The following is a 57,671-nucleotide window of genomic DNA, read 5'->3' as shown; positions in this document are numbered from 1 at the left end:
GTTCAGCCGCTGGGGCCTGGGCTCGCTCAACCGCCAGGGCCGGTCGTTCATCTTCTACCTGCACCCCTGGGAGATTGACCCCGGCCAGCCCCGGTTCAACGTCAGCTGGTTCTCGAAATTCCGCCACTACAACAACCTGGAGAAGTGCGAGGCCCGCCTTGAAAGTCTCCTCCAGGATTTCGATTTCACAACCGTCACCGACGTCCTGACCCGGAACGAAACCACCCCCGTAGGAGCGTGCTCCGCACGCGATCAAACCTGACCATGCTCGAATTCCTCTTCTGGCTTTCAGCCTTATTGGTCGCCTACATCTACACAGGCTACCCCGCACTGACCTGGCTCCTGGCCCAGCTCCGGGATCGGGATGTAAAGGCCGACAACCACTACCAGCCCACGGCCTCCATCCTCATCGCCGCCTACAATGAGGCCGACTGCATCGCCGCCACCCTGGAGAATAAGCTGGCGCAGGATTACCCAAAGGACCGCCTTGAGATCCTTGTCATCTCCGACGAATCCGATGACGACACCGACGCCATCGTTGAACGTATCGCGAAAAACGCGGATATCCCCATCCGGCTCTTCCGCCAGAGCCCACGGCAGGGCAAGACCGCCGGCCTCAACACCCTGGCCCCGGAGGCCAATGGCGAGGTCATCCTTTTCTCGGATGCCAACTCCGAATGGGCGCCGGATGCGGTACGCAAGTTGCTGCGTAACTTCGCGGACCCAACAGTGGGCTACGTCACCGGCAAGATGGTCTACACCCAGGCCGACGGAGCCCTCATGGGCGACGGCTGCAGCGCCTACATGAAGTACGAGAACTGGATCCGCGCCCAGGAAACCGCCATGGGCTCCATCGTGGGTGTGGACGGGGGCATCGACGCCATGCGGCGCTCGCTCTACGTACCGCTCAGCGCGGATCAGCTGCCGGACTTCGTACAGCCGCTGAAAGTGGCCGAGCAGGGCTACCGCGTGGTTTACGAGCCTGAAGCACTGCTGAAGGAAGAGGCCCTGGACGACGCCGAGAGTGAATTCGCCATGCGCGTACGCGTTTCCCTGCGCGCCATCTGGGCACTGTACGACATGCGCCAGCTGCTGAACCCGTTCACACACGGGCTTTACGCGTTCCAGCTGATTTCACACAAGGTACTTCGCTACGGCGCCTTCATTCCGCTGGCCGTGCTTGTACTGGTTTCCACCATCCTGGCGGACGCTGGCGGCTTTTACACCCTCGCGTTCTGGGCCCAGGTTGCCTTCTATGGCCTCGCGTGCGTCGGCCACCGCCGCCAGGAACGCAATCAGTCCCTGCCTGCTGTCTACGGTGTCCCGTACTACTTCACGCTGCTCAACTTTGCCTGCTACAAGGCGGCAGCGGCCTTCTGGCGCGGGGAGAAGAAGGTTATCTGGAATCCGAGGAAAGGGTAGTTGGGCCTGAAGGTACTCCACCTGATCGACAGCGGTGGCCTCTATGGCGCGGAGAAGATGTTGCTTGCGCTGGTCAGCGAACAGATCAAGCAGGGCCTTGAGCCCATGATTCTCAGCGCAGGGGAACCGGCGATCGAGGAGAAACCACTGGAAGCCGAGGCGCGTCGACTGGGGTTACCGATAACACCGTGGCGCATGAAGCCCGGGTTAAACCTACCGGAAGCCCGGAAGATCATCACCTGGGCCCGGGAGCAGGGCTATGACCTGATGCACTCCCATGGATACAAATTCAATATTCTGGCTGGAATCTGGCCCCGCCGGATGCGCTTGCCCCTGGTCGCGACACTGCACGGCTATGTGCGTGCGCCCCGGTTCACGAAGATGTGGCTGTATGAACTGATGGATCGGTTGGTATTACGGCGTATGCAGGGGGTGATCCTGGTTAATGAACCCATGAGAGTGGAGCTTGAATCCGTACTCCAGGGGTCGAAAGCCCATGTCATCCCGAACGGCGTTGATATTGCCGACATAGAGCGCCGGGCAGAGGAAGAACCCGCTTCGGACATGGGGCATTTCCTCTCCACCCACTCTCCCGTGATACTCGGTGTCGGCCGTCTTTCCCGGGAGAAAGCGTTTGAGCGCCTGATTGAAGCATTTGCGGCCATCCGAGATCACTATCCCCAGGCAGGGCTCCTGGTCGTGGGTGAGGGTAAGCAGCGGGGTGAGCTGGAATCTCTGGTCCAACAGTACAGCCTCGACACAGATGTCCTGATGCCGGGATTCCAAGAGAACGTCCCAGCCCTCATGGCCAGGGCAGATGCCCTTGTGATCCCCTCCCGGACAGAAGGGCTTCCCATCACCCTCCTTGAGGCCATGACACTGAAGCTGCCGGTCATCGCGTCGGCCGTTGGCGCTATGCCTGAGGTACTGGAGAACGGGGAAAATGGTTGGATTGTGCAGGAACCATTCCCTGAAAGCATCAGGGATTCACTGCACGAATGCCTGAAAAATCAGGAACCAAGAAGTTATAAGGTCCAAAAGGCGTATCAAAAAGTACATCGGATCTATTCCTCAAGGGCCATGGCTACCGCCTACAGTGACATCTATCAACAGGTGGCTGGTTGATGCGACTCATCCGGAGCTTTCGGTGCCTGCTCGCCCGTAGCCTGTTTCTGGCCATGGGCCTGCGCATAGGCTATTGGCGAAAAGCGGTGGAACGCGCCTGGGCCATGGAATCCCGGGAAGAATATCTCGAATCAATCCTGAAGAAAGTGGCCCCGAGGGATGCAAACGGCAACCCGGTGAAAACGTACGCCGAGCTTAAGACGGCTCCAATCCTCACCAAGAAGGCATTCCGCCACTCAGCCTCCAGGCCCAACAAGTCCGCCGTATTCCACCGCCACACCGCCGGCAGCAGCGGGGACCCAACCAGCATCTGGCTCAATCGCCAGGAACTCGGGCGTATGCTCGGCGTTCGCGATTACTGCTACCGCCACTGCGGCATCCGCGTGGGGGACAGGGAAGGGCGACTCTGGGGAAGGCCTGAGACGGGATTAAAGAGCCGAGTAAAGAATTTCGTGCTCAACCGCCGCGTATTCCATACATCCGGCCGTAATCTGGAAAAGGAAATCCAGGAGCTCATCGAATGGCGCCCCGATTACCTATATGGCTACGCTTCCCTGTTGATGGAGTGTGCACGGCAGCTGAAGCAGAATGGGCAGATGGTGCCAGGCCTGAAGTGTGTAATCGTTACGGCGGAAACTATTCTCCCAAGCCAGAAAGAACATCTGAGCCGTATCTTCCGGTGCCCCGTGCACGAGGAGTATGGCGCGTCGGAATTCGATATCATTGCCTTTGAATGTCGCTCCGGTCATCGCCATCTCGTGAATCCGTGGCTTCTATTAGAATCAGGCCCGGAGGAACAGGCTCTGGTGACGGATGTTTCCCGGTCCAGTCAGTCACTGGTGCGCTATGAACTGGGCGACATCCTCCAGCTCAGTACCGTGGATTGTCCGGGTCTCGGGAGCACTCAAATCATTTCTCTCCTTGAGGGACGAACGAGTAACCGCTTTGCTTTTACGGCGGAAAATGAGCGATTCCATGCAGTCGAATTCGCTTATGCGGTTGATCAGTACCAGCAAAAACACGGTGATCTGTTCCAGTTCGTCGTCACCCAAGTCCGACCCGGGGTCTTTGGATTAGTGTGTAGCCCTGAGCCCAAGGAAGGTACCGTCTCGGTTGCCAAGGATATTGAGATGGCAATTCAACGTAGCGCAGGTTATGAAGTGAAAGTAGAAACACAGTCAGGGTTGGAACGGCAAGGGAAGACGTCCTATTTCGTTCAGACGATTAATGCGACTAATAGTGGTGCAGCAATGGGGGCAGTTGGATCGTGAGAACGAATCGATCAATACTGGAGGCACAGTATGAAAACCTTACGCATTGGGCTAATGCCATTGGCTATCATATCGTTCCCATTCTAAGGCGCTGCCTCCGTTTCCTGGCGCTTCCTTACTGCTATTCGAACATCAACTGGGATATCTGCACACGTTCCAGAGTCGGTGTGTGGCTGGATTTTCTTTATATATTTTTCGTGCTCAAGTATTACCCTGATAATTACAGTCCCTGTCGTCTCTGGGAAAAGCCGCGTTCGGAGTGGAAGTATTATTACGGTTCCAACTATGATCCCTATCAACGGAAAAAGCTCCAACGGGTCGTACAACCACCGGAATATGAGATCCTCTTCAAGGATAAATGGATTACAGATGCCCTGTGCCAGCATGCGAACATCCCGACACCGAGTATTCTTGGAAAGATCAAACCTAGTGAGCCTTTCCAGGAACGCGTCGATGAATTGTTCAATTTGCACCAAAACCTATCAGAGCTGATTATCAAGCCCGTCGACGGGAAAGGTGGTGGCGGCGTCGTATATTGCCAAAGACAGGATGCCAAAATCCGGTATCTTCAGGGGCAAACTGAGATTGATCTCAAGGGAGTGCTGTCAGAACGCAATTATATTGTCCAATCCTTCATCCAGCAGCATCCAGCCATCACGCGGATTTCAGGATCCACAAACACGGTTCGAATTGTCACGCTACTCCAGGATAATGATGAGGTTTTGGTTATTGGTGCTTATATGCGATTCGGAACTGGCCAAAGTAAGGTTGATAACCTGAGCCAAGGGGGACTTTGTGTTCCAATTGATCCCAAGAAGGGGAAACTGCGTCAAACGGGGAGTGACCGGAAAAGCCGGCTCTACTTTGAGCATCCGGATTCCAAGATAATGTTTGAGGGGGTCGAAGTTCCTTTCTGGGAGAACGTGGTTGACCTTGCGTCAGATGTGCAACGGTACTTTGAGTGTTATCGGTTGCTTGGGATGGATATTGCGATTGCTGAGGACGGACCCTTGTTAATAGAAATTAACTCCAGCTATGACAACGTTGATCTTGAACAGGCCACAGGGCCAATCCTTAGATCCGAACCCGTTGTGAAAGCTTATTCTCAGTTGGACCTTCTAATTAATCGGCACCAAAGGGATATTCTCGATGAATATGGAGTAACGCAGTAATGCGCCCAATTTGCTGGATAACGTGGGAGGACCATCGACGGTCAAGGGAACTGGCAAAACGCCTAGAAAGCGAATACTTGGTTATTAAGGCCGGTGGACCCAGTGGCATAAGCCATATGTTGCTGGCACTCAAAACGCTTGGGACATTATGGAGAAAACGCCACCATATAATTTTTGTTCAAAACCCTTCGAGAGTCCTGGCTGCAGTAGCCGCTCTTTTCAAGCTAGTTCTGCGTTACCCTTTGATTGTTGACCGACATACCAATTTCCGTCTGGGTAAAGGGTTCTCCCTAAATCCAGCCATATGGTTTGTTATCATCTGCAGTGAATTTAGCCTGCGTGTAGCGGATTTAACAATTGTCACTAACTCCTACTTAAAGGAACTGGTAGAGAGAAAGGGAGGACGCGCATTTATCCTAACTGACCCCATTCCAGAATTCCCTTTAGCAGCCGAACCACGACGAAACACCGACAGGTTTACCGTGTTCTACGTCTGCACATTTTCACACGACGAACCCTATGAAGAGGTTATTGGTGCAGCGAATCTTTTAGATAACTCTGTTACTGTTCAAATCAGTGGTAATTATCGGAAAGTAGGCCTAACTCCTACTGCGATGCCGGACAATGTGGAACTGACAGGGTTCGTCTCAAATCAGGAGTATGACGAACTACTCGTCGCGGCTGATGCCGTAATGGCGCTTACCTCTGCAGAATGGTGCCTCGTTTGTGGGGGCTATGAAGCAATAGGAGCCGCTAAACCACTGATCACATCTGCGACGGAGACGCTGAAAGATTTTTATGGTGAGGACGCGACTTTCACCGGCCACACTCAGCAAGAAATTGCTGCCGCGATTGAAGACGTTCGAGAGCAAGGGATGTCTCTGTACGAGAGAGGCTTGAATATCAAAAAGGTCCGGAAAGAAAGTTGGGCCCGAGATTTCAATGAGCTACAAGCGTACGTCAGTGCTTTATCTGGTTTATCTTCTGCAACTGGGTCCTGATCAACCGTGCCCTTTTACAGTTGATGACACAGGTTGCCTCTTCTGACACTGCGCAACCTTTCGAAACAACAACGAACTCCTGGGGAACGAAAAATTTCCATAAGTGCTCGGGCTATACGACAAAACCTGTAAAATAGCGTAAAAGGATGAGGCTGATCGCCTCCGTGGCCAGGACCCCTCAGAATTCTGTTTGGAGAAGTTTCAGTGCAAACCTATATATTTGATTCCAAACCAAAGAAACGGTCTTCCGTATACAGGTTAGCTCTCGTCGCAGCGGTTACTATCACTATGGGAAATGCGGCTTTAGCGGCGCCTACCATAAGCTCTATTAGCTCTAAAGATGGTGATAAGTTGGATAATGGCATGAGCCTGACGATCCAGGGATCGGGCTTCACGACAAAAAGTCAGGAGGCAACCGTATTTTATGACCACGCTGATATCGCTTGGGAAAATGGGGTAAAGAACGAACATCAGTCCAGTTTTGATGATATGGAGTTGATCAAACGTCCCAACGAAGATCCTGAAACGATCTGGGGAAAACCCAGCCTGCCGCCATCTGATGACAAATTCAATACCGGTATGAGAATCACGAAACAACGTCCCGGAAGAACTGTTTTTAGCCAAGCGCATTACTACGCGAAGGGTAACAATAATTTTTTAGGTTGGCCGACTGTTATTGGTGGTACAGACGTAAATAGAGAAAGCAGAAAGACATATATTTCATATTGGTTCAAGATGCCCTTTGATCTTGCTAACTACTATGCAATACCGGGCGACGAAAACTCCGATCAATTTAAAAGCAATGGTTCAGAAGAATATGGTGAATCAATAGAAATTGAAGGAGTTAGCGGGCAAGGAAAATTGATCTCATACGAATCAAATTTAGGAGACGTACCCCATGGATGGATTTTTTTTGAACCCCCAGAAAACGTAACCCGAAACGATGAGATGAAAGGTAAGACGATTACAGGGGTTAATACCGGTACCCAAGTAAGATTCCCGGATTCGCCGTCTTTAGGAAAGTTTGATGATAATGGTTACTTAAATCCGCGAGGTAAGTATCTTCGCTTTTGGTCTGATAACGATGGGTACAGGTATTCTCTTGGCAATGTTGGCTTAGCTGGAACAGGGGAGAGTATTTGGCTAAATGAATTCGATTCTAAATTACCTGATCCCGGGCGATGGAATAAGTTTGAAATCGAAGTCTCAAAACCTGATTATAAAAATAATAAAGATCCAGAGATGAGGATATTTCTTAATGATGAGCCTTACATGATTGGGGATAAGGAGTGGCAGGAAAGCGTAATTGACGAAGGAATTAGTGACCCAAAAGCGATCTCTATAGCTCTTTTGGGTATTAACGATTTTATGCCCGTTCCTTTTACTACCGAAATAGATGACATCTATATGGATTTAGATTTTAATCGGGTATTGCTGTGTTCAGCTAGAACTATTCAGTCGGTTCGGGATGGTAAGGGGAATTGCGAACCTCAACTGATAAAATCTTGGTCAGCAAATCAGATTGAAATCCAGACATACTTGGGAGTCCTGCAATCAGAAGCAGGTGTCGTCTATGCCTATGTCTTCGATTCAGAGGGCAACCCCAATAGTGATGGGTATGCTATTGAAATATCGTCCCTCCCGAGTGAACCAAAAAACTTTGAAGTTCAATAATATTGATGCTTAACCTTTCCGGGCTTATCAAAAAAATAGGGCCGTTATTTGGCTATCGCGTGGCTCATTCTCTAACGCGTCCCTATCCTAGGATTCTGATGTATCATCGCTTTTCTGAGGATAAGAAAGAGGGGTATATATGTAAAAAGACGCTTAGCACCCAACTAGACTTGTTGATGAGAGAGACGGAAATAGTTTCTCTAGGCGAATTAATACTTAATTATAAGAACCCAAATTTCTTAAAAAACCGCAAAAAGCCAGTATCAGTAATTACTATCGACGATGGTTATAGGGACTTCTATAATATTTTCTATCCACTCCTTAAAGAAAGAGATATTCCTGCCACTTTTTTTGTCGCTACAGCTTTTGTTGATGGTGAGAGATGGCTTTGGCATGACCGGCTTCGGTGGTGTATAGAGAACAAGCCGTCTGGCATAACTTATTTTAAGTGTGGCGAGCTTTTTATTGACGCTAATAAAACCCCGAAACCAGATGATATATGGAAAAAGCTGGTTAGTCGGCTTTTAGAGCAGAACGGAAAATCAATAGAAAATGAAATAAATAAATTAGCTAAACAGTTTGGGGTAAGCATTCCAAGCAGTCCCCCAGAGGAATACGCCCCTGTAACCTGGAACGAAATACGTGATATGGCTCGCAACAAAATAGAAATTGGTGGTCATACGGTAAACCATTACAGTCTCGGACAATTGACGGATTCTGAGATTCATACTGAACTCAATGAATGCAGTAAAAGAATAGATCAAGAGACAGGCAAAAAGCCTATTTCTTTTTGCTTTCCTAACGGACAGCCTCAAGACGTTCCAGAAAATCTTAACGATCATTTTCAGAAAACGGATTTTAAAGCCGCAACGGTCGCGTTTTATGATTCACTCGGTATTTCTGACGATTATCAACTAAGGCGTCATGGAGTGGGTGAAGACTTTTTCGCATTTAAGAAAACCGTTTACGGTATTGATTGGCTTGGAGCACGATTATTAAACCGTAACAGCAAATTCGATTGGGGTTGTTAGAGCTTTGAAACCTAAAATCTTGGGAGTGGTTCCTGGTCTCGAATTTCAAAAGCGGAAAGGCTCGGCTTTTATTCGGATTTTTCAAGAGCTTGAAAGAAAAGGTCGGTTGGCAAGTTTGGTCGATGTGAGTCTTCCAAAGCCATTGAAGTGGGCATTATTAGCCCGGAACTTTTCTTGGGACTTTCAGGTTTGGAATACAAGAAATCAGCTTGATGTTTTTAGATACAACCTAGCTAGCAGGAAAGCAAGGAAAGCTTTAGAAAATGTTGATCAAGAATTTGATGTAATCATTCAAGTTGGCTCAAATATAGATATTTCTAGTTTTTCTGAAAAAGAAGGTAAAAAGTGTTTTTCTTTTCACGACAACAACGCTATTAGTTATATAAATCAACTTCCTTCAGACGTAGTTGAGAGCAAAATAATTCATTCAGCGCTAGCCTTTGAAGATCAAGTTTACCGTAAAAATAACGGTATTTTTTCAATGAGCCGAACGCTTGCTGAGTCTTTTGTTCAAGATTTTTCAGTTCCCAAAGATAAAGTTCATTATGTGGGATTTGGAACTCCGTTTGAGGCTCAAGATATCGAAAGCAAAAATTATAATTCAAAGAAAATACTTTTTGTCGCTACTCATTCATTTGAAAAAAAGGGAGGCGAAACAGTTCTTGTTGCGTTTCGCAAATTGCGCCAGTGGATTCCTGGAGCCGAGTTGATCCTGGCTGGGAGGGAATGGGATATACGCGAAGAAGGCGTTACTGTGATCGGTTTTTTGGATAAACGCGTTAAGGAAGACTTTGAGGTGTATAAAGCTTGTTTTGAGTCAGCGTCGGTTTTTGTTTTGCCTTCTCAAATTGAGGCTTTTGGAGAAGTATTTATAGAAGCAATGTCGTATGGGCTACCCTGTATCGGGTCAACGCAGGGTGTTATGCCGGAGATAATTAGTGGCAATAAGGCTGGTGAAGTAATACAGCCTAATGATAGCGAAGGGTTAGCAAGACTGCTTTTTCAATGGCTGTCCTCGCCCTCCATTTTAAAAGAGAAGGGGAGAGCCGGTTATTTAGCTGTAAATACAGAATATACTTGGGAGAATGTTTCTAACAGAGTTTTGGATGTTATAGACTCTTCATTTGAGAACTAAGAAATAATGTCAGAACGACCTCTAGTGACTATTATCATACCAGCATTTAATAGAGCAGGATTTATCAGGAAATCGATCAGTTCCGTCTTGCGCCAGAATTATCCCAATATTGAGTTAATTGTTGTTGATGATGGTTCGACAGACGGAACTTATGAAATTCTTTCTGATTATTCTGAAAAGAGTCAAATTTGTCTTTTGATACATGAAAGCCATAACAACCTTGGACAGTCTGCATCTATCAATCTTGGCATTACAAAAGCGTCTGGACGGTATATTGGAATACTGGATAGCGACGATGAATTTTTCGAGGATAAGATATCCAAACAAGTACAGTATTTAGAGGAAAACCCAGATTTCGGTATGGTTTATGGGAGAGGTTTAGCTGTTGATTCAGAAGGTCATTCCCTGTTTTCTACGCTTCCAGAAGAGCATCAGGAATCAGGTGACCCCGAGCGCCTACTACAGGATTGCTACATCGCCCTCCCCGGGGGTGCCCTGATACGTAAAACTCTACTAGATCAAGCTGGTTTTTTTGAAGAATCGTTCAGGGCTGCCCAAGACCATGATATGGCTCTTAGGCTTTTCGAGATTGGGAGAGTTGCTTACGTCCCCGATTATGTATTCAGATACACTAAGCATGGAGATACAATAAGCAAGAACGGTCTTGAAAGACGCTGGCGCACTGGATTTGAGATTCTGGAACGAGCGAAAAACCGATATCCTTACTCGTCTAAAGCACTACGGTCTAGGGCTGCGGTATTGAACTTTAGGCTTGGTCAGGTTTATTGGAGACAAGGGTCACGGTTTTCAGCCTTTTTTCATTTTCTGAAGGCCAGCATTCTTGATCCGCGTAGGGCTCTGAGTGTGGTAGTTCATGCCATCAGATAATGTCCGTGGTTCAAATCAAGCCGGAGTTCCCGGGCCCAAACGCATACTGTTTGTCAGCAACAGTATCGTTAACCCAAATGCAGGGACAGAGGGACAGCTGCTTCAGCTGCTTCGGTATCTTCCAAGGGATCGGTATATCCCAGAACTTTTGGTTTTTAAGAGTTCTCAGTTCACAAATAGCGAGGAGATACCGTGCCCGGTTCATGTTCTTGGCAGCTCAAGCCTTTTTCGGTTGGCAACCTGGTTCCGGTTTTTACGATTTATTCGGCGTAAACGCCGAGAGGGCGTGAGACTCGCGCATATGTATTTCCATGATGCCTCCATAATTGGACCACCGATCTTTTATCTTTATGGTATTCGATCAATAATTTCCAGGCGGGATATGGGTTATTGGTATACGCCTTTTTATTTGAAGATATTGCGGATAACAGGAAGGTACGTGAACAGTGTAGTGGTGAATAGTCAAGCGGTAAAGCATATAACATCTATAAAAGAACGGATCGATAAAAACTGTATTCGAGTTATTTACAATGGTTATGAAGACATCTCTTCATCTATTAGCGGAGCAGTAAAGAACTCAATATTTGATGAAAGCAAGGGGCCTATAGCCTTTCTGGTCGCTAATAATAGGCCTTTAAAAAGAATCGGTGATGCGCTCCAAGCAACTAAACGTGTCCTTGACAGTGGAAGGCCAATGCAACTCGTTATTGTAGGAGCGGGAGACAATAGTAATCTGGAGATCCTGGCGGTGCAACTCGGCATTGAGGATCATGTCCATTTTCTTGGGGCTCGATCTGATGTCAAAGAATTACTTCGAGTCGGCTACGTGGGTCTCCTTTGTTCAGAAAGCGAGGGATATTCGAACTCTATAGTGGAATATATGCAGGCAGCATTACCAGTAATAGCGTCTGATACTGGAGGTAATCAAGAAGCTGTGATTGATGGTGAGACTGGTTGGCGTTATCCGGTTGGTGATGTTGGGGCGCTGGCGGACTGTTTGCAACGTGTTCTCGATGACCCGGAGCAAGCCTCTCTCTTTGGCATTAAGGGGAGAGATCTCGCAGTACAACGTCATAGCCTTGAAAACATGATCTTCCAACACCTTCAACTATATGACACTCTTCTTGGTGAGCTCGTCTAGGGGTAGGCATCCATTGCGTCGCGGTTCCTCTCACATAAGATATCTTTCAAATAGGGCTCTACGTCGTATATTTTCCTATCAACGATGGCTCGTTCTTTATTCTGAACTTAAAAGTAAGAAAGGTAGTGATTCTTCAGTGCCAGTAGAGCTCAGGCGGGCGGAAGAATCCGATACGGCGGCGATAGTTGCTGCATTACCGGATGAGCTTGTCGGACACTTGCCGCGGGAGGCTGTTGATAATATGGTCAGGTCAAGGTTTAAAAACGGTGTCCCTTGCTTCCTCGCTTTAGCGGAAGGTTCCGTAGTCGGGGGATGTTGGTGCCCAACCTCCAGGACCGCACAATTTTTCGACCTTGCCAACGCGGCTGAAATTACCACTTTATTTGTCGCTCCCCCTGGGAGAGGTCGTGGAATCGGTACACTTCTTTGTCGCTATGCTAGTGAATCGCTGGCAAGAGCAGGGAGAAGCTATTGCGTTTCTCTTGTATGGTATTCACGACCTGCTTCTGTTAAAGCCCATCTCAATGCAGGCTTCAAGCCCATCGGGGAGAAGTTAACAATTTCATTGTTTGGGATTCGGTGGAGTCGTTACTCAGCGAATACAAACCCTAAGAGATTGAGAGTTTTATGGCCAGAATAACGGTCTTTATGTATCATCATATCTCTCCTACGCCGGGGCCCTTTACCGTTTCACCAGATCGGTTCCGAAGCCAAATTGCCTGGCTTGCTCAAAGTGATTACAGGGTTCTCACGGGGAATGACCTGATCCGGTTAAGAAGAGGCGAAGAGAGGCTCGATAAGCCTGCAGTAATGCTAACTTTTGATGATGGCTGGCTCGATAACTGGGTATATGCCTTTCCAGTTCTGAAAGCGTTTGAAATCCCCGCAACTTGGTTCATAGTTACTGCCTGGATAGGCGAGGGAGAGCAGCGCTCATTTGAGACTGATGGAAAATGGCAGGTACCGGCTCATACCAAGGCTATGCAGTTGGCTGCGGACCCAGTTGCTCGCGATGAGGTAATGATGCGTTGGTCCGAGTTGCTCGCAGCGAAAGACTCGGGGTTGATCCACTTGGAAAATCACTCTCACTCTCATGGTCAGTGGTGGCAACAGAGCTCCTGGCAAGGGGTAAAAAAAGCATTCGTTACCGATCTTGACGATTCCATATCAGTTTTTAGAACGAGAATAGGTAGTAACCCCAAGCAGTTCTGTTGGCCGAAAGGACAATTCAGCCATACGCTGACAAATCTCGTATGGGAGCGCGGAATAGAGGTGCAGCATTCGGTGCTGCGTGGTAATAACTCTATAAAAGATAACTCATTGATTCGGAGAATCAATGTGGAGAACCAAGCAGCTGAATGGTTGGAGAGGCAGCTTCGGTTCTATAATATCCCTGGCGTTGGCGCCGGCCTAGGGAGCTTACATGGTTGGATACAGGGGCGGCGTTTATCCAGACAGTTCCAGGGGCGGATTCCGAGTCATGAGTTCTCCCCTCTCTGGAGAACTAAGTCTCTGGCAAAGTCATAGATTTCTCGATCATGTTTACAAAGGTCTTCTAAACGGCTGCGCAATGCGGGCGTTATTTCCTTGTTTATTTCAGCAGAGGATCGATTTCCTTGGTTTTCCCGCCCAAAGGAAACACGTACATTAAGTGCTTGTCGCACTTTCTGTTCAAATACCCCCATGCTGTCTGTAAAACCTACAACATCAAATGCCTTCAGGTTATCTTTCGCTCTGTGTTTGAGGCTTTCCGGGTCTTCCAGATCTAAATCAAGCTGACCCGAAAAGTATTCGCAGCATCGAAGAGCATTACGTTGGCCCAACGGGGATTCGATGTATTCCGCAAGGTCGGCATCAATCCTCGCCTGATGGTTACGGCCTCGATTGTAGAAGTACTCGGAGATGAACCGCTCCACCGGATCCCTCAGGACGGTGATGAACCGGTAGCCCTTGCCCAGATGGTCGTAGGCGGCCCGATTAAAGGGCACGTGACCGCCTATGAAATAGGTGTCTTTCCACATCAGATAATGCAACAATTCTGCACGGAACCGGCGGATGCGGTTGAAGTGCTCCAGGTTACTGAAATCCGAGGTACCGTACTGGCGGTTGATGACATCCGCCGTGGCGGGAGCCGCGATGGAGGCCTGGGAAAGCGCATAGCGCACCCGGAGGGCACGGGACACCGAGGTGCCGGCGCATTTGGGCACATGATGGAAGACGACCCGGTTCCCAAGCAGCATCCGCTTGAACCGGTTCTGGTTCTGAAACAGCCCTTGTACAAATCCCATGCTAAGCCTTCCCTGCGATTGGAATACGGATCGCGAAGACAGGCATCATAGCGGATCAACGGAACAGCGAACAGCCAAACGGATACCGGATTGACAGCCCACTACACCTCTAAGGCGTCCCCCGTCGGAATCATCAACCCGAACCGCCCCCGGGTCACCAGTATTACCTTTTTCATCTACTGCTGGTTCCTGATGGATTTCTTCCTGCGGTTTCCATCACGTATTCCGGTGTATGGGGATGTACGGCCAACGTTACTGCTGGTTCTGTGCCTGAGCGGGTTGCTGTTTATCCAGCGCGATAAGTTCGCGGGGGCAACCCGCGATCCCATCATGCGCACTTTTATGGTGTTGATCGGCTACCTGGTGTTGTCGTTGCCTCTGGTTGAATGGCCGGGCAGTGTGGTGCGTCACAATCTGGATGATTTTGTTAAGGCGGTTGTTTTTCTGGTGTTCACTGTCCTTGTCGTGGACACCGAAGGCCGTCTAAAAAAGGCAGTGACCCTGTTTGTCGGCTGTCAGTTGTTCCGGGTTCTGGAACCGCTATACCTGCATTTCACCCAGGGTTATATGGGGGGAGAAACATATCTCGGCGGTGGTGAATTCGCCGGTAGGCTGGCCGGGGCGCCGGCCGACGTCATCAACCCCAACGAGCTGGGGTTCGTGATCGTCACGGTCATCCCGTTTCTGCATTATCTGCTCTGGACGGGGCGTTTTACGCGCAAGCTCCTGTACCTGGCGTTGATGCCGCTGCTGCTCTACGCGCTCATTCAGACTATGTCCCGCGGGGCTTTTATTGCGCTGCTCGTGGTGGGTTGGATGATTTTCAGGGAATCGAGCCGCAAGTTCATGCTGATCCTTGTGGCGGTTGCCGTGGCCATAGCTGGCTGGAACAGCATGTCCCCGATCCAGAAAGATCGTTATCTTTCTTTGATTGATGAGGATACCCAGGGGGCAGCGTCCGCCCAGGGTCGTATTGGAGGATTCTTTCAGGAATTGGGCCTTGGGTTGAGGCGGCCGGTTGTAGGGCATGGCCTCGGAACCACTTCCGAGGCTAAATACCATTCACACGGCTCCACCAAGGCCAGCCACAGCCTGTACGCTGAACTGTTTACGGAAATCGGGATCATTGGCGCCGCCATCTTCCTCACCTTCCTGTACCGCATCTGGCGACGACTCCGTATAAACGGCCAATTGCTCTTTGAGCACCCCGAAGCCGTCACGGGTTACTATGCAAACCTCAACAAGGCACTGATCGCCGTTTTCTGGATGTACGCGGTATACAGCATCAATTACTATGGGCTGTCCCAGTACTACTGGTACCTGTTTGGTGGTCTTGTGATCGTGTTCGCGCGCTGCGTGAACGGGCGGATTGCGAAGCACCAGCCCTCGGAATCGGCCAATGAGCCGGCACCGAAAGCGGTTTACCCATTGGCCAGAAAGTTGTCGTACCGCAAGGGATAGCATCTCGATGCAGATTCTGATGACCGCACTCCAGCCCGGAGGCGGAATACGGACGTTCTTCCGCTACATCTACGGTCAGCCCTGTTTCAGCGATTGCACTTTTACCCTGATCGCTCCGGACCAGGGGCTCTCAGCCTATCTCTCCGAATTTCTGCCGGAAGGGCGAATCAAGGTGGTAGAGGCGGAGTCCTCTAACCTGGCATTTGTACGCCAGGTTCGGCGGGCCCACCAGACAGGCAACTATGATCTGATCCACTCCCATGGGTTCTCTGCAGGCTTGCTGACCGAAATTTCCCTGGGGCTGGGCGGCCGCACTCCCCACCTGATGACGGCCCATGATGTATTCCTACACGCCCAGTTCCAGGGGGCCAGCAATCGCATACGCCATTGGGTCATGGCACGACTTTTCGCTCGCATGACCGGCATCCATGCCGTCACCGAGGACGCCGCAGAGAACTTCCGGACGTTTTTCCCGAAAGTCTCCCCATCCCGGATTCACGGCATCCTCCACGGAGTGGACGCCGAATATTTCCGGGATGGTACCCCCCGGAACCTGAGGGAGGAGTTCGGGATTGCGCCTGATACCCCGATCATCGGCTTCTTCGGTCGCTTCATGAACCAGAAAGGGTTCCGGCTGCTGGTGGATGCAATGGCTGACATACGGGAACAGAATCTTCTCGAGCCGTTGCCTCATGTCATCACCTTTGGTTGGGGGGCGTTTATTCGCGAAGATTATGACTACCTGCGAGAAAAGGGGTTGGGGGACCTGTTCCACCAGGCCGAGCAGACCAACGATATGGCAGCGGCGCTGAAGGGGGTGGATGTGGTAGCCATGCCTTCCCGTTGGGAAGCATGTGGGCTTCTTGCTATGGAAGCCATGGCTGCCGGCGTCCCAATTGTCGGTAGTGACTGCGTGGGGCTTCGGGAAATTCTCGCTGGATCGCCTGCCCAGACGATCCATACGGGGGACAGCCGTTCCCTGCGCGATGCTTTGATTCGGGAGCTTGAGGACCTGCCATCCCGCACGACTGCCTTCGAAGCCTATCAGTCGAAGGCAGTGGAACGCTTTGCCATAGATCGTCCTGCAAAAGCTATCAGGTCTCTTTATCAGGACCTGGAGAGGGTAAAACCTTGACGCTCCTGTCAGAGGAAACCCTACATCCAGCGTTGGTGGTTGGCCAGGTGAACCCTAACCTTTTCGGGCAGGTACGGGCGCTCGGGCGTCAGGGGGTTCCTGTTTATGCATTGGTTACACGCGGAGAGTCACCTACCGCCGTGAGGGTCAGCCGCTATGTGACCGGGGTAATGGATGCCCGTAGTCTGGATAATGACGCACTTGTGGAGTTAATCAATAACTTCACCGCTGGCTTTTCGAGGAAACCTGTCCTGTTCCCAGCGGGTGATTTTGATGTAGATCGCATGGCAGAACTATGGGGTCGAATCTCTGATGGATTGATCGCCACCATACCTCCCGTGCAGGCCTCGGAACTTGCAGGAAAGGACCATCAGCTGGAATGGGTTCGACGTTGCGGGGTGCCATTACCAGCCAGCGAGACGGTTAAGGATTCTGGCCAACTCGCCGATGCATTGACACGTTTGCGCCTGCCGGTCATTGCAAGACCGCTTGACCATATTCAGCGTGGCAACTTTCCGGGGAAGGTATTCGTTGCTCAATCGTTTGAGCAATTGAACTCAGTTCTCACCCCCGTACTGGCTAGGGGAAAGACCAGGATTCTCCTGCAGGAATACATACCGGGAAATGCGACCTCCGTATGGTTCGCACTGGCTGACTGTGCACCGGATGGTAGCGTGCGGCAAATCATTACAGGTCACAAGTGTGTGGACGGGCCGGAAGGGCGGACCAATATTGGCCGCACAGCAGTGGAGCCTAATGTAGAGGCACGGGCAAGGAAGGTCTTTGAATGCTTTGGTGTGGGCGGGGTGCTTGGTGTCGAGTTCAAGAAAGATCTGCGAAACGGCGAACTTTATTATATCGAGACGAACTTCCGGCCCGACAATTTTGTCGCAATCTCTGAAGCGGCCGGCGTTAACCTGATATTTGCTGCGTACTTACATGCGATTGGTCATCCGGAACTTTACCAGCCTCAGCAGCAAAAGGACGTGGTATGGCGAGATTGGTCCCTGCTTCTGCGGCGCCGGATACGGGGGCGACCTTGGTACCGGGGCTCAAATGGGAAACCGCTTCCCGTAGTTGATGCCTTCTGGGCATCTGACGACAAATGGGCCAGCCTGATGTACTACGCGATCAAATTCTGGGAACAGATTACCGGAAGGACCTGAACGAATACCATGCTTAAGCGCTTGCTCATCAACACAGGCTCAAACGTTGTCCAGCTTGTTGTCAGCATGGTTGTGACATTCCTGATGGCACCGTTCTATCTGGAGATGATGGGCCACCATGATTACGGATTACGGGAGATGGTACTGGCGCTGATCGGCTACATGGGCATGATGGATCTCGGAATGCGCCCTACAGTGAGCCGGTTTGCCTCGATGCACAACGCACACGGGGATCGCGAGCAACTCATACGTGTCTACGCTTCAAGCCTCGTTTTCATGATCGCCATTGGCATTTTGTTAGCGCTTTTTTTCTGGCTTTGGGCCTTATGGTTCCCAAGTATCCTGCTGGAACAGGATGGTTCAGAAACACGAAAATATACGCTTTTTCTGATGATCATCGGGATTCAGGTAATGTTTGCCTTTCCCAGATTCGTCTCTGAAAGTTTTCTTGAGGGGCTCCAGCGCTATTACCTGAAAAACGTGATCAACATAACGGGTACAGTTGGAATCTCGGTCCTCAGTTACCTGTACATGACACCTGCCAACGCCCTGTTGCTCTTTACCGGGCTTTCGGCTGCTTTTGCTCTGATCAAGCTCATCCTTTTTTCACTGATGCTGACACCAGGCCGCGTGGGTGCAATCTATCCTGATTTGCGGGAGTTCCGGTGGCCTCAACTCCGGGAAATGCTCCAGTTTGGGTCAAAGTCTTTCATCCAGGGAGCAGCGCAGAAGATTGAGACAATGTCGGACCGGTTGGTGATCGGTGCGCTTCTGGGACCATCCATGGTACCGATCTATACCATACCGTTCACATTGGTTGGATACGTCAACAGCATCACCATGACCCTCAGCCATGCCTTCATGCCTCTGTTCAGTGATCTCAACGCACGGGGGCAGGCCCACCGGATCAAGCGCGTCTATCTATTGTCCAGCAAGGTTCTGGTGGGTCTTGTGCTGCCCATGGGGCTCGGTGTCAGCCTGGTCGGCACGCCCTTCATCGAGATCTGGATGAAGGGGCAGTTCGATCCGGAAACGGTCAACGCCATTATCGTGCTGATCGCCCTCTACATCGTCGTCCCGAAGCTCAATCCCTTTGCCAGCCGCTACCTGACGGCCATCAATGAGCACGGCATATTCGCACGGGTGGCGCCCATTGCTGCTCTGGCAAATCTGGGCCTGAGCGTGTGGGCCGTTACCGAGATCGGCGTGATCGGGGCGGCGCTCGGTTCGGTGTTCCCGGTTTTCGTGGTTACCCCGATTTTCCTGCGAAAGGCCTGTCATCATCTTGGCATTACCATGAGCCAGTACGTGCGCCGCTGCCTGCTGCCGGCCGTGATTCCCACACTGATCATGGGGGCGGTTGTGCTCTGGTTGCGTGTTGAGTGGGGGCTGACGGGCTATGGGCGGATTGTGGCGGCCATTTTGCTGGGAGCGGCTATTTATGGCCTGGCCTTCTGGGGCTTGGCAATGAACAGGGATGAGCGTCAGTGGCTAGTGGCGCGGATCAGGCGTCAACCAGTCTCTGACGGACCACCAGGGGACGACTGACGATGTGTGGACTGGCTGGGTTCTGGCGAACGGGCGTACAACCGGATGCGGAGACGCTTCTTGAGACCATGGGCGCCGCTCTTCATCACCGGGGGCCTGACGCCCAGGGGACCTGGCTGGATGGCGAGGTGGGCATCGGGATGGTGCATCGCCGCCTCTCCATCCAGGATCTCTCACCGGCCGGTGCCCAGCCCATGGTGTCCGCCTCCGGTCGGTTCGTGATGGTGTTCAACGGTGAGATCTACAACTTCATGGATCTCCGCCGGGACCTGGATGGTCTGGGATACCCATTCCGGGGCCATTCGGATACGGAAGTCATGCTGGCAGCGTTCGAGCACTGGGGGTTGCAGGAGTCCCTGGACCGGTTCAACGGTATGTTTGCCATTGCCGTGCTGGATCGCGAGGAGAGGGCACTTTATCTCGCCCGGGATCGGATGGGGGAGAAGCCCCTGTATTACGGCTGGCAGGGCAGCACCTTCCTGTTTGGTTCCGAACTCAAGGCCCTGCGTCGGCATCCGGACTGGCAGGGGCGCATCAATCAACAGGCCTTGCCCCTGCTGCTGCGCCACAACCTGATTCCGGCGCCGCATTCCATCCATGAGGGCATTTTCAAGCTGCCGCCCGCTTCATGGTTGCGTCTTGACCTGGACACCCCGGAGCGTGAGCCGGTGGTCGACCGTTATTGGCGCATGGCGTCTTTCATTGGCGATACCTGGCACGGTGATACCGAACAGGCTTCTCATAGATTGGAATCCCTTCTGGAGGAGGTGATCCGGGACCAGATGATCTCGGATGTGCCCCTGGGCGCCTTCCTGTCGGGTGGGGTGGACTCCTCCACCGTTGCGGCGCTGATGCAGAAGCATGCCAGCGATCCGATCCGGACCTTCAGCATTGGCTTCGATGAACCGGGTTACAACGAAGCGGAACACGCGGCGCGAGTCGCCCGGCACCTGCAGACTGACCACACGGAGCTGTACGTTTCCGCGGATGATGCGCTGGCAGTGATCCCCGGGCTTCCGAGGATCTATGATGAACCCTTTGCCGACTCATCGCAGATTCCCACCTATCTTGTCAGCAGGATGACGCGGGAACACGTGACGGTCGCACTGTCTGGCGATGGCGGGGATGAACTGTTCTGCGGCTACACCCGCTATCCGGGTATGGCACGGGCTTGGCAGGAACGCTGGGGCACTTCCAACCGGCTGCGCACGCTGCTGGCCCTGCTGCCCCCGGCATTGGTAGCGCCGTTGATCAGCACCCTGGTGCCTTCCCAGTGGGGCCGGGGGAAGCTCGCCATCCAGCGCCGCCTGGGGGCACAGCGGGCGATCAGCTCGGCGGAGGACCTGTCGGAATTCTACCGCCAGCGTGTCTCGTTCTGGTCGCATCCGGAAGAGGCACTGTTAGCGGCCGATGAACCTCAATACGGCCTGACCGGGGCCCTGCCGGTAGAGCTCCGGCAGGATCCGCTCAAAACCCTGATGTGGCGGGACCTGAACTGGTACCTTCCGGACGACATCCTGACCAAGGTCGACCGTGCTGCTATGGCGTGCAGCCTGGAAACTCGGATACCGATGCTGGACCGGCGTATCGTGGAGTTTGCGCTCGGACTTCCGACCGCACTCAATATGAGTGGGGGGACAGGCAAACAGGTGTTGCGGAAGGTGCTTTATCGCCACGTGCCCAGGGACCTGATCGACCGGCCCAAGCAGGGCTTCGCAGTCCCGCTTGGCCAATGGTTGCGCGGCCCGTTGCGCGAATGGGCGGAACCGTTGCTTGATCACCAACGGTTGAAGGAACAGGGATACTGGCGGCCGGAAACCATCCGCTGGCTCTGGCGGGAACACCAGCGGGGCCGGGAGGACTACAGCGCTGAACTCTGGGGCATACTCATGTTCCAGGCATGGCACGATGAATACAGTGACGGAAACGCATGGCAGAGTTGAACCAGTACCGCCCGGAACACCGCCCGGGCATCCTCAAACTCCTGGATGATGCCCCGTTCAAGGACCGCATCTGGGACTGGCAGTTCGAGGACCCGGCCATGGTTCGGGATTTCGATCCGGTGGTCCTTGTGGAGGGCGATCGGGTGGTCGGTTTCAACGGGGTCATGCCGGCACGCATGATCTACCTGGGCGAACGGGTAGACGGGATCTGGAGCTGCGATTTCTACGTTGACGCCAGCTTCCGGGGGCAGGGCCTTGGCCGCACCATCAAGGAAGCCCTGATGGAAAAGGGGCCCGTCATCATGTCCTTCGGCGTGAGTGCCAGGGCCGCGTCGGTTCTGGGCCACATGGGCTGGCGACGAAGCCCGGATGTCTGGACCTATCGTCATCTCCGCCGGAGCCAGTCGCTGCGTGACCATCTGCTGCGCTGCCTCCAGTTCCTTAACCGGCTTACCGGAGGTTCACTGCCTGCTCATCAGGGGCATCTTCAATGGCAGGATTCGCTTCCTGAAGCAGCCGAAGTCGACGCACTCTGGGAAAGTATTTGCCAGCGTTTTACCAAGGCGGTGGTACGCGATTATCAATACCTGGACTGGAGATACCAGCGGCATCCCCTGGCGGATTACCGCTTCCTGGTGGCCCGGGATGCCGATGAAAAGCTCGAGGCCGTTATGGTCGTGCGCGTGAACGAGGCCACGGTGCGCGTTGTCGACTGGGTCGGGGCCCCCGACGAAAGTGCACTGATGCGGTCAATGGTAACGCGATGCATGGTGGACCACCCGAATGCCACGGTGTTTACCGTCACCACGAGCAGCGCCGCCATGGGGAAGGCCTTTGAGCATTGCGGTTTTTTCCGGGGCAGGACACAGCCGGCATTCTTTGTACGCTCAGCATTACCGGATGATGCAGACCCCGAACAGGGCTGGTTCATCATGGGTGGGGACTCCGACGGCGAGTTGTTGCTTGCCGCGCGCGAGCGGTTTTCTCAGGGAGACGGGCAATGACCGGATCAGCGACGCCCCGCGTGAGCGTGATCACGCCAACCTATAATCGGGCGGATTTCATTGGTGAGGCGGTCCAGAGCGTCATGGACCAGGACTACACCGATTTTGAACTGCTGATTGTTGATGATGGCTCCACGGACAATACCCGGGAGGTGCTGCAGCCCTGGCTGCAGGATGAGCGGGTTCACTACATCCAGCAGGCCAACCAGGGCCAGAGTCATGCCCGGAACAGGGCTATTGAGCAAGCCAGGGGCGAGTTCATCTGTTTCCTAGATTCGGATAATGCCTGGGTGCCCGGGAAGCTGTCGATGCAGGTCGCCCTCTTGGACGAGCACCCGGAGGTGGACGTGGTCTATGGCGACAACATCTTCATCAACGAGGCCGGTGCGGAGACCTCGCGGCAGAACATGAAGCGGTACTCCGGGTTCATTGCCTTCCAGATGCTGAAGGACAACTGCGTGGCCATGAACACGACCATGGCACGCCGCCGCTGTTTCGACGAGATGGGGGGCATGAGCGGCAAGCGGCGGGTCGCGGATGACTACGACCTCTGGCTGCGCTTTTCCGCCCGATACCGGTTTCATTACATGCCCGAATACCTGGCGTACTACCGCGTCATGGAACAGCAGATCTCTTCAGACAAGACCGCTCGCTTCGAGACCAACGAGGCTATTATCCGTGACTTCCGGGATCAGTTTCCGGACGTGCTCCCCCGAAAACGCTTCGATGAGGCATTTGCGTTCTTCTATACACGCAAGGCCCGGTACCTGGCAGCTTCCGGGCAGCGCGGCCTGGCCTGGCGTGAGATTCTAACGGCCCTGCGTTACCGGCCGTTCTCCAGGGTGGCCTGGCGGGGCCTTGCAGCCATCACGGTGAAACGATAGCCATCATGGTCGATGACGACTCCGGGCACCACCTGACGGTCCAGCGCCTGGACGAGGCAGCCTTTGCGGCTCTGGAAAACGAGTGGACGGCGCTGGTCGAACGTGCGAGTGCCGATCCGCTGTTCATGGGATGGCCGTGGCTGTACTCCTGGTGGGAAACATGGGGCCAGCGGCTGGGCCTGGAGCTGGTACTGTATGCGGCCTATGAGGGCGAACGGCTGGTGGGAATCGCCCCGTTATTCCGCCACAGGTACCGGTCCCCGGTGGGAATTACCCTGAACCGGCTCCATTTCCTTGGTAACGCATGGCGTATACAGCCGACCGTGCGCACCGAGTACTGCGGGATCATCGCGGAAGAGGGACAGGAAAGCACAGTTATCGAAGCCGTTTTGGCGGAACTGATCCAGCTATCCTGGCATGAACTTATCATCTCGGACCAGCGGCTCCAGGACATGCTCCGGTGGCAGGAGGCGTTTGACCGCCTCGGGGAGGCCAACAGCGCCGTCCCACGGTCCGTGGATTCAGGAGTACGGGTGCAGGTGAACGGGGATTTCCGCGAGTGGCTCGCGAACCTGGGCGCTAACACCCGGCTCAAGGCGTTCAACCGCCGCCGCTATCTCGAGGAGCGGGGTGAGCTGAGCGTGTTTGATATGCCCACAGAGGACGCCGATGCCTTCCTTTCCAAACTCAATGCATTTCATCAGGACCGGTGGGGCAAACCCTGCTTTGAAGATGAAGCCCTTGAGTTCCACCGGGCATTATTGAAGCGCTTTCCTTCCAGCCGGACCCACCTTTCAGTGATGGCGTTCAATGGCGAGCCTATATCGGCCCTCTATGATATTTGCGCGGGGCACACGCGCTACAACCTGCAACTCGGTTTCAACGAGCATTTCGACCGCAAGGTCGCTCCCGGAACGTTGCATCTTGGTTATGCCATCGAGGAGAGTTTTCGAAATGACGCGGTGGATACCTTTGATATGCTCGCCGGCCGGGGCAAAAAGAGCTTCTACAAGAGCCATTTCCGGGGTGAGCAGGTGCATTTCCTGACCGTGCAGTTCGTCCGCCACCCGCTGATGCGCTGGATCTACCGGATCCAGTCCTGGCTTCCGGGGCGGCTGCGTCAGTCCATCAACCGATTCGTGAGGCTTTGATGCGGGTTCGCATTATCGTCTCCGATACGGGTCGAGGGTTGCGGCGGGACGCGGAGCTCCTCAGCGACCAGATAAGGGAGGCTGGGATGGTTCCGGAGACCATCGTGTGCCCACCCCGGAACGAGCGGCGAGCCCGCCTGATTGGCCGTGTTGACCGTTTCAAGCGTCGGATTCCTGCAGGGTTACGTTACGCCATCAATCGTTTGCAATGCTTGCTTTACCGCGCGCCACAGCCTCGGGATCTGGCGCTGACCATCCATTTGCAGCGCATTCACTCCCGGTACATCGCCGGCAGCCATGAGAACTGGTTGATTCCTAACGCGGAATGGTACGCCCCGACGCGGGTTCAATACCTTCCCCTGGTGGACCGAGTTCTGTGCAAGACGCAGGAGTCCCTGGAGACGTTCCGGGAGCTGCACCCACGGGCAGAGTTCCTGGGATTCTCCGGGCTGTTGCCGGAAAGGGTGACAACCGATGATTCTCCGGAACGTTTCCGCCGTTTCCTTCACGTAGCGGGCAACAACCGCAAGAAGGGAACGGTCGTGCTCGTGAATCTATGGGCCACCCATCCGGAATGGCCAATGCTGGACCTGGTGATCGATGACAGAAGCCGCTTACCCACGAATGCGCCTAATGTACGGGGCCATGAGCATGCGGATGAGGCATTGATGGCGAAGCTTCGTGCTGAATGCGGTATTGCGTTGGCTCCTTCCGAGGCAGAGGGTTTTGGGCATGTTCTCCTGGATGCCATGGCCCACCGGCAGGTTGTCGTAACGGTTGATGCACCGCCAATGAACGAGCTGGTTGCTCCCGAGCGGGGATGGCTGGTGGACTGGGAAGGCTCAAGACCCTGTTTGCTGGGGCGTCGTTACTTCGTTCAGCCCGCAGCCCTGGAGGCAGTCATCGAAGAGCTGCTTGCCAGTCGTCCAGGGGCGCTTATGGATAAGGCCAACCTTGGACGGGAATGGACCTTGGACAATCACGCCGGGTTCTGCCAGCGTTTCCGGGAACAGTTGGAAAGGGTTGGCTCCAATGACTGATTCCCGGTCTCCTGATAAGCCGCTTGTGAGCATACTGCTGGTCACCGCCAACCGCGCGGACCATTTGGATGCGCCGATTGATTCGGTACTTGCACAGACGGAAACCCGCTGGGAGCTTATTGCAGTGGATTGCGGCTCCACAGATGGGACCCTGGAACGGCTGGAAGCCTGGGCCTCGGACGAGCGGATCCGGGTTATCAGCGTCGAGGAGACCAACCGGGCAATCGGTCGGCGTGAGGCGTTGGGACGGGCCAAGGGGGCATTTGTGGCGTTCCTTGATCCCCAGACGGTATGGCCGACCGGCTTTCTGGAGACATTGGCAGGGCGGTTCGCTGAACTGCCGGACAGAACCGGTGTCATGTATGCGCGCACGGAGATTGCAGACGAAGAGGGCCATCCACAGCGAATGCTGCCCCCGGAACGCCATCATGGTTCGATGGTCCAGGAGCTGTTTGAGCAGCCGTGCTTTCCTTTGTCGGCACTGATGATCCGGCATACAGCCGTACGTCCCCTGGAAAAGACCGGCAAGGGGCCGGTACTGGCAAACGATCACACCCTGTTGCTCTGGCTTGCCCACCGGACGCCGTTCGAGCCCGCTCCTGAGGCGCTTGATCCCATCCGGATCCACCGGATTGACGGTGCATTACCGCTGATACTTGATTCGGTGTCTGAACAACGGGAAGAGGCCATGAACTATGCCCTCGAGCATTTCACCGGCGCTGTTCCAGCGCGGTTTGCCCGGCGGAGTCTAGCCAGCTTCCACAATGCCCGTGCCCGTGCGCTTGCAGCCGGCGGGGATAGCGGGGAAGCCCTCACACAGGCCCTGCGGGCTCTTATGTACCGGCCTTTGTGGCCTCGTGCATGGAGACAGGTCCTGCGTATTGCCGTCCGGGGATAACGGCGGCATTATCCTGTTATACCAACCCTCAAGGAAATCTGCTGCATGGATGGTCTCGCAGCCCACCAACGCCTGAGCCGCTTGGCTCCGATGACAGTCCTGCTGGCTCTGTTGCTGAGCACCGGCAGCACCTGGCTCCTGACCCTCGACCGCTGGACGAAGCTGGATGAATCCTACTCCCATGGTTTCCTCCTGCTGGCGGTTTCCATCTGGCTGAGCATCCAGACCTGGCAGCGCGAACGGCCGGTCACCGGGTTCTACCCGCTATGGCTGGCGCCACTGTTGCTCGGCATGCTCGGTTATGTAGTGGGCGACCTCCTGGGCATCCAGGCGCTGCGCCAGGTCGTGCTGGTGCCGTTGATCCTCGCCGCACTCGCGGTGCTGTGGGGCTGGCGGCAGTTGGTGCCGTTCCTGATTCCGGTTGGTGTGCTGTTTTTCACGATTCCGGTCTGGGATTTTATAAGCTGGCCGCTTCAGTTGATTACCACGTCCGTGAACCAGGTGCTTCTCGGCCTCTACGGCGTAGAGTTCGAGGTTGAAGGCGTCTTCGTTTACCTAATCGGTATCGGCGCCTTTGAGATCGCCCATGGCTGCTCCGGTCTGCGTTACCTGCTGGTGGGGATGACACTGAGTGCGCTGTACGGCCACCTGAACCTCCGGCTGTGGTCCAGCCGCATCATGCTGTTCACAACCGGTGTCGCGTTTGCGTTGATGGCGAACTGGATTCGGGTGTTCATCATCATCCTGGCGGGCTACCTGACGGATATGGAGACCAGCCTGATTGAGGACCACGATGCCTTCGGTTGGTGGGTCTTCGCGGGAACCCTGGTGCCGTTGTTCTTCATTGCCCGGGCGATTGAGGGCAGGGCGGCAGAACAAGAGTCGGCCCAACCGGCCAGCAGGCCGGAGCCGAAAGGCAACGACCGCTGGGCGACCGCGATTACAGCACTGCTGCCTATTGGCATGGTGTTGGCGTTCTCAGGCGGGCATGCGCAGGTCGAGACGCGGATGCAGACCTATGCGTTTGACCCGCTACCGTCAGAAACGTGGGCTCCGCTGTTCCAGCGCGAGCTCGAAGGCTGGCAGCCCCGGTTCAAGGGCACCGACCGCTCACTCCAGAAGACCTATTTCCTGAAGGACGAAGACCTGGAGTTGGGCAGTGCCCGCCCGACCAGCTTTGTCGGACTTTACACCTACAATCCCCAGCGTGGCGGGCACGAGGCGGTCATGTACGGCAACCGCCTCTATGACCGCGGCGCCTGGCTGCCGGAGATGACCTTCAATGTGGATACGGGGGATGGCATCAGCTGGCAGGGGCTGACCCTGCGCCAGAGGGCTTCAGACAAGCATCTTTACCTGGCCTACAGTTACTACGTTGAAAGCTTCTGGGAGACGAACGAAGTGCGGGCCAAGCTGGCCCAGTTGCTCGGCGTTTTCAATGCCCGCTCGGACGGTTCCCTGATGGTTGTTGCGCTGCACTGCGGGGACTGTGATGGCCAAACGAAGGTTCGCGAGCTTGCCGCTACCGTTCGACCCCGTCTGCAGGAGGCCGTGGACGCGTTTAACAGCTCGAAAGGCGGCTGATCAGATTCCCAGGGAATGGAGCTCAAAGCCGTTTCAGGTGTAACAACTACAATCCGGGCGTGTCGGATCATCGTAAAAGAGGTTAATACCCATTCAGCCCGGAGGGCGTGATGAAACGCAGAGATTTTGTAGCCTCCATGATGGCGGGGGGACTCCTCCTGATGGTTCCGACCGGCTTCGCCGTTGCCCGTGACATCAGGTACTACCACGATGTTTCCGTTCCTGATTCAGCACTGCAGCCACTGGAGCACAAGGGCGAGTGGTGGCGTGGCAAGGTATCGGACGAGGCCTGGCGCATCCTCTTCAGGGAAGAGACGGAGCCGGCGGGCACCAGTGCGCTGAACAACGAAGACCGTAATGGCACCTTTGTCTGCGCGGCCTGCTGCCTGCCGCTCTTCAGCTCCGAGACCAAGTACGAATCCGGCACCGGCTGGCCAAGCTTCTGGGCGGCCCATGAGAAGCACATGGGCACGAAGACGGATTACAAGGCTTTCTGGCCCCGGACCGAGTATCATTGCGTCCGCTGCGGCGGCCACCAGGGCCATATCTTCGATGACGGGCCTGAGCCGACGGGAAAACGCTGGTGCAACAACGGTCTGGCGCTGACATTTGTACCGGAAGGTGAAACACTTCCGGCGTTGAGGGGGTAAGCATGCGCGTCCTGATTCCGGTGCTGCTATTGATGGCCGCATTGACTGGCCATGCTCAGGAGAACACCCGGACCGCGGTATTCGCCGGCGGTTGCTTCTGGTGCATGGAGCCGCCTTACGACAAGCTTGAGGGGGTGACGGAGACGACCAGTGGCTACGCGGGCGGTGAGCTTGAGAACCCCAGCTATGAAGAGGTCAGTTCCGGGCAGACCGAGCATCTGGAAGTCGTCCGGGTCCGGTATAACCCGGAACAGGTCTCTTACGGGAAGCTGCTCGAGGTGTTCTGGCGCAATATCGACCCTCTGGATGACGGCGGGCAGTTCTGTGACCGGGGTTACCAGTACACCACCGCCATTTTCACGCGGTCTGAGGCGCAGCAGGAGGCTGCACAGGCCTCAAAGCAGGCACTGGTGGAGTCCGGGCGGTTTGATCAGGAGATCGTGACGCCAGTGAGGGAACTGGAGGCGTTCTACCCGGCCGAAGGCTATCACCAGAACTATTACGATAAGAACCCCATCCGCTACTGGTACTATCGCACGAGCTGCGGCCGCGACTCCCGGCTGGAGGAGCTCTGGGGCGAGCGTTAGGCGCCCCGGAGGTCCCTCACCAGCGACAGGACGGTGTGCCAGCGGTTAACCAGCAATGCCGTGAGAATAAGCGCGCAGCCGGCGAATTGCTGCAGCACCATGGTCTCGCCGAACCAACCCGCCGCGAAGAGGGACACCCAGACCGGTTCCATGGAGAGGATCACCACGCCATGACTGTGTGCCGCCAGGCTCTGGGCCCACGTCTGCACGATGAACCGTGCGGCTGTCCCTACAATGGCGCTGAGCACGATCCAGAGCACCAGGTTGCTGCCGAAGTCACTGAACGTGGGCTCCCAGGGTTCCAGCAGGAATGAGAGCACCAGGGTGACGAGGCCTACCATGGTCAACCCGATTGTGGTCAGGGGAAAGACGGGGAGGGCGGCACGGCGTGACTGCCGGCCTGCAGGGTTACTGTTGGCGGCCCTGGAGTTGAGCGTGAAATAGAAGGCGAGGATCACGGCGGCGAGCAGGAAGAAGAGCTGGCCGGCTTCCGGGTTGAAACCGCCATTCAGCGAGAGCAACGCCAGCCCTGCCATGGCGACAGGCAGAGCCACCCAGGTTGTTACCGGCTGCTCCTCGGAAAACACCAGCCTTGCGATAATGGGCACGAATACCACGTTCAGGCTGATGATGAAGGCGCCTTCGCCGATATGGCTGCTCAGGTGAAGTCCGGTAACCCAGCAGCTCATGCCGGCACCGAAAACAATGCCCACGCGCGCGGCCCGCAGGAGCTGCTGCCGGCTCAGGCCGGCCAGCTGCCGCCAGCCGAAGACGGCAAGAACACCGCCGGCAAGCAGGAACCGCAGCGACAGGAACAGTAGCGGCGGCATTGCCAGAACGGCCTCGCGGGAGAACATCCAGCTGATGGCAGCGAGCAGCGCGGCTGCAACAAAGAGCAGGTCGGATTTAGCGGTATTCGAAACGGGCAAACCAGCAATCACTTCACCGTGAAAATGGAGTGCGGACTTTACCCCCTGAGAAGCCTCGACCACAATACAGAAAGGTACCGACAGGAGAGTTGCCAGGATGAATGAGCGCCGTCGCGAGCAGCGCCTGCCATGGGTGTCCATGGATGCCAGGATCAAGGTCCGGAAGGGGTTGATTGGATCCGCATGGGTTGATGTGGAGGTTGTGGATTACAACCGGCTTGGCATCGGGATCATCGCGGCGGACGACCTGCTGAAACCAGACAGCAAGGTACAGGTCAGTCTGCGCCTGAACACCGAAGTGGGGGAGATCACGGTGGATCAGGTGACGGCCAGTGTTCGTCACTCCCAGACGGATGAACACGGCTACTTCTTCGGCCTGGAGTTTGAAAAAACCCCTTCCGAGGGGGTGAGTGAATCACTGCAGCGCATCGAGGGGATCCTCAACCGCCATCAGGGGCTGGCGGAGAAAGTGCAGTAACCGCGGAGTCCGGGGCTCAGGCCTTGAGTTCCCGCTCGCTGTCGTCGCTGAAGTAGCGGTAGAGCTCGTCGAAACTCATGGGCGGGGCGTAGCGGTAGCCCTGTACCAGTGAGCACCCGTGCATGCGCAGGAAGTATTCCTGCTGTTCCGTTTCCACGCCTTCCGCCACCACCTGCTTCTCCATCTGCTGGGCAATGCCGATGATGGTGGTGGCGATGTCCGTGTTGGGGCCGTCTTGCGGGATCTCCTTCACAAAGGTCTGTCCGATCTTGAGCATGTCCACGGGCAGCGAGCGCAGCTGCCGGAGGCTGCTGAAGCCGGTTCCGAAATCATCAATGGTGATGGTGACGCCGGTTCTGCGGATACGCGCAAGCTGGTCCCGCGCTACCTCAGGCTCATCCGAGAGCATGCCCTCGTGGATGTCGATCTCCAGAAAGCGCGGTTCCAGACCGGAGGTGCGCAGTGCAAAGTCGATCACGTTCTCCAGCCCCGGATCCCGGAACTGGCGGGCGGAAATATTGACGGCAACGCGCACGCCACGCCCAAGCAGCTGGTGCAGCAGTTTGATCTGCATGCAGGCCTGCTGCAGCACCCAGTTGCCCAGGGGCATGATCAGCCCCGTATCCTCTGCCACCGGGATGAATTCGTCGGGCAGTATCTCGCCCCGCTCCGGGTGCTGCCAGCGGATCAGGGCCTCCATGGCGGTGATGTCCCCGGTGTTGAGGTCAACCTGGGGCTGGAACAGCAGGAAGAATTCCTCGCGCCGCAGGCCATGGCGCAGCTCCCGCTCCAGCGTCATCAGCTGTTCGGCGCGGTCATTCAGACTCTCGGTATAGAAATCGTACTGGTCGCGGCCCTTGTCCTTGGCGCGGTACAGGGCAAGGTCTGCGTTCTTCATCAGCGTGTCCGGGGTTTCACCGTCGGCTGGCGCCGTGGTGATCCCGATGCTGGTTGAGATCAGCACTTCCTGCCCCTTCAGCCGAATCGGCGCCTTGAGGCTGGCCAGCATGTTCTCGGCGATCATGGTCAGATCCTTGGTATCCGAGACATCGTGCAGGAGTATGGTGAACTCATCGCCGCCCAGTCGCGCCACCGTATCCTGGGCACGCACACAGGACTTAAGCCGGTCCGCCACGGTCAGAAGCAGCATGTCCCCGGCGTCGTGGCCCAGGCTGTCGTTGACCTGCTTGAACTGGTCGAGGTCCAGAAAGAGCAGGGCGATCTGGGTCTGGCGGCGCGCAACGCTCTGCAGCGCCTGCTCCAGGCGGTCCTGGAACAGGCGCCGGTTCGCCAGGTTGGTCAGGCTGTCGAAGAGTGCCAGCTGCTCCATGCGTTCATGGGCCAGCTTGAGCTCGGTGATATCCACCGCGGAGACAATGTAATTGACGGGCTCGCCGTCATCATCGAGGACCGAGGAGGTGGTAACGGCCGTCCACAGTGGCGTGCTGCCATTGGTACGGCACAGCAGTTCACCCTTCCAGTGGGGCTGGAGGCAGTCGAGGAAGTTGGTCAGGACACCGGTTTCGGTGCCGGCAAGATTCACGGTGGCGCTGAGGGTGGCGACGGAGTGCCCGAGAACCTCGTCCCTGGAGAAAGCGGTCAGCTGGCAGAAACGGTCGTTGACGAACTCGATGCGGCCCTGTGAATCCGTGATAAGGATCATGGCGCCGCTGTTCATGACAGCGCTGGAGAACTTGGTCAGCGTGGTCTCACGTTCGTTCTGCTCCCTGCGCGAACGTGCGAGCCGGAAGCTGAGCACAGCCGTGGCCGCGATCAGGGCCATCGTGACCACAACGGCTGTTACCGTTGCGGTCAGGGTAAGCCAGGCTGGAAGGGTTCCCAGTACCATCAGCGCCATCCTTTGTTATTTCCTTGTGCGGATGCTTCAGCTTCCACACTAGACAAGATCCTTTCTATCGTAGGGAATTACGTCACACTTGGCTTGGGCTATGCGAAGATTTTACGTGTTAACGCAGGTTAATGGATGTGTCTGAGCGTAACACTTACCCGGGTAGGGGGGAAGCGGGGCCATGAATGGCCCCGATCGCAGGCGCTGAGGCTTGATTACAGAAGCTTTTTCGCTTCCGCCTGCCAGCTGGGGAAGCTCTTGAGCTTGCGGAACTCTTCGAGCTTCTTGCTGTCATCCGCGGAGGGATTGGCCAGCTGTTTGATGGAGGTGATCCCCTTGGCCTGCATCTTCTTCGCAGTGGCCGGGCCGATGCCCTTGATCTGAGTCAGATCATCCTTGCCTGCCGTACTGGATTTCGCGGCCTTTCCGGAACCAGAGCCCGTCTTGGAGGCACTGCTGCTGGAAGCACTTTTGCCTGCAGACTGCTTGGTGCCGGAGGTGGACTGGCTTACGGCTTTCGGCTTTGCGCCACCCGATGCACCGGACTTCTGGTTATCGGAGGGTTTGTCACTGAAGCCGGCCCGCTCCATAAGCTGTTCACGCAGGTCGTTCACCTGGTTCTGCAGCGTGTCGATCCGCTTGAGCGCATCATTGACCAGCTGCTCCACGCGCTCCACCAGCGAACTGATGCCGAGTTTCTTTTTCTTACCCATCGGTATTGCTCCCTGAATATGCCTGTGAGTCAGAGCCCTTAAAGCTTGAACAGTCTAACATTTCACCAGCGTGGGTCACCCCCGCCATTTGAGTTCATAGAGGTCCGGCCGCCGATCCTTGAGGTTGGTTACAGAGCCCTCCGCCCGGATCACTTTCAGCTTGTCGAGATCCAGATCCGAGAACATGATCATCTCGGTATTCGGCGTGGACTCGGACATCACCGCATCGTGCGGGAACGCAAAGTCGCTGGGAGAAAATACCGAGGACTGGGCGTACTGCACGTCAAGGCTCTCGACACGGGGCAGGTTGCCCACGCTGCCGGTAATGACCACGTAGCACTCGTTCTCAACGGCACGCGCCTGGGCGCAGTTGCGCACGCGCAGGTAGCTGTTCTTGGTGTCCGTCCAGAAGGGCACGAAGATGATGTCCACGCCGGCTTCGTCTGTTGCGGCGATGCGGCTGAGCTCCGGGAATTCCACGTCGTAACAGATCTGGATCATGACCCGTCCGGCGTCCGTGTCGAAAACCCCCAGCTCATTGCCGCCTTCGATGACCCAGTCGCGGCGCTCGTGTGGCGTAATGTGGATCTTGCGCTGCTCGTCGATGCGTCCGTCCCGGTGGCACATATAGGAGACGTTGTAGATGCGGTCGTCCTCGAACAGCGGCATGGAGCCGGCCACGATGTTGATATTGTAGCTCACCGCCATCTGCGACATCTCATCCCGGAACTTCTCCGTAAAGGCCGCCAGGAAGCGGATGGCCTTGGTCTGGTCCGTCTGGTCCGTCAGCCCCATGAGCGAGGCGTTGAAGAACTCCGGGAAGACCGCGAAATCGCTCTTGTAGTCGGACAGCGCATCCACGAAGTACTCCACCTGGCGAAGCACCTCATCCACGGAATTGAATTCCCGCATTTGCCACTGCACGGCACCGAGCCGGACCTGGCTCTTGCGGCTTTCGAGCACCGAGGATGGCGGCTCGAACATGATGTTGTTCCACTCCAGGAGTGTCGCGTAACCCTTTGATTTCTCGTCTTCCGGAATGTACTTGTGCAGGAGACGCTTGACCTGGAAATCGTTCGAGAGCTGGAACGAGAGGATCGGGTCGTAGATCTCCTTGCGGTGGACCTGCTTGATGTACTCCGCCGGGTTCATCTCATCCGCGTACTGGCGGTAGCCGGGAATGCGGCCCCCCGCGAGAATGGCGCGCATGTTGAGGCTGCGACAGAGTTCCTTGCGGGCGTCATAGAGCCGCCGGCCGAGGCGATAGCCGCGGTAGTCCGGGTGGATGAACACATCCAGGCCATAGAGGGTATCGCCTTCGGGGTTGTAGAGGATCCGGTCATTCTTCATGACCAGGTCGTCGTAGGTGTGCGGGTTGGAAAAGCGCTGATAATCCACTCGGGCCGTGAGCGCGACCGCCACCAGCTTGCCGTTGTCCTCAATGCAGATCTGGCCATCCGGGAATTTTTCGATCATGTGCTTGATGGTATCCCGTGGCCAGGCGCCGCCGATGTCGTCATAGACCATATCCATGAGCTCACGCAGCTGCGGGTAATCACGCAGCTCCAGGTTGCGCGTCTGGAGGTGGAGTTCATCGTGGGCCATCAAGCTGGTTCTCCTTACTCGGTGAGTCGGTACAATGCACGCCGGCCATCATAACCCAGGTTAAAGCTCAGGCGATGGCTGCCGTTAACAACTATGCTGTCCCGGAATGCCTACAGAAAAGCGGAGCGCTCTATGAAGTCGCTGTCCTTCAGCCAGAAGCTGCTGATCGTATTCGGTGCCCTGCTGGTGCTTGCCATGCTGGCCACGGCCGTTCTCAACAACACCCGGCTGAGTGCCCATACCGAGCGCAACCTCAATGCGCTCACGGAACAGGTGGTCGACCAGAGTACGGCGACCATCGCCCAGTGGCTCAACACACGGCTGGACGCGACCCGGCGCTTTGCAGAGGCTGCCGAATCCGTGACCAGCGATGAGGGCATTCGCAACCTGTCATCGACAGCAGCCGAGAGCCTCGGGCTGAAACACTTCTATGTGGGCACAGCCGACGGCACCATGCTGATGGAGAACCGGCAGGCTGAAGGCGCGCTGCCGGACGGCTTTGATCCCTCGCAGCGGCCCTGGTTTGAAAAAGCCCGCAGGGAAGGGGCCGGATTCACTGAGCCCTACGAGGACGCCGCCGGCGGCGGGCTTATCATAACCGCTACCGCTCCGGTAAACGCCGGCGACTACGAAGGCGTGGCCGGGGCCGACATCAGCATGAATGCCATCAACGATGTGCTTTCCCCCGTCACCATGGCGGGTAATGGCTACGCCATGCTGGTCAGCGAAGAGGGCAAGGTGCTGTATCACCCGGAATCCGACCACATTAATACCTCGCTTTCCAGGGTATTGGGGCAGAGCGTTCCCATGGATGGCTCGCGGCACCAGGTCGAGTTCAATGGAGAAAGCTACCTGGCCAGTTTCCATCCGATTTCGGAAGCCGAGGGTGTGGACTGGTACGTCGGCCTGATGGTGAACGAGAGCCAGGCCTGGGCACCGGTGATTCAGGGACGCTGGAACGCCCTGGGAAGCACGGTCGTCGCCCTGCTGGTGGCACTGGGTTTGATCTACGTCAGCCTCAATGTCCTGCTCAGGCCCGCCCGGCGCCTGCTCCGTGCCATGAATGAGATTGCCTCGGGTGAGGGCGATCTGACCAAGCGCCTGGAGGTTGAGAGCCATGACGAGTTCGGGCAGTTGGCACAGGCCTTCAATGGCTTTGTTGACAATGTGCGTGGCGTGGTGGCGGAAGCCCAGGAGAGCGCCAGCGAACTGCAGCAGCATGTGTCGTCACTGCGTAATGCCAGTGCGACCAGCCGGGACAGCGTGACACAGCAGCAGCAGGAGATTGACCAGGTTGCCACGGCCATCAACGAGATGTCGGCAGCCGTCAACGAGATCGCCCAGAACGCCCAGAGCACGGCGGATTCCGCGGGCAATGCGGACAGTGACAGCAAGGAATCCCTGCAGACCGTCAAGTCCTCCAATGAGGCCGTTGAACGCCTGGGCCGGGAAATCGGCGAAGCAGCGCAGGTGATCGATAAGCTGGGCAATGACGTGGGCGAGATCACCGGGATTCTGGAGGTGATTGAGGGCATTGCCGAGCAGACCAACCTCCTGGCCCTGAACGCCGCGATCGAGGCGGCCCGCGCTGGCGAGGCGGGCCGCGGTTTCGCGGTAGTGGCGGACGAGGTCAGGGCGCTCGCCAAGCGTACCCAGGACAGCACGGAACAGGTGAACAACATGATCACCCGCCTCAAGGAAGGAGCGGACCGCGCTGTGAGCGTGATGCAGGAGTCCCAGGCGGTCAGCAATATGAGCATGGAGAAGGCGCGGGATGCCATGGAGGCGCTGGAGCGGATCAGCCAGTCCATTTCCGACATCAGCGACCGGACCAGCCAGATCGCGACCGCGTCTGAGGAACAGACCTCGGCCGTGGACGAGCTGAACAGCTCCATCACGCGTATTGCCGACCAGGGACAGGATGCGGCCGAAGCGGCCTCGGAAAACGACCGTTTGAGCAGTGAAATCAGTGAAGTCGGAAGCACACTTCATGATAAGGTAGCGCGTTTCAGGGTCTGACAGAGGACGCGTCATGAAGGTGTTCAATACGGTTGCGCCCCGGGTGCGGGGCTATTTCGGGCAGCTCGAGGCATCCGGGCGGCCCATCCCGGGGCTGGCTCGGTTTGAGAAGAAACTGGGCTATGGGCTGCTGAACCGCCTGATCGCGGCCAGCGTGCCGTTCACCAGCCGCAATGGCTTCCGTGTGGTGGAGCTGCGCGAGGGGTACCTGCGCGCCCGTCTGACCCGGAAAGGCAACCGAAATCACCTGGGTACGGTCTACGCGGGCGCCCAGTTCCTGCTTGCGGAGATTCCGTTCGGGGCCATGGCCCTGGTGGAGTTCGGGGGGCGGCTGATCCCGGTCCTGAAGGATCTGCACATCTTCTACGACCAGCCGGCCCGCACGGACCTGGAGGTGGAACTGACACTGGATGCCGAACGCAAGGCCCGGATTGAGCAGGATGTGGCGGATAACGGTAAGGCCGAACTCATCATTGAGCTCGACCTGAAGGATGCCAGCGGCGAGATCGTCGCACGGGCCGAGGCGAACTATCAGGTCCGCCCGGTCTGACGCCTGCTACTGCACGTCGTCTAGGCACATACACGCCAGCTCACGCTCGGTGAGAAGGTGGCCCGGCGGCTCACCGCGCCGGTAGCCGTAGATGACCGTGTACGCCATGACGTTGCGCACGTACTGGCGTGTCTCGTGGTAAGGCATGGTTTCGACCCAGATGTCGGACGCCAGGTCGCGGCTGTCCTCGTCAATCCACTGGCTCACGCGGTACTCGCCGGCGTTGTAGGCGGCTGTGGCAAGAATCCGGTTATTGTCGAAACGCTCCAGAAGGCTGCTCAGGTGGGCGCTGCCAAGCCGGATGTTCGCCTCCGGATCGAGCAGGGTGGTGATGCCATTGAAGCTGAGGCCGGCTTTCTGCGCTGTTTCCCGGGCGGTTGCCGGCAGCAGCTGCAGCAGCCCGAAAGCGCCACGGTGGGACCGGGCATCCGGCTGGAACGCGCTCTCCTGGCGGGCCAGGGCGTAGACCCAGTTGACGTCCAGGTTGTAATCCCGCGCCGCGCCGTGGAAGCTCTGTCGATGGGCCAGAGGGAACCGCATGCCCAGGTGGTCCCAGGCCCTGGTCGCGATCGCCCCGTGAACGCCCTGTTCATGCCAGCCCCAGCCCTGGGCGATGCGTGAGGCCACGAGCACGTCCCGCTTCTCCAGTTTCTCCATGGCCTGGCGCCATTCCGCCCGGGCGGCATCAAGCCGGTCCAGCAGGTACAGTTCCAGCGCCCGGCGGACGCCGGGGGTGGCCCGGACCCGCTCGATGGCCTCACTGTTCATGGTGACGCCCTGGTGGTTCAGGGAATAGGGTTTGCCGAGCTCATCCGCTGCCATGAAACCGTAGAAGGTGCGGCGATCGGAGAGCCTCTCATAGAGGGCCTGGGCCTCTGCCGGTCTGTCCATCTGGTCCAGTGCGCGCGCCCGCCAGTACTGCCATCTGGGCTTTTCCCGGAGTTCCTGGCCCATGGCACCGATACGCTCAAGCACCTTGGGCCAGTTCCGGTCCCGAAGCGCGACCCGCACCTGCCACTCGCGCAGGGCCTCATCCTCACCATGGGACAATGCCTGTGCGAGCCAGGTTGCCGCTTCCGGGTGGAACCGGGTTGCCAGCAGCAGCGCAAGGCGTTTCTCGATGGCCGCCACTGCGCCCGGCTCATACGGAAAACGCCCGCGGTAGAAGGGCCATATCTCTGCGGCCCGCTCAGGGTCCCGGTTCACCAGCCGCCGCATGCCATAGGCAACAATCTGGCCGACGCGCCTGTCGTTACGGTCGAAATCGCGTGCTTTGCGCAGCCGTTCCGGGTTGCTGTGAACGTTCAGCAGCAGCCGGGAGAGCGGGCGGTCGTCCTGATCCAGATAACGGCGCAGATAGCGGGCAAGCCCGGGTTCGCCGTTGGTCACCGCAAGGTGGAACCGCGTCCAGGCAAGTGCCGGTGTGAGTCCACCGTGCTCCCGCCAGTAATCCAGCAGTGGATTGCACGCCTTGGGCAGTGAATAACCGCTTTTCCAGATTTCCGGTACCTGGTTCATCACCAGGCTGTGCCGGCCGTCCTTGAGGTGTGCGCGCAGAGACAGGCAGCGCAGCCGGTCGCCGCCGCTGGTCCCGTCATGGACCTGCCGCAGCGTTGACCATTGGCCGCTGCGCCCCAGATGCACAAGCCATTGCCGGCGAAGGGTGTGGGCCAGGGGAATGTCACCGTACTCCGCCATCATGGCCTCGATTTCCGCCGGCGTGGCAACGAAAAGGCGTTTACTGAGGTGTTTCAGTTCCAGGTACGGCTGGAGCGGATAGTCTTCCAGACCATTGTTCAGCGACCCGTAGGCGTCCAGATCCAGCTTCCCGAGAGCTTCTTCCGCCTTGAGAAAGCGTTCGCGCTGTTGTTCCAGTGACGCGCTGTCATCCGTTGAGCGTACGACCGGAACGGCCGGTTCACCGGAAAGGCCGGGCACCTCCAGCACCGCCTGGGTAACCGGTGCGCCGGTCAGTGCCGCTGCCGAAGCGAGAGAAAGAATGAGTCGCCGCATCCCTGATCAACCTCGTGGTGATCGACTGGTGAAACCAATGGGTAAAGGAGCTGCGTGGGACTGCGTTCCATGCATCACAGCATTGTCTGTTATAGCAGAGCGCGGTAGGGAATGCTGGAAATCGTAATGTACATGAAGCAAAAGCTTGCAATCCGGGTTCCCAGACCTCATTTAACATAATATACATTATGCGCAATAAAGGTGGGTGGGGAATGACGACTGCGCAATTGGGCGCCCGGCAAGGGATTTCCCCTGGAAACGCCTGGTACTTTCCCGGTGGAACTATTTATGGAACGATGCAATCAATTAGGGAAGCAAAACAACCAGATATAAAATACCGAAAAATTGCTGAACAGTCAGAGGATTATAGACTGTAGCGCCGAAAAGTCAGAATCGGGATAGTCTCGGCCGCATGAGAGGCGAGTCATGAAATACAACGCAAAGAAGTTCGGAAGCAATGTCCGTGAGGTCCGCAGAGCCCGCGCCATTTCCCAGGATCAGCTGGCGCTGCGTGCCGGGATCGACCGCAGCTATATGGGGAGGATTGAGCGTGGACAGGTGAACATCACCCTGGAGAAAGTCTACAGGCTTGCGGAGGCGCTGGGCTGCGACGTCCGGGAGCTCCTGCCGCTGGAGACATGACGTCGGCCTGAAAGATGGCTATCCTGCCCGTCTGAATTCGGCCAAATGGAGCGGCAATGTCCCATTCAGACGATATCCGGCCCTTCTCGGATGACGAGGTTCAGCCTGTTATCGAGCGCCTGATCAGTCAGCCTGAATTCCAGGACCTGATCGGGCGTTTCCGCGCGGAACGACTTCACCGCTTTATGCCCGGTGTGGTCCGGTTCTGGGTCCGGTGGCAGCTGCGGCGCCTGCTGGGCCGCATTGATTCCGTCGACGAGCTCCAGCACCGCGTGGCACCGCTGATCGAGCGCGGGCTGCGCAACACCACGGATGCCATCAGCTGGTCCGGCCTGGATAACCTCCGTTCGGACCAGCCCTGTCTGTTCCTGTCCAGTCACCGGGACATTGTCCTGGATCCGGCACTGGTCAATTTCGTGCTCTACAAGAGCGGCCATGCCACCACCCGTATCGCCATTGGCGACAACCTGGTGGATGACCCCATGGTGGCGGACATGATGCGGCTCAATAAGAGTTTCATCGTCCGGCGTAACCTCTCCAATCCCCGCGAGATGCGCAATGCCTTCCTGACCCTGTCCGGCTACATCCGGGAATCGCTCGGTGATGGGCACTCCGTATGGATGGCCCAGCGCGAGGGCCGTGCCAAGGACAGTATCGACGTTACGGATCCCGCGATCATCAAGATGCTCCACATGAGCCACAAGCGTGATGGCGTCAGTCTTTCGGAAGCCGTACGGGATCTCAATATTGTGCCGGTTGCCATATCCTATGAGTTTGATCCATGTGATGGTGACAAGGCACGGGAGCTTGAATCCCACTACCGCAGCGGCAGCTACAGCAAACGTCCGGGAGAGGACATGGAAAGCATCGTGCGCGGCATTACCGGTCACAAGGGGCGTGTCCATGTGGCGTTCGGCTCGCCACTCGGCGAAGGGCTTGAAAGCGCACAGAAGGTGGCGGCCGCGGTGGATGACCAGATCCTGGGGCTGTCCCGGTTCTTCCCGGTCAATTACGCCGCTGCGGAAAAGCTGGCCACCCGTAACCAGGCATCCGCCCTGCCCGCCAGCGTTGAAATGCCTGAGCGTGGGGCGCTGCGCGAGGCCCATGAATGGCTGGATGGGCGCCTGCGCAGTCTGTCGCCGGAACAGCACCCCTGGTTTCTCGGGGTCTACGCCAACGCACTCCTGAGGTCGTCCGGCCTGGATGTGCGCCAGCTTCAGGATCCACTTGCAGAGGAGGCATCGTCATGACATCTGTGGTACTCATTACCGGAGCCAGTTCCGGGCTCGGTGAAGGCATGGCCCGCGAATTCGCCGCCCGTGGCTGCAGTCTCGCCCTCTGTGCCCGCCGGATGGACCGTCTCGAGCAGCTCCAGGCTGACATCCAGCGGGATCATCCGGGTGTGGACGTCCGGGTGGCCACCCTGGATGTGAATGACCATGACGCCGTTTTCCAGGTATTTGATGCATTCTGCGAGCAGTTCGGCCGTATCGATCGGGTGCTGGTCAACGCGGGCATTGGCAAGGGGCAACCGCTGGGGACCGGACGCTTCGATGCGAACCGGGAAACCGCGGAGACCGACTTTGTCGCGGCGCTCGCTCAGTTCGAAGCCGCCATGGCCATTTTCCGTCGCCAGAATCACGGCCATCTGGTGGCCGTGTCCTCGATCTCCGCAGTCCGTGGCATGCCGGGCAACATGACGGTCTATGGGGCCACCAAGGCGGGGGTGGCGTCACTCGCTGAAGGGCTCCGGGTGGAACTGCGCAAAAAGGCCTCGCCCATCCGCGTAACCACCCTGCTCCCCGGTTATATTCTCACGGCCATCAACGAGGACGTGAAGAACGCACCTTTCCGGGTGGATCTTGAGACAGGGTGCCGGGCCATGGTGGCGGCCATCGAGAAGGGTCGACCAGTGGCATGCGTGCCGCCCTGGCCCTGGACCCCCATTGCGTTTCTCCTGCGCCGGCTGCCGGAATCGATACTGGCCCGTATGTTCTGACCACAGAGGACATTGCCATGCGACATGCCCTGTTGCGCGTGCCTGGATGCACCCCCGCTTTCCTCGCCCTTCTGCTGGTCTGGGGAGCTGCGCCAGGTGTGGGAGCGGCACAGGACCGGAGCGGCGCCGGTGTCCAGGACAACCCGGAGACAGACGCCCTTCCCCAGGTTCTGACCACGAGCCGTCTCCGGCAGTCCAAGGCGCAAACGCCCGGTACCGTCACCATTCTGGAAGGCGAGCTGCTGCGCGATCTCGGTGTCCTCAACCTCTGGGATGCCTTCCGCCTGGTTCCGGGGATGACGGTCGGCTATGTCGGCAGCAATGATCCGGTCGTCTCCTATCACGGGACGGTCGCGGTTCAGCAGCGTCGGCTCCAGGTGCTGGTCGACGGGCGCTCCTACTATAACGCCAGCCTGGCGGACATGGACTGGACCAATCTTCCCGTCCCAATTGATGCGATCGACCGTATCGAGGTGACACGCGGACCCAACGCGGCGGCCTATGGCGCGAATTCCTTCCTTGCCGTGATCAACATCATCACCCGCTCGCCCAGTGATACCCATGGTGTTGAACTGCGGGGCACGGAAGGCGTGCGCGGTGATGATGGTTTCGGCCACTACTACGGCTCAGTGGGCTCAAGAACCGGCCCGCTGGACTGGCGGCTGTCCGTCAACCAGCGCCGCAGTGATGGGTTTGATTTCCGCTACAGGCGGGACGACTCAGGCAGCCGTACTCACCATACCCGGGACAGCCGGGACGGCTATGACACCCTCTCCATCAACTACTCCGGGGAGCTGGCTCTGGGCGCCACCGACAGGTTGGCGGTGGAAACGGGCTACCATGAGCTGGATGAGAAGGCGGATCCCGCCGAGTACGACGACTTCAACCCCATCACGAATCCGGATATTACCGGGGAGGACTGGCACGGCTCCATCACCTGGCACCATGAACCCTCCGCGGATCGTTTCTTCCAGCTGCAGGTGTATCACCAGACCAGGGACCGTCGCCAGGGCTGGCGTGCTTCCTTCCCGGATCCGGAAGCGGTTCTGGATGATGATGCCGTGCCGGATGGGGTCACCATCCCCGCCTTTGAAACCGATGTTAATGAGGATATTGAAGAGGCACGCACGCATATCGAGTTCCAGCAGACCAACGTCTTCTCTCCCACCACACAACTGGTGTTTGGTGCCAGCTACAGGGAAGACCGTTATGACTCGGATACGTTCTTCAATGGCAGCGGAGAAACCAACCGGAGCCGGGTTTTCGCCAATCTTGAACATCAGCCGACACCCTGGCTGACCACGAATCTTGGCGGCATGTGGGAGGACGACAGCCTGAGTGGCTCGTTCTTCTCTCCCCGCGGCGCGGCGAACATCCATTTCAATAAGAACCAGACGCTGCGTTTTGTCTTCTCCCGTGCCCACCGTCTGCCGGACCCTTTCGAGAGCCGGCCGGACTGGCAGTACCGCGGGGAGAACGTCACGCCGGAGGAGCTCCGTCCCTTTCTTGAGGGACAGAGGCGGGGGCCCAGCCTGAGTACGGCCAGCCCCGAGGTCAGACCGCTTGAGGAAGAAACGATAACGTCACGGGAAATCAGCTATCTCTATCAGAACCGCCTGGCCACCGGGCTGTTCCAGGGCGAAATCAAACTGTTCCGTGATTCACTCGACAACCTTATATCAGGTGTCACCAACCTCGGCCTCAATGAGAATGATGATTCACGCTGGGATCTGGAAAACAATGTTGACCAGACCCAGAAAGGCTTCGAACTGGAAGCGAACCTTGAGATGCGGGGAAGCCGGTTGCGGCTTACCTATGGCTACCTGGATACCGAGGGGCGCTATACGGGCGAAAGGGAAAGTGATCCTGAGAGGCAGCGTGAACTGGTCAGCCTGGAACAGCGCCTCAATGCCCGCCACAGTGGCAGTGTTGCGTGGATCCAGCGTTTCGGGCGAGGTATTTCGGGGGCTGTGTCCTACTATTTCACGGATCAGCTCAGGAACTTCCATTTCGAACGCCTTGATGCCCGGCTTGCCCGTCGCTGGCATCTGGATACAACCATGGTGGAACTGGCCGGCGTCTACCGTCATTATCTGACGGACGACCCACTTTACCGCAGGGACAACAACTGGGCGGACCAGAACCATCTGTTCGCGGAGGCACGCCTTCGATTCTGAGGGATCAGATTATGGGTAATCAATTCAGGCAGGCAGGGATCGGCATAGGGAGTCTACTCCTGGCGCTTGCGGCACTGTTGTATCCCGTAGCCGCCCTGCCCGATTCACAGCAGACCGTCCATATTGCACCCGTGGATCACCCCCGGTTCCAGCAGGTGCAGCGACTTCTGAGCGACGAAATCAGTGGTGCGGTCCTGCGTGGTTGGTCCCCCGGGGGCGACACCGGGGAACTGGTGATCACCCTGGATAAGGCAACGCTTTCCGAAATCCGGGCCAATGCGCCGGAACAGCCGGTTCTGGCACTTTTCACATCCTCCGGGGCCATTGATTCCATCCTCCCGAACCGGAAGCATTTTTCCGCTATCTATTCGGATCCCCCGCTGCCGCGTCAGGCCCGGCTGGGCCAGCTGATCATTCCCCGGGCCGGCACTGTGGCCATCCTGGCCTCGCCCGAACAGGCCGGTGACTACAGCGAACTCCGGAGCCGGCTCAGGGCGACCGGTCTGGAATCACGGGTCTTTGTGATTCCCTCGCAGGATCAGCTCATCCGTAATCTCGCGCGGGCGCTCAGCTATGGAGACTTCCTTCTGGGAACGCCGGATCGCGCCATCTACAACCGTGAAACCGTCAAGCCGCTGCTGCTGACCAGTTACCGCAGAAACCGGCTTGTTATCGGTCCCTCGCGGGCCTTTGTGGATGCCGGTGCCGTCGCCTCAACGTACACCAGCGCCCGCGCCCAGATTCTGGAGGCGGGCGAACTGATCCGTCACTGGCTGGAGCACGGGGAGCTGCGTGATGCCCGTTACCCGGAGGCTTTCAGCGTGGCGGTCAATGACCAGGTTGCCCGCTCCATGGACCTGCTTGTGCCCTCCGAAGAGGAATTGCACCGGATCCTGGAACGTCAGGAGGTCAAGCCATGAAAGCCGCTCGCTGGACCCTCTATCACCGCCTGCTGCTGCTTGGCATGCTCCCTGCCGTCGCCATGTTCGTGCTGATGCTGCTGTTCTTTACCCAGGCACGACTGGATGACGCCCGCCAGGGCCTTTTCCGGAGCACCCAGCTGACGGCGGACAACCTCGCTCCTGCCGTGGAGTTTCCGCTTATGGCCGGTAACCAGTCGGAACTCGAGGGCATCATTACCCAGACGCTGGAGCGCTCCGCCGCGCACCGTATCGAGGTGGTCAACCGCGATGGCCGGGTCGTGGCGGAAGTTTCCGAGAAGACATCGCCGGATACGCCGGTTCACCGTTTCTCCAGTCCGGTGCGCCAGACCGCCATCAACCTTGGGAATTCTCCGTCACAGGGTGCCCTCAACCCAACAACGACCACAGACTGGGGGGACAGCAGTGGCCGTCGCCTGGGCGAGATCCGCATCGCGGTTTCAGAGGCCGAACTGGCGGGCGAGCAGCAGGAGATCCTCTGGACATCCGCTGGTATCGGCCTGATCCTTTTCGCGGCCACCTTCCTGTTCTCGGGGCGCCTCGCCCATCGGCTGAGCCGGCCCATCGAACGTCTTGTGGACACCGTCCAGAAACTGCCCGAGGAGGATCCGGACTTCCCCCGGCGTGACATCCGTGTGGCGCGGGAACTCCAGTCCCTGCAGCAGGCTGTTGAGGCAATGGCCCACCGCCTGCGTTCGGCGGAAGCGGAACGGGAGGTCAGTTTCCGGGATCTAGGCCAGGCCAGGGATAAGGCGGAACACGCCAACCGCGCCAAGTCGGATTTTCTCGCCATGATGAGCCATGAGCTTCGCACCCCGCTGCACGGGGTCATCGGCATGCTCCAGCTCCTTGAGGAGGAGCCGCTGGATGCCCGCCAGGCGGATTACGTGGTGACGGCCCGCCGCTCCACCGAGGATCTGCTGGTGATCATCAATGACCTTCTTGATTTTTCCCGCATCGAGCGGGGCAAGCTGGAGCTCGAAGATGCGCCCTTTGATCTCCGCAGCGTCATAGAGAACTGTTTCGCCTCCTTCCGCCACGATGCCGAGGGTAACCAGCTCACCTATCGTCTGGCGCTTGAGGGTGACTGGGAGAAAACGCCGGAAGTGTTCGGGGATCCGGGCCGTCTGCGGCAGGTTCTGGCGCACCTGATCGGCAACGCCATCAAGTTCACCCCCGAGGGCGAGGTGACGGTCAGTGCCACCTGGCGCCTGGACAGTGAATCCGAGGGAACATTGATCTGCCAGGTAAGCGACAGCGGCTCCGGCATCCCCACCGAAAGGCTTGGCGACATGTTCGGCAGTTTCGAGCAGATGGATATCTCGGCGTCACGCAGTAGCGGCGGGACCGGTCTTGGGCTGCCACTGGTGCAGCGCCTGGTTGAGCTGATGGGCGGGCACGTTGCCGTGGATTCCGAGCCGGGATGTGGCAGCCGCTTCCGCTTTGTGATTCCGATGAAGGTGCACGACCGTCTGCCGGGGCCGGATGAAGCAACCGGTGTGTCTGAGTCCACGCCGGCTATTGGAACACGCACACGCGAGGCCCTGGTGGTGGAGGACAACCCGGTCAACCAGCGGGTGGCGGCCCGGCAGCTTGAGAACCTTGGTTTTCACGTACGCTGTGCCGCCAGCGGAACGGCCGCCGTGGACGACATCTGTGACAACGGAAACCGGTACGATGTCATCCTGATGGACTGCCAGATGCCGGGGATGGATGGCTGGGAAGCCACACGGCGCCTGCGTGCCTGTGAACGCCAGGGGCAGGGCCGGCGTACCCCCATCATCGCCATGACGGCGGACGTGTTCGAGGACACCGAGCAGTCCTGCCTTGAAGCCGGTATGGACGCCTATCTGCCCAAGCCGGTCCGGCGTCACGGGCTGCGGGACACGCTGAGGGGGCTGCTCCCCCTCTAGGCACGGTGTCAGTCGCTGACCGGTTCGCGCATGGTCACGAATTCCTCGGCGGAGGTTGGATGGATCCCAACCGTGGCATCGAACACCGCCTTGGTGGCACCGGCCTTCAGCGCCACGGCAATGCCCTGCATCATTTCGCCCGCCTCGGGGCCGACCATGTGCGCGCCCAGGACCCGATCCGTATCCGGGTCCACCACCAGCTTCATCAGCGCCTTTTCCTCGCGCCCGGACAGGGTGTGCTTCATGGGGCGGAAGGACGTGCGGTAGATCGTGACCGAATGGCCGGCCTCACGGGCCTCCTCCTCGGTCAGGCCCACCGTGCCGATCGGCGGCTGACAGAACACCGCTGTGGGGATATTGGTGTAATCCATGCGCTTGAGCCCGCTGCCATAGAGCTGATCCACCATGACCATGGCCTGCTCGATGGCCACAGGCGTGAGCTGTGGTGTTCCGATCACATCGCCCAGGGCGTGGATGCCCGGCACACTGGTGCGGAACTGGTCATCGGTGATGATGGCGCCGCCCTCGTCTGTTTCCACGCCAACGGATGCCAGACCGAGACCCTGGGTGCGCGGCACACGGCCGGTTGCCGCCAGGACCAGGCCTGTCCGGTGGGTACTGCCGTCCGTCAGCGCCAGTTCATAGTTCCCGCCGGAGGTCGTGATGGATTCAATGTTGGTGTTGAAACGCAGGTCGATCCCCTTGCGGTCCATCTCCTGGGCGACATGATCGCGGATGTCACCGTCAAAGCCGCGCAGGAAGCGTTCCCCGCGATAGATCAGCGTGGTCCGCACGCCCAGCCCGGCCAGGATGCCGGCAAACTCCACGGCAATGTAGCCGCCCCCCCAGACCGTTGCGGTCTCAGGAAGGTTGTCCAGGTAGAACATGTGGTCGGAGACCAGGGCGTGTTCGCTGCCGGGGATATCCGGCACAACCGGCTCGCTGCCGGTGGCGATGGTGATTCGTTCCGCGGTTACGGCGGCACCGTCGACCCTGACTGTTCCGGCATCCTCAATATGCGCTGTGCCCTCGATCAGGGTAACGCCCGCGTTGTCGATCAAGCGGCGGTAGATATCGTTCAGACGGCGGATCTCATTCGTTTTGTTGTCCCTCAGTGTGGCCCAGTCGAAACCGATCGCTTCGTCCGCCACATCGAACCCATACCCCCTGGCGTCCTCGATATCCTCCCGCACGTGGGCGCCGTAGACGAAGAGCTTTTTCGGCACGCATCCGACATTGACGCAGGTGCCCCCGAGGTCCGAGGACTCGACAATGGCCACTCGCGCTCCTGCCTGGGACGCCATGCGCGCGAGCCGGACACCACCGGATCCGGCTCCGATGACAACAAGATCGTAATCAGGGGTTTTCGACACTCCTACCTCCACGTCAGGGTTCAAGGGTCAGGCGGGCATCCACCAGACCGGGTTCGTCGGTTCGGTCCAGCGAGGCCTGATCCACGGTCAGACCGTACTCACTCTGGAGGTGGCCCAGCCACTGGGTCAGGTCCGTGAACGGTACGGCCTCAAGCCAGAGCCGCATGGCATCATCACCGCTGGGTTCAAAGCGCTGCAGCGGGAGCCCGGAACGGTCCGCGGAATCCGTAACGGTTTTGAGCAGGTCCGCATCACCGAGTGAGCCGCCCTGGCCGGTTTCATTCACCTGCGAAATGCGCTCCAGGGCCTGTTCCCGGGAACTGATCCAGGCGACCCGTTCGCGGGACTGCTGCATGCGCTCGTAGCCCTCGCTGCGGAACTCAACAATGGGCTGCCAGACTCCGAGATACAGGATGGCGACAGCCAGGGCGGTGACCATGACCTGCAGGGCGCGTCTGTCACGGTGGCTCAGCTGGTCATACTGGGCAATCGCGGCGCGTACCGCCGGGATCTTCCGGATCGTCTCAAGCATCTGTTTCAACCTCCCTGTCTGACCGTGAGCCGGGCTTCGGTGCCGTCGTCACTGTTCACCACGGAGCCGATACGGGCACTGAACCCAGAGTCACTGAGTCCATTGCGCATGGCGTCGAGCTGGGCAAAGCTCTCTCCTCGAAGCTCAATACGGAGTTCACCCCGGCTGCGGCTGAACTGGATGGTGTCAAACCGCAGGCTCTCTGGCTCATCCAGGCCCTGGTACTGTTGCCCGGTGGCCCGCAGCATCGCCAGGAAATCGCCTCCGGAGCCTCCGTCGCGGGCCGCGCGGATTTTGCCCTCGGTTACGCGTCTCAGGTTGTCGGCATGGGTGCGGCTGTCATCGGGAAAATACTCGCGATAGATTGCGATCGCCTGCTCATCAAACCGTTGCGCCTGGTTCCGGTAATAGACGCCCTCCGCGATCATGAAGCCGAGCTGGGCGACAATCCCGATCGCCGCCACAATGGCTACCGGTCGCCAGCGTCTCAGGGGTGAGTGCCCGCTGGATGCCGGGGCGTAATCCCCCTGGCACAGGTTGATCGCATCCGCATGTCCCGCCACCAGGCTTTCCACCATCAGGCGCAATGGCAGCTGTTCCAGGGTTTCCACGTGGATCAGGGCGTCCGGGTGCTGCTCCAGCGAGGCCAGCGCCATCCGGTGCTGCTCCGCCGCATCCGGGGTCGCCAGAACCCGGGCGCCGGGTGGCGTCTCGGCGCCGTGGGCCTCAATGAGCGAATCCAGGAATACGGACAGGCCCTCGACAGGCACCTCGTACCAGCCGCTGTCGAGTTCCTGGATCAGCGCCTGGCTGCCCTCAACGAGGATGGTCCACTGGTGCTGGCCGGCTGGCAGCAACATCGCGTCCGCGTGGATGGCGCGCACTGGGTATCCAAAGGTCTCAAACCACGCCGCATAGGCATCCATCCGTTCACGGTCGATCGCGGCAACCTGCCACTCGTTGCGCTTCTGGCTGCCCAGGGCGAGATGGACCGAATCGATGTCCTGTGCCAGTTGTTCCTCCACAGCGAAGGGCAGTGCCTGGCGGATCATGCGTTTCTGGCGGCCGGGAATACGGGCGGCACAGGGGGTGACATCCAGTGTCGGGATGATGCCGATGGCCTCTGCCGCTTCCACACCGATGGCTTCAAGCCGGGCCTCCAGGTTCTCCCTGGAGTCACCCTGCCCTTCGCCGCCGGGATTGCCGGAGGCATCCAGGAGCACCCAGTCAAAAACATCGGCATCGGAACCTTCACCGGCTCCGGCACCTGCCCTTATGTAGAGTTGATAGGCCATATTATCCGTCTTCTCTGACCCTGTTCCCAGGCGCCTACTCGGACGCCTGAACCTGTTCCTTCGTGATCAGCTGGGTTCTGCCGGTATCCCGTGACAGAATCCGTATCGTGCCATTGCGTGTGCGCTGGGCCATCGAAACCAGCCGATATACTGTACCACTGACACTGACCCTTGCGGCGATCTCGAAGAAGTCCGTGCTCACCCCGAGCCCATCCGGTTCCAGTCCGAGACCCGCGAACTCCGGCAGCGCCAGGAACTCCTCAACGCTTTCAACCGGAGATTCCCGCAGCGTCTCCCGGATGCTTTCCGCCTGCCCCTGGCTGATGCGATCGTGCAGCGAGCGTAGCACGGCCGTGGAGGCAAAGTTGACGTTGAGCGTGCCGTCCCGGTTTGGCAGTGCCGTGATGTGCGGCCGGAGACGCTGGTAGGCCGCTTCGGTCATACCATCCAGCAGCCGCACTTCGGTCACGCTGACGAACGGCTGGTCACCGGCCCGGTAGGGCGGATCGAGGAGCATGTAATCGCTGTCCTCCGCACCGCCGCCACCACTGCGCTGGTCGTCCGCATCCACCCAGTCCACAAAGGTTGCCGGCCTGACATTCCGGATCTCCAGAACGCGCAGCAGCCGCTCCAGCCGGTTGCGCTGGCGTTCATTCACGGTCCCGTCCACCTCCGTCAGGGCATTGAGGTTGAGCCGGCCCCGCAGGTCGTTGATCTGGGCCTCGATGACGCCCTTTTCCACTGGTAGCGCCAGTGCGGCCCGTGCCCAGTCCTCACCGGGATGGTCCACTTCCCGGCGGGTGGCCGTTCCCTCCTGCTCGCCGTCAGTGCCCTGGTCACCCTCCTGGTTTTCCTCCGGGGTATTGCCACCCCCCTTCATGTCCCTTGCCAGGAACTGGCGGGCAAAGGCCTCTGCTCCCAGCGCCAGGCTGCGGGCATCATTCTGGGCCAGGTAGGTGGTGGCGCCACGAATCATCACGCTCTGGCGCGTCAGCATGCCGGAGGCGAGGATCGAGCCCAGGGCAAAGGCCATCAGGACGATGATCAGCGCTACACCGCGCTGACGCGTGAAACGGCGGGATCTCATTTGCCCTCCTCCCCGTTCCCGCTGTCGCCATTGTCCCCGCTACCCTGTCTGCGCCGGTCCGGAACCCGGGCACCCATCGCCATGGGTTCACCCAGTGCGACCACCCGCCGCAGGGTGCCAAAGCGGTCGTGCTCGATGACCACTTCCACGGCACGTGGCATGGGCATCCTGAGCACTTCCGTACCCTCGGCATCGGCAAATCCGCTGCTGTCGCCGCTGTCACCCGGCCACTGGCTGAGCCACTGGCCATTACTGTCCCGGAACTGAACCTCCACGGATTCCACATTTGCGAGCAGCTCCTGCTCGCGGCTGCGCGTGCCCTGGGCCCGGTCCAGCACCGGCCAGTAGCGGCGGATCAGGCGCTCCTCCAGTTCGTCGTATTCCCAGGCCACGCGCTGAAGTTCACTGCGTTTGTCTCCCAGCGGGTTCCGCCAGCCCTGGCGCGTCAGTTCAAGTTCCGAGCCGTTGATTCGGCTGGTAAGAGCAGGCAGCCGTTCGCCGTAGGCATCCTTCACCGGGCGTTTGACGGCCTGCAGCAGATCCCGCTCCAACAGGGAGACGGTTTTCTGAACGTCCCGGAAAGCCCCTGAGACCCTTTCGATGCCTTCACGGGAATTCATCAGGGTGTTCATGACCTGCCATACTCCCAGCGAGATCATGCTGGTGATGAACACAGCAATAAGAACCTCAAGCAGCGTGAAGCCCTTGTCCGTACGCATGCCACTCATCGGTTGCGTTGCCCCAGAAAGCCCGTGAAAACCAGCTGCTGCACGGGATCCCCACTGGGATCGACGCGATAAAGGGTCATCTCAACCCGCCGTATTGCCGGATCCTCGGTGGCGCTGACCACCGTCTCGACTTCCCATTCGTGGCCCCCGAACGCCACCTCATCATCGGACTCACCGGTCGCGGGCATCTGGTCCTGGAGGCGCATCTCCGTGAGGCGGTTCTGGGCGATCCAGGAGGCCATGGTCTGGCTTTCAATGCGCCGGTAATTGGACATGTAACCTGAGGCGACCTGCTGCAGCGTGGCTGCCAGGAGGCCGAAGATCATCAGCGCGATCATCACCTCCATGAGCGTGAATCCGCGCGCGCGGGCTGGCGTGACGGGCATTACAGGCGCTCCCTGTAGTCCTGGTCGCCAGGCTGGAGCCATTCCACCCCGGTGGCACCGTCACTGGTCAGAAGCTGGGCGCTTCCATCATCGGCGCCTTCCCACCAGAGGTAGAGGTCAAAGGCGGTAGACTCGCCGGAGGAGAAAAACACCAGGTCCGGTTCCGGCTGGTCCTCCTCCTGGGTTTCCAGGGCATCCGCCTCGCCGCCATCGGTGATCAGTTCCAGCTCAACCCACTCGGGAATGCTGGCTCCGGTGAGACCGCCGCGCGGAAGCGGGGCCCACTGGGCCTGGTCGCGATCCAGCTGGACGAAACCATAGCCGTCGTCCCCGAAACGCACCCCGATCTCCCGGTTGGTCATGACAGCCTGCTCCGAGGCCGCCTGCATCCTTAGATAGAGGCTGCGGGTCATCTCCTCGAGTTCCCGCCGTTCGCCGCCACCGCCAATGCTGAGCCCGACCAGACTGATCAGCAGACCAACCACGACCAGCACCACCATCAGCTCGATGAGCGTGAACCCTGATGAGCGCCAGCGCCCCATTCCGGGCTTACTCTTCCACGTCCCAGACGCTGATGTCCGCATTCACGCCTTCGCCGCCCTCGCGGCCGTCCGCACCATAGGAATACAGATCGTAGGGCCCTTCGGAGCCCGGCTGGACATACTGGTATTCATTGCCCCAGGGGTCCTTCGGGATGGCGTTCATGTAGCCCTCGGGGTTCCAGTTCGAGGGCTCGGGGGAACCACTCGGTTTTTCAACCAGTGCCTCGAGCCCCTGCTCCGTGGAGGGATAATGGCTGTTGTCCAGCCGGTACAGGTCCAGGGCACTGCTGATGTTGCGCAGCTGTGCCTCGGCGGCCGTCACGCGGGCCTCATCGCCCCGGCCCATGATATTCGGCGCCACCAGCGCCACCAGCAGCCCGAGGATCACCATTACAACCATGATCTCAATCAGCGTGAAACCGCCACTGCGATTTGCATGTTTCATTGTCATCAACGTCTCAACCCATCAGTTGGCTCATATTCATGATTGGCAGCATGATCGCCAGCACGATGATCAGTACCACCCCACCCATCACCAGCAGCATCAGCGGCTCGAACAGCCCCACCAGTGCGGAGATCTTGCCCTGGAGGTCATTCTCCTGGTGTGTGGCCGTGCGTTCCAGCATTTGATCCAGTTCGCCACTGGCTTCGCCACTGCCAATCATATGGATCATCATCGGGGGGAAATACCCGGTGTTCTCCAGGGCATTCTTAAGCGACCCACCCTCGCTCACGGACTGGGTCGCTTCCCGGATCCGTTCCTTCAGGTACTCATTGGACAACACTTCACCGGCGATACGCATTGCCTCCACCAACGGAACGCCGCTGGTTGTGAGGATGCTCACAGTACTGGCAAAGCGCGCGGTATTGAGGCCGCGGATGAGCCGGGATATGAAGGGAATATGGAGGAGCTGCCGGTGGACCCTGAGCCGGAAGGAGGGGCGACGCAGTGCAAGCCGGAACCCGATGCCCGCGGCAACAAGCAACAGCAACAGCAGCCAGCCCCAGTCCACAAAGAAACTGCTCACGACCAGCAGTCCTTCGGTCAGCGCCGGCAGCTCCTGGCCACTGCGCACGAAGACCTCGATGATGTCCGGCACGACATAGGTCAGCAGGAAGATCACGATGGCGATAGCCACGAACGTCAGGATCACCGGGTAGATGGCCGCAAGCTGGATCTTCTGACGGGCCTCCTGGCGGGCTTCGGTATAGTCCGCCAGGCGGTTCAGGACCAGATCCATGTGGCCGGCGTGCTCGCCCGCGGCAACGGTGGCCCGGTACAGATGTGGAAAGGCGGACGGGAACTCGCTCAGGCTGCCTGCCAGGGTATGGCCTTCCAGAACCTTGGCGCGGATGGCCAGCATCATGCTCTTGATGCGCGGTTTCTCCGATTGGTTGGCAATGGCTGACAGGGCCTGTTCCACCGGAATCCCGGACTGGATCAGGGTCGCGAGCTGGCGTGTCACCAGCGCCAGATCCGAAGCGGACAGTCCCCGGCCGAGTGTGATTCCAGAGCGCTGCTGGCGTTCCCGGGTCGGTGATACCTCAAGCGGTGCCCAACCCCGGTCCCGCAGCTGCTGACGCACGGCGCGCGCGCTGTCGGCTTCCAGAACGCCCTTTTTCTGCTTGCCCCGCGTGTCGAGAGCCCTGAATTCAAATGCCGCCATGGATCATCCCCGGTGCGTCACCCGCAGCACTTCCTCCACCGTGGTGGTGCCGTCCAGGATCTTGGAGACACCATCGGCGTGGATGCTGGGGCCACGTTCGCGCGCCGCCTGCTCGAGCGCCTGCTCAGCGGCCCGGTCGTGGATCAGGGTCCGCAGGCCCTCGTCGACGCCAATGACCTCGTAGATGCCCATGCGGCCCCGGTAACCCAGCTGGTTGCAGGCGTCACAGCCACCGTGATGGTAGATGGTGGGCGGATTGTCGGGATCGGCGCCCAGGAAGCGGCATTCGGTGGCATCCGGCGTATAGGGTTTACGGCATTCCGGGCAGAGCACACGCACCAGGCGCTGGGCAACGATGCCAGCGAGGCTGGAAGAGATCAGGAAGGGCTCGACACCCATGTCGATCAGGCGTGTGATGGCGCCGGTGGCGGTGTTGGTGTGCAGGGTGGAGAGCACCAGGTGGCCGGTCAGACTGGCCTGGACCGCAATCTCCGCGGTCTCCAGGTCCCGGATCTCCCCGATCATCACCACGTCCGGGTCCTGGCGCAGTATGGCCCGCAGCCCCCGGGCAAAGGTCATCTCCACCTTCGGGTTCACCTGGGTCTGACCGATACCGGGCAGGTTGTACTCGATCGGATCCTCAACGGTCAGGATATTGCGCGACCGGTCATTGATCTCGGTGAGCGCACCGTAAAGCGTTGTGGTCTTACCCGAGCCGGTTGGCCCGGTCACCAGCAGAATGCCATAGGGGCGGTTGACCAGATCCTTGAGCAGGCTGAGGTCGCGTTCCGCCATGCCAATGGAGTCCAGCTCCAGAAGCCCCGCCTCCTTGTCCAGAAGCCGCAGTACTACGCGCTCGCCGTTGGATGACGGCATGGTGGACACACGGATGTCCACTTCACGCCCGGCCACGCGCAGCGAGATGCGTCCGTCCTGGGGAACCCGCTTCTCCGCGATGTCGAGCCGTGCCATGACCTTGATGCGCGAGACCAGCAGTGGCGCCAGGGCCCTTTTGGGCTGCACCACCTCCCGCAGGACCCCGTCCACCCGGAAGCGGACAACCAGGCGTTTCTCGTAGGTTTCGATGTGGATGTCCGAAGCGCCGCTCTTGATGGCTTCGGTCAGGATGGCGTTGATCAGGCGGATGACCGGGGCATCATCCTCCTGCTCCATCAGATCCTCGGTCTCGGGAACCGATTCCGCCAGGCTGGCGAGGTCCATGTCCTCGCCGATGCCCTCAACCATCTGCATGGCTTCCTCGGAATCGTTCTGGTAGGCCCGCGTCAACGCCTCATCAAACGCCTCGGCTTCCATTTCACGGATGCGGGCACGGCCGCGGCTCAGGCGCGTGGCCTCGGCAATGGCCCGCGCCGAGGCGCCAGGGCGCACCAGAAGCTCCAGTTCGCCCTGCTCGTCCGGTGTCAGCACAACGCCATTGCGTCGGGCAAAACTGAAGGGCAGTCTGGCATCCGTGGTGCGGGTCTCGTTCAGGGTTTCGCCCATGTCGCAAACCGTGCGCTGTTGGTTTGTGGTTACGTTAGTATCCCGGGATAATGAAGGCAACCGTCATTCCCGGCCACCGGAAAGGGCTGATTGTCCATGGAAAAACGCATCAATGCCATGCCCGTGATCACAGCAGCAGTGCTCGCTGTGGCAATCGCGGCCGTAATCGGTTGGCAGGGACTACGCATGGAGGACCGGGTTTCCGAGATGCCGCAGACCGCGACCGGGGAGAACGCCCCTGGCAACACCAGCAGTAGTGGCGATGGTGAACCGCCCGAGCTTGCGGATCTGGCCTTTTTCGGAACGCCGGGCGAAGAGGCCACTGAGTCGGTTGAACGTGCGGAAACCCTGCCCGAAACCAACCTCCAGCTTATGCTGCGGGGCGTGATGGCTGGCGAAACGGAACAGCGCGACAGCGCCTTGGTGGAGGGGCCCGACGGCAAGACCGAGGTCTACCGCGTCGGGGACGCCCTGCCCGGCAATGCGAGCCTGCGTGAAGTGCGCCAGCGCCGTATCGTCATTGAGCGTGCCGGTGCCCTGGAAACCCTGACCTTCCCGGAGAGCGAGGGGGGAAGGCTGGCGCTGAACGGCAACCAACCGTCATCGGCCGGCGACAGCAGCAGTGATGCGGCGGACGATGCGGCCACGGATACCTCGACGCCCAGCGAGCGCTCCAGTTCGGATGTCCGGAGCCGGCTGGAAGAACTCCGCGATCGCCTGAGCAACTGACCGGGTAAGCCGCCCATGCGCCTGGCTGTATTAACGGTGTTGCTGATCGCAGGCCTTGCCCATGGCATTGACCTTGGACAGGACCTGCTTGCGTACGTCGAGCGTCAGTTCGGCGGTGACGCCCGCGCCCGGCTGACGGCCTGGGAGCAGCTCGTGGCCGAGCATGAGGGTGACAGTGAAGCGCGCCAGATGCAGGTGGTGAACCGCTTCTTCAACCAGCGTGATTTCGTTACCGACCAGTCGCACTGGGGGCGCCAGGACTACTGGGCCACGCCGGTTGAGTTCCTGGCAACCAATGCCGGTGACTGCGAGGAATTCGCCAATGCCAAGTACATGACCCTGCGCGCCATGGGGGTGCCCGAAGAGCACCTCCGCATCACCTATGTGGACGCGATCCACCTGGAACAGGCACACATGGTGTTGGCCTGGTACCCCGAGCCCGGCGCTGAGCCCATGATCCTCGACAACCTGGTGGATCAGATCCAGCCCGCCTCCCGGCGCCAGGACCTCAAGCCCGTCTACAGCTTCAACGGCACGGACCTCTGGCTCAGCCGGGACGAACGCTCGGACCGTCGTGTCGGCAGCGCCGACGAAGTCGAGCAGTGGCGTGACCTCCGCAACCGTATGCTCACCGTCACGGGTAATTGATTCCGTCCTTTCCCTGTCATCCAATTGCGGCCTCCATGCGCTTTACGTTAACGTCAACGTAAGACGTAATGGAGCCCGGAATGAACGCTGAAACCCAGACCACCCATACCATCAGCGACCTGGCGCGGGATTTCGACATCACCACCCGCACCAT

Annotated in this window: 54 protein-coding genes (2 of these 54 cut by a window edge); 38 read left to right on the top strand and 16 right to left on the bottom strand. The window is 58.2% G+C overall.

Going from position 1 to position 57,671, the window contains the following annotated elements; translation table 11 throughout:
• From CK501_RS06580 to CK501_RS06520, 13 genes are all read left to right on the top strand, one after another.
• On the top strand, nucleotides 1-262 hold the 3' end of the coding sequence (locus CK501_RS06580; RefSeq protein ID WP_095616947.1) for an XrtA system polysaccharide deacetylase. Its footprint begins 620 nt before the window's first position; only the last 262 of its 882 coding nucleotides appear in the window; the start codon falls outside the window, past its left edge; it ends in the stop codon at nucleotides 260-262.
• Nucleotides 263-264: 2 nt separating this feature from the next.
• Nucleotides 265-1,422 carry a glycosyltransferase family 2 protein gene (locus CK501_RS06575; RefSeq protein WP_095616946.1) on the top strand — a complete coding sequence of 386 codons (1,158 nt, stop codon included), beginning with the start codon at nucleotides 265-267 and terminating at the stop codon, nucleotides 1,420-1,422.
• Nucleotides 1,423-2,547, top strand: coding sequence for a glycosyltransferase (locus CK501_RS06570; RefSeq protein WP_198949416.1), 1,125 nt, complete (start codon nucleotides 1,423-1,425; stop codon nucleotides 2,545-2,547).
• A complete protein-coding gene (locus CK501_RS06565) occupies nucleotides 2,544-3,818 on the top strand; it encodes a phenylacetate--CoA ligase family protein (RefSeq protein ID WP_143421398.1) in 1,275 nt (424 codons plus the stop codon). The genes CK501_RS06570 and CK501_RS06565 overlap by 4 nt, the downstream gene beginning before the upstream one ends.
• 167 nt (nucleotides 3,819-3,985) lie before the next feature.
• Entirely contained in the window at nucleotides 3,986-4,990 is a 1,005-nt protein-coding gene (locus tag CK501_RS06560; protein WP_158223069.1) for a sugar-transfer associated ATP-grasp domain-containing protein, read from the top strand.
• Between the two features lie 116 nt (nucleotides 4,991-5,106).
• A complete protein-coding gene (locus CK501_RS16705; protein WP_143421397.1) occupies nucleotides 5,107-5,991 on the top strand; it encodes a glycosyltransferase family protein in 885 nt (294 codons plus the stop codon).
• A 363-nt stretch (nucleotides 5,992-6,354) separates the two neighbouring features.
• Nucleotides 6,355-7,665: a hypothetical protein gene (locus CK501_RS16700; RefSeq protein WP_143421396.1), complete on the top strand. Its 1,311-nt coding sequence runs from the start codon at nucleotides 6,355-6,357 to the stop codon at nucleotides 7,663-7,665.
• Nucleotides 7,666-7,670: 5 nt separating this feature from the next.
• On the top strand, nucleotides 7,671-8,696 hold the full coding sequence (locus tag CK501_RS06545; RefSeq protein ID WP_095616941.1) for a polysaccharide deacetylase family protein: 1,026 nt from the start codon (nucleotides 7,671-7,673) through the stop codon (nucleotides 8,694-8,696).
• A gap of 4 nt (nucleotides 8,697-8,700) precedes the next feature.
• Nucleotides 8,701-9,831, top strand: a complete 1,131-nt coding sequence (locus tag CK501_RS16695; RefSeq protein ID WP_143421395.1) for a glycosyltransferase family 4 protein — start codon at nucleotides 8,701-8,703, stop codon at nucleotides 9,829-9,831.
• Between the two features lie 6 nt (nucleotides 9,832-9,837).
• Nucleotides 9,838-10,719, top strand: a complete 882-nt coding sequence (locus tag CK501_RS06535) for a glycosyltransferase (protein ID WP_095616939.1) — start codon at nucleotides 9,838-9,840, stop codon at nucleotides 10,717-10,719.
• Nucleotides 10,706-11,860, top strand: coding sequence for a glycosyltransferase (locus tag CK501_RS06530; protein WP_095616938.1), 1,155 nt, complete (start codon nucleotides 10,706-10,708; stop codon nucleotides 11,858-11,860). Before CK501_RS06535 ends, CK501_RS06530 begins: the two co-directional genes overlap by 14 nt.
• Nucleotides 11,832-12,500, top strand: coding sequence for a GNAT family N-acetyltransferase (locus tag CK501_RS17240; protein WP_095616937.1), 669 nt, complete (start codon nucleotides 11,832-11,834; stop codon nucleotides 12,498-12,500). Before CK501_RS06530 ends, CK501_RS17240 begins: the two co-directional genes overlap by 29 nt.
• Complete coding sequence (locus CK501_RS06520; protein ID WP_095616936.1) at nucleotides 12,488-13,387, top strand: polysaccharide deacetylase family protein; 900 nt, start codon at nucleotides 12,488-12,490, stop codon at nucleotides 13,385-13,387. Before CK501_RS17240 ends, CK501_RS06520 begins: the two co-directional genes overlap by 13 nt.
• Here CK501_RS06520 and CK501_RS06515 read toward each other — a convergent pair.
• Nucleotides 13,339-14,148, bottom strand: coding sequence for a sulfotransferase family 2 domain-containing protein (locus CK501_RS06515; protein ID WP_095616935.1), 810 nt, complete (start codon nucleotides 14,146-14,148; stop codon nucleotides 13,339-13,341). The two genes, CK501_RS06520 and CK501_RS06515, sit on opposite strands and share 49 nt — an antisense overlap.
• Nucleotides 14,149-14,238: 90 nt before the next feature.
• On the opposite strand from CK501_RS06515, the gene CK501_RS06510 reads away from it, so the two are divergent.
• From CK501_RS06510 to msrA, 13 genes are all read left to right on the top strand, one after another.
• Nucleotides 14,239-15,609, top strand: a complete 1,371-nt coding sequence (locus CK501_RS06510) for an O-antigen ligase family protein (RefSeq protein ID WP_095616934.1) — start codon at nucleotides 14,239-14,241, stop codon at nucleotides 15,607-15,609.
• Between the two features lie 7 nt (nucleotides 15,610-15,616).
• On the top strand, nucleotides 15,617-16,744 hold the full coding sequence (locus CK501_RS06505; protein WP_158223067.1) for a glycosyltransferase family 4 protein: 1,128 nt from the start codon (nucleotides 15,617-15,619) through the stop codon (nucleotides 16,742-16,744).
• Nucleotides 16,745-16,884: 140 nt separating this feature from the next.
• Nucleotides 16,885-17,910 carry an ATP-grasp domain-containing protein gene (locus CK501_RS06500; RefSeq protein WP_143421394.1) on the top strand — a complete coding sequence of 342 codons (1,026 nt, stop codon included), beginning with the start codon at nucleotides 16,885-16,887 and terminating at the stop codon, nucleotides 17,908-17,910.
• 9 nt (nucleotides 17,911-17,919) lie between these two features.
• Nucleotides 17,920-19,458 carry an oligosaccharide flippase family protein gene (locus tag CK501_RS06495; RefSeq protein ID WP_095616931.1) on the top strand — a complete coding sequence of 513 codons (1,539 nt, stop codon included), beginning with the start codon at nucleotides 17,920-17,922 and terminating at the stop codon, nucleotides 19,456-19,458.
• Nucleotides 19,459-19,460: 2 nt separating this feature from the next.
• Nucleotides 19,461-21,401 carry an asparagine synthase (glutamine-hydrolyzing) gene (gene asnB / locus CK501_RS06490; protein ID WP_095616930.1) on the top strand — a complete coding sequence of 647 codons (1,941 nt, stop codon included), beginning with the start codon at nucleotides 19,461-19,463 and terminating at the stop codon, nucleotides 21,399-21,401.
• Nucleotides 21,389-22,405 carry a GNAT family N-acetyltransferase gene (locus CK501_RS06485; RefSeq protein ID WP_095616929.1) on the top strand — a complete coding sequence of 339 codons (1,017 nt, stop codon included), beginning with the start codon at nucleotides 21,389-21,391 and terminating at the stop codon, nucleotides 22,403-22,405. Before asnB ends, CK501_RS06485 begins: the two co-directional genes overlap by 13 nt.
• A complete protein-coding gene (locus CK501_RS06480) occupies nucleotides 22,402-23,289 on the top strand; it encodes a glycosyltransferase (RefSeq protein WP_095616928.1) in 888 nt (295 codons plus the stop codon). The genes CK501_RS06485 and CK501_RS06480 overlap by 4 nt, the downstream gene beginning before the upstream one ends.
• Before the next feature lie 5 nt (nucleotides 23,290-23,294).
• A complete protein-coding gene (locus CK501_RS06475) occupies nucleotides 23,295-24,440 on the top strand; it encodes a GNAT family N-acetyltransferase (protein ID WP_095616927.1) in 1,146 nt (381 codons plus the stop codon).
• Entirely contained in the window at nucleotides 24,440-25,480 is a 1,041-nt protein-coding gene (locus tag CK501_RS06470) for a glycosyltransferase (RefSeq protein ID WP_095616926.1), read from the top strand. Before CK501_RS06475 ends, CK501_RS06470 begins: the two co-directional genes overlap by 1 nt.
• Complete coding sequence (locus CK501_RS06465; RefSeq protein WP_095616925.1) at nucleotides 25,473-26,378, top strand: glycosyltransferase family 2 protein; 906 nt, start codon at nucleotides 25,473-25,475, stop codon at nucleotides 26,376-26,378. The genes CK501_RS06470 and CK501_RS06465 overlap by 8 nt, the downstream gene beginning before the upstream one ends.
• 45 nt (nucleotides 26,379-26,423) lie before the next feature.
• Nucleotides 26,424-27,962 (top strand): exosortase, encoded by a 1,539-nt coding sequence (gene xrt, locus CK501_RS06460; RefSeq protein ID WP_095616924.1) that lies wholly within the window; start codon nucleotides 26,424-26,426, stop codon nucleotides 27,960-27,962.
• Nucleotides 27,963-28,072: 110 nt separating this feature from the next.
• Nucleotides 28,073-28,612, top strand: coding sequence for a peptide-methionine (R)-S-oxide reductase MsrB (gene msrB, locus CK501_RS06455; protein WP_095616923.1), 540 nt, complete (start codon nucleotides 28,073-28,075; stop codon nucleotides 28,610-28,612).
• A gap of 2 nt (nucleotides 28,613-28,614) precedes the next feature.
• Nucleotides 28,615-29,199 carry a peptide-methionine (S)-S-oxide reductase MsrA gene (gene msrA, locus CK501_RS06450; RefSeq protein WP_095616922.1) on the top strand — a complete coding sequence of 195 codons (585 nt, stop codon included), beginning with the start codon at nucleotides 28,615-28,617 and terminating at the stop codon, nucleotides 29,197-29,199.
• Here the strand turns inward: msrA and CK501_RS06445 are convergent.
• Entirely contained in the window at nucleotides 29,196-30,128 is a 933-nt protein-coding gene (locus tag CK501_RS06445) for a DMT family transporter (protein ID WP_233128854.1), read from the bottom strand. The two genes, msrA and CK501_RS06445, sit on opposite strands and share 4 nt — an antisense overlap.
• A 97-nt stretch (nucleotides 30,129-30,225) precedes the next feature.
• On the opposite strand from CK501_RS06445, the gene CK501_RS06440 reads away from it, so the two are divergent.
• A complete protein-coding gene (locus tag CK501_RS06440) occupies nucleotides 30,226-30,606 on the top strand; it encodes a PilZ domain-containing protein (RefSeq protein WP_095617159.1) in 381 nt (126 codons plus the stop codon).
• Between the two features lie 16 nt (nucleotides 30,607-30,622).
• On the opposite strand, the gene CK501_RS06435 is transcribed toward CK501_RS06440, so the two are convergent.
• The 3 genes from CK501_RS06435 to CK501_RS06425 form a co-directional block, all read right to left on the bottom strand.
• On the bottom strand, nucleotides 30,623-32,464 hold the full coding sequence (locus tag CK501_RS06435) for a putative bifunctional diguanylate cyclase/phosphodiesterase (protein ID WP_095616920.1): 1,842 nt from the start codon (nucleotides 32,462-32,464) through the stop codon (nucleotides 30,623-30,625).
• Between the two features lie 206 nt (nucleotides 32,465-32,670).
• Entirely contained in the window at nucleotides 32,671-33,168 is a 498-nt protein-coding gene (locus CK501_RS06430; RefSeq protein WP_095616919.1) for a helix-hairpin-helix domain-containing protein, read from the bottom strand.
• Between the two features lie 75 nt (nucleotides 33,169-33,243).
• Entirely contained in the window at nucleotides 33,244-34,773 is a 1,530-nt protein-coding gene (locus tag CK501_RS06425) for a bifunctional GNAT family N-acetyltransferase/carbon-nitrogen hydrolase family protein (protein ID WP_095616918.1), read from the bottom strand.
• A 132-nt stretch (nucleotides 34,774-34,905) separates the two neighbouring features.
• On the opposite strand from CK501_RS06425, the gene CK501_RS06420 reads away from it, so the two are divergent.
• Together CK501_RS06420 and CK501_RS06415 are read left to right on the top strand one after the other, a co-directional pair.
• Nucleotides 34,906-36,792 carry a methyl-accepting chemotaxis protein gene (locus CK501_RS06420; protein WP_158223066.1) on the top strand — a complete coding sequence of 629 codons (1,887 nt, stop codon included), beginning with the start codon at nucleotides 34,906-34,908 and terminating at the stop codon, nucleotides 36,790-36,792.
• A 13-nt stretch (nucleotides 36,793-36,805) separates the two neighbouring features.
• The gene (locus CK501_RS06415) at nucleotides 36,806-37,342 is read left to right on the top strand and encodes a DUF4442 domain-containing protein (protein ID WP_095616917.1); all 537 of its coding nucleotides are present in this window, start codon (nucleotides 36,806-36,808) and stop codon (nucleotides 37,340-37,342) included.
• 6 nt (nucleotides 37,343-37,348) lie between these two features.
• Here CK501_RS06415 and CK501_RS06410 read toward each other — a convergent pair whose 3' ends face one another.
• Complete coding sequence (locus CK501_RS06410; RefSeq protein ID WP_095616916.1) at nucleotides 37,349-39,355, bottom strand: transglycosylase SLT domain-containing protein; 2,007 nt, start codon at nucleotides 39,353-39,355, stop codon at nucleotides 37,349-37,351.
• A gap of 426 nt (nucleotides 39,356-39,781) precedes the next feature.
• Here CK501_RS06410 and CK501_RS06405 point away from each other — a divergent pair, with 426 nt between their 5' ends.
• The 6 genes from CK501_RS06405 to CK501_RS06380 are packed head-to-tail and all read left to right on the top strand — an operon-like array spanning nucleotide 39,782 to nucleotide 47,027.
• On the top strand, nucleotides 39,782-39,997 hold the full coding sequence (locus CK501_RS06405; RefSeq protein WP_095616915.1) for a helix-turn-helix domain-containing protein: 216 nt from the start codon (nucleotides 39,782-39,784) through the stop codon (nucleotides 39,995-39,997).
• A 56-nt stretch (nucleotides 39,998-40,053) separates the two neighbouring features.
• Complete coding sequence (locus CK501_RS06400; protein WP_095616914.1) at nucleotides 40,054-41,247, top strand: 1-acyl-sn-glycerol-3-phosphate acyltransferase; 1,194 nt, start codon at nucleotides 40,054-40,056, stop codon at nucleotides 41,245-41,247.
• Entirely contained in the window at nucleotides 41,244-41,996 is a 753-nt protein-coding gene (locus CK501_RS06395; RefSeq protein WP_095616913.1) for an SDR family oxidoreductase, read from the top strand. The genes CK501_RS06400 and CK501_RS06395 overlap by 4 nt, the downstream gene beginning before the upstream one ends.
• Before the next feature lie 17 nt (nucleotides 41,997-42,013).
• Nucleotides 42,014-44,173, top strand: a complete 2,160-nt coding sequence (locus tag CK501_RS06390) for a TonB-dependent receptor plug domain-containing protein (RefSeq protein ID WP_158223065.1) — start codon at nucleotides 42,014-42,016, stop codon at nucleotides 44,171-44,173.
• Between the two features lie 11 nt (nucleotides 44,174-44,184).
• Nucleotides 44,185-45,093, top strand: a complete 909-nt coding sequence (locus CK501_RS06385) for an ABC transporter substrate-binding protein (protein ID WP_143421393.1) — start codon at nucleotides 44,185-44,187, stop codon at nucleotides 45,091-45,093.
• On the top strand, nucleotides 45,090-47,027 hold the full coding sequence (locus tag CK501_RS06380) for an ATP-binding protein (protein ID WP_095616910.1): 1,938 nt from the start codon (nucleotides 45,090-45,092) through the stop codon (nucleotides 47,025-47,027). Before CK501_RS06385 ends, CK501_RS06380 begins: the two co-directional genes overlap by 4 nt.
• An 8-nt stretch (nucleotides 47,028-47,035) precedes the next feature.
• On the opposite strand, the gene gorA is transcribed toward CK501_RS06380, so the two are convergent.
• From gorA to gspE, 10 genes are read right to left on the bottom strand one after another with little or no spacing between them, the layout of a single operon-like run.
• A complete protein-coding gene (gorA, locus tag CK501_RS06375) occupies nucleotides 47,036-48,400 on the bottom strand; it encodes a glutathione-disulfide reductase (protein ID WP_095616909.1) in 1,365 nt (454 codons plus the stop codon).
• A gap of 13 nt (nucleotides 48,401-48,413) precedes the next feature.
• The gene (gene gspM, locus CK501_RS06370; RefSeq protein ID WP_095616908.1) at nucleotides 48,414-48,932 is read right to left on the bottom strand and encodes a type II secretion system protein GspM; all 519 of its coding nucleotides are present in this window, start codon (nucleotides 48,930-48,932) and stop codon (nucleotides 48,414-48,416) included.
• A gap of 5 nt (nucleotides 48,933-48,937) precedes the next feature.
• Entirely contained in the window at nucleotides 48,938-50,227 is a 1,290-nt protein-coding gene (gene gspL / locus CK501_RS06365; protein ID WP_095616907.1) for a type II secretion system protein GspL, read from the bottom strand.
• Between the two features lie 34 nt (nucleotides 50,228-50,261).
• Nucleotides 50,262-51,314, bottom strand: a complete 1,053-nt coding sequence (gene gspK, locus CK501_RS06360; RefSeq protein WP_095616906.1) for a type II secretion system minor pseudopilin GspK — start codon at nucleotides 51,312-51,314, stop codon at nucleotides 50,262-50,264.
• Nucleotides 51,311-52,033 carry a type II secretion system minor pseudopilin GspJ gene (gspJ, locus tag CK501_RS06355; RefSeq protein WP_158223064.1) on the bottom strand — a complete coding sequence of 241 codons (723 nt, stop codon included), beginning with the start codon at nucleotides 52,031-52,033 and terminating at the stop codon, nucleotides 51,311-51,313. The genes gspK and gspJ overlap by 4 nt, the downstream gene beginning before the upstream one ends.
• 5 nt (nucleotides 52,034-52,038) lie before the next feature.
• Nucleotides 52,039-52,428 (bottom strand): type II secretion system minor pseudopilin GspI, encoded by a 390-nt coding sequence (gene gspI, locus CK501_RS06350; RefSeq protein ID WP_095616904.1) that lies wholly within the window; start codon nucleotides 52,426-52,428, stop codon nucleotides 52,039-52,041.
• Complete coding sequence (gspH, locus tag CK501_RS06345; RefSeq protein ID WP_158223063.1) at nucleotides 52,428-52,970, bottom strand: type II secretion system minor pseudopilin GspH; 543 nt, start codon at nucleotides 52,968-52,970, stop codon at nucleotides 52,428-52,430. The genes gspI and gspH overlap by 1 nt, the downstream gene beginning before the upstream one ends.
• A 7-nt stretch (nucleotides 52,971-52,977) precedes the next feature.
• Entirely contained in the window at nucleotides 52,978-53,421 is a 444-nt protein-coding gene (gene gspG, locus CK501_RS06340; protein ID WP_095616902.1) for a type II secretion system major pseudopilin GspG, read from the bottom strand.
• A 7-nt stretch (nucleotides 53,422-53,428) separates the two neighbouring features.
• Nucleotides 53,429-54,637: a type II secretion system inner membrane protein GspF gene (gene gspF, locus CK501_RS06335; RefSeq protein WP_095616901.1), complete on the bottom strand. Its 1,209-nt coding sequence runs from the start codon at nucleotides 54,635-54,637 to the stop codon at nucleotides 53,429-53,431.
• Between the two features lie 3 nt (nucleotides 54,638-54,640).
• Nucleotides 54,641-56,140 carry a type II secretion system ATPase GspE gene (gspE, locus tag CK501_RS06330; RefSeq protein WP_095616900.1) on the bottom strand — a complete coding sequence of 500 codons (1,500 nt, stop codon included), beginning with the start codon at nucleotides 56,138-56,140 and terminating at the stop codon, nucleotides 54,641-54,643.
• A 96-nt stretch (nucleotides 56,141-56,236) separates the two neighbouring features.
• Here gspE and CK501_RS06325 point away from each other — a divergent pair, with 96 nt between their 5' ends.
• The 3 genes from CK501_RS06325 to CK501_RS06315 all read left to right on the top strand — a co-directional run.
• Nucleotides 56,237-56,869: a type II secretion system protein N gene (locus tag CK501_RS06325; protein WP_095616899.1), complete on the top strand. Its 633-nt coding sequence runs from the start codon at nucleotides 56,237-56,239 to the stop codon at nucleotides 56,867-56,869.
• A 15-nt stretch (nucleotides 56,870-56,884) separates the two neighbouring features.
• Nucleotides 56,885-57,517: a transglutaminase-like cysteine peptidase gene (locus CK501_RS06320; RefSeq protein WP_095616898.1), complete on the top strand. Its 633-nt coding sequence runs from the start codon at nucleotides 56,885-56,887 to the stop codon at nucleotides 57,515-57,517.
• 80 nt (nucleotides 57,518-57,597) lie between these two features.
• Nucleotides 57,598-57,671, top strand: partial view of a MerR family transcriptional regulator gene (locus CK501_RS06315; protein ID WP_095616897.1) — the beginning only. Its footprint extends 310 nt past the window's final position; only the first 74 of its 384 coding nucleotides appear in the window; the start codon lies at nucleotides 57,598-57,600; its stop codon lies off the right edge, out of view.

The organism is Halovibrio salipaludis (genome assembly GCF_002286965.1).
In the GTDB taxonomy this organism is placed as follows: domain Bacteria; phylum Pseudomonadota; class Gammaproteobacteria; order Pseudomonadales; family Oleiphilaceae; genus Halospina; species Halospina salipaludis.
The sequence above is the reverse complement of the archived record's forward strand: the minus strand, read 5'-3'. Positions and strand labels throughout refer to the sequence as shown.

Coding starts and splice junctions, on each gene's coding strand:
- CK501_RS06575 (WP_095616946.1), top strand. CDS start 265: ATGCTCGAATTCCTCTTCTGGCTTTCAGCCTTATTGGTCGCCTACATC.
- CK501_RS16705 (WP_143421397.1), top strand. CDS start 5,107: ATGTTGCTGGCACTCAAAACGCTTGGGACATTATGGAGAAAACGCCAC.
- CK501_RS16700 (WP_143421396.1), top strand. CDS start 6,355: ATGAGCCTGACGATCCAGGGATCGGGCTTCACGACAAAAAGTCAGGAG.
- CK501_RS06545 (WP_095616941.1), top strand. CDS start 7,671: ATGCTTAACCTTTCCGGGCTTATCAAAAAAATAGGGCCGTTATTTGGC.
- CK501_RS06535 (WP_095616939.1), top strand. CDS start 9,838: ATGTCAGAACGACCTCTAGTGACTATTATCATACCAGCATTTAATAGA.
- CK501_RS06530 (WP_095616938.1), top strand. CDS start 10,706: ATGCCATCAGATAATGTCCGTGGTTCAAATCAAGCCGGAGTTCCCGGG.
- CK501_RS17240 (WP_095616937.1), top strand. CDS start 11,832: ATGACACTCTTCTTGGTGAGCTCGTCTAGGGGTAGGCATCCATTGCGT.
- CK501_RS06520 (WP_095616936.1), top strand. CDS start 12,488: ATGGCCAGAATAACGGTCTTTATGTATCATCATATCTCTCCTACGCCG.
- CK501_RS06515 (WP_095616935.1), bottom strand. CDS start 14,148: ATGGGATTTGTACAAGGGCTGTTTCAGAACCAGAACCGGTTCAAGCGG.
- CK501_RS06505 (WP_158223067.1), top strand. CDS start 15,617: ATGCAGATTCTGATGACCGCACTCCAGCCCGGAGGCGGAATACGGACG.
- CK501_RS06495 (WP_095616931.1), top strand. CDS start 17,920: ATGCTTAAGCGCTTGCTCATCAACACAGGCTCAAACGTTGTCCAGCTT.
- asnB (WP_095616930.1), top strand. CDS start 19,461: ATGTGTGGACTGGCTGGGTTCTGGCGAACGGGCGTACAACCGGATGCG.
- CK501_RS06485 (WP_095616929.1), top strand. CDS start 21,389: ATGGCAGAGTTGAACCAGTACCGCCCGGAACACCGCCCGGGCATCCTC.
- CK501_RS06480 (WP_095616928.1), top strand. CDS start 22,402: ATGACCGGATCAGCGACGCCCCGCGTGAGCGTGATCACGCCAACCTAT.
- CK501_RS06475 (WP_095616927.1), top strand. CDS start 23,295: ATGGTCGATGACGACTCCGGGCACCACCTGACGGTCCAGCGCCTGGAC.
- CK501_RS06470 (WP_095616926.1), top strand. CDS start 24,440: ATGCGGGTTCGCATTATCGTCTCCGATACGGGTCGAGGGTTGCGGCGG.
- CK501_RS06465 (WP_095616925.1), top strand. CDS start 25,473: ATGACTGATTCCCGGTCTCCTGATAAGCCGCTTGTGAGCATACTGCTG.
- xrt (WP_095616924.1), top strand. CDS start 26,424: ATGGATGGTCTCGCAGCCCACCAACGCCTGAGCCGCTTGGCTCCGATG.
- msrB (WP_095616923.1), top strand. CDS start 28,073: ATGAAACGCAGAGATTTTGTAGCCTCCATGATGGCGGGGGGACTCCTC.
- msrA (WP_095616922.1), top strand. CDS start 28,615: ATGCGCGTCCTGATTCCGGTGCTGCTATTGATGGCCGCATTGACTGGC.
- CK501_RS06440 (WP_095617159.1), top strand. CDS start 30,226: ATGAATGAGCGCCGTCGCGAGCAGCGCCTGCCATGGGTGTCCATGGAT.
- CK501_RS06435 (WP_095616920.1), bottom strand. CDS start 32,464: ATGGCGCTGATGGTACTGGGAACCCTTCCAGCCTGGCTTACCCTGACC.
- CK501_RS06430 (WP_095616919.1), bottom strand. CDS start 33,168: ATGGGTAAGAAAAAGAAACTCGGCATCAGTTCGCTGGTGGAGCGCGTG.
- CK501_RS06425 (WP_095616918.1), bottom strand. CDS start 34,773: ATGGCCCACGATGAACTCCACCTCCAGACGCGCAACCTGGAGCTGCGT.
- CK501_RS06420 (WP_158223066.1), top strand. CDS start 34,906: ATGAAGTCGCTGTCCTTCAGCCAGAAGCTGCTGATCGTATTCGGTGCC.
- CK501_RS06415 (WP_095616917.1), top strand. CDS start 36,806: ATGAAGGTGTTCAATACGGTTGCGCCCCGGGTGCGGGGCTATTTCGGG.
- CK501_RS06410 (WP_095616916.1), bottom strand. CDS start 39,355: ATGCGGCGACTCATTCTTTCTCTCGCTTCGGCAGCGGCACTGACCGGC.
- CK501_RS06405 (WP_095616915.1), top strand. CDS start 39,782: ATGAAATACAACGCAAAGAAGTTCGGAAGCAATGTCCGTGAGGTCCGC.
- CK501_RS06400 (WP_095616914.1), top strand. CDS start 40,054: ATGTCCCATTCAGACGATATCCGGCCCTTCTCGGATGACGAGGTTCAG.
- CK501_RS06395 (WP_095616913.1), top strand. CDS start 41,244: ATGACATCTGTGGTACTCATTACCGGAGCCAGTTCCGGGCTCGGTGAA.
- CK501_RS06390 (WP_158223065.1), top strand. CDS start 42,014: ATGCGACATGCCCTGTTGCGCGTGCCTGGATGCACCCCCGCTTTCCTC.
- CK501_RS06385 (WP_143421393.1), top strand. CDS start 44,185: ATGGGTAATCAATTCAGGCAGGCAGGGATCGGCATAGGGAGTCTACTC.
- CK501_RS06380 (WP_095616910.1), top strand. CDS start 45,090: ATGAAAGCCGCTCGCTGGACCCTCTATCACCGCCTGCTGCTGCTTGGC.
- gspM (WP_095616908.1), bottom strand. CDS start 48,932: ATGCTTGAGACGATCCGGAAGATCCCGGCGGTACGCGCCGCGATTGCC.
- gspL (WP_095616907.1), bottom strand. CDS start 50,227: ATGGCCTATCAACTCTACATAAGGGCAGGTGCCGGAGCCGGTGAAGGT.
- gspK (WP_095616906.1), bottom strand. CDS start 51,314: ATGAGATCCCGCCGTTTCACGCGTCAGCGCGGTGTAGCGCTGATCATC.
- gspJ (WP_158223064.1), bottom strand. CDS start 52,033: ATGCGTACGGACAAGGGCTTCACGCTGCTTGAGGTTCTTATTGCTGTG.
- gspI (WP_095616904.1), bottom strand. CDS start 52,428: ATGCCCGTCACGCCAGCCCGCGCGCGCGGATTCACGCTCATGGAGGTG.
- gspH (WP_158223063.1), bottom strand. CDS start 52,970: ATGGGGCGCTGGCGCTCATCAGGGTTCACGCTCATCGAGCTGATGGTG.
- gspG (WP_095616902.1), bottom strand. CDS start 53,421: ATGACAATGAAACATGCAAATCGCAGTGGCGGTTTCACGCTGATTGAG.
- gspF (WP_095616901.1), bottom strand. CDS start 54,637: ATGGCGGCATTTGAATTCAGGGCTCTCGACACGCGGGGCAAGCAGAAA.
- gspE (WP_095616900.1), bottom strand. CDS start 56,140: ATGGGCGAAACCCTGAACGAGACCCGCACCACGGATGCCAGACTGCCC.
- CK501_RS06325 (WP_095616899.1), top strand. CDS start 56,237: ATGGAAAAACGCATCAATGCCATGCCCGTGATCACAGCAGCAGTGCTC.
- CK501_RS06320 (WP_095616898.1), top strand. CDS start 56,885: ATGCGCCTGGCTGTATTAACGGTGTTGCTGATCGCAGGCCTTGCCCAT.